The sequence below is a fragment of the Streptomyces iconiensis genome (genome assembly GCF_028657195.3).
In the GTDB taxonomy this organism is placed as follows: domain Bacteria; phylum Actinomycetota; class Actinomycetes; order Streptomycetales; family Streptomycetaceae; genus Streptomyces; species Streptomyces iconiensis.
Window position 1 is genome coordinate 1 of the sequence record NZ_JANCPR020000065.1, and the last position, 44,679, is coordinate 44,679.

39 protein-coding genes and 2 pseudogenes are annotated in these 44,679 nt (G+C 71.0%); 19 read left to right on the plus strand and 22 right to left on the minus strand.

Going from position 1 to position 44,679, the window contains the following annotated elements; all coding sequences use genetic code 11:
* Positions 1–201: 201 nt before the first annotated feature.
* The 3 genes and pseudogenes from NMN56_RS38545 to glgX all read right to left on the minus strand — a co-directional run.
* Positions 202–896, minus strand: a pseudogene (locus tag NMN56_RS38545) (FAD-dependent oxidoreductase); the annotation flags it as partial.
* 3 nt (positions 897–899) lie between these two features.
* Positions 900–3,470 carry a malto-oligosyltrehalose synthase gene (gene treY / locus NMN56_RS38550; RefSeq protein ID WP_274045418.1) on the minus strand — a complete coding sequence of 857 codons (2,571 nt, stop codon included), beginning with the start codon at positions 3,468–3,470 and terminating at the stop codon, positions 900–902.
* A gap of 233 nt (positions 3,471–3,703) precedes the next feature.
* Positions 3,704–5,914, minus strand: a complete 2,211-nt coding sequence (glgX, locus tag NMN56_RS38555; RefSeq protein WP_274045419.1) for a glycogen debranching protein GlgX — start codon at positions 5,912–5,914, stop codon at positions 3,704–3,706.
* Positions 5,915–6,179: 265 nt separating this feature from the next.
* Here glgX and NMN56_RS38560 point away from each other — a divergent pair, with 265 nt between their 5' ends.
* From NMN56_RS38560 to NMN56_RS38570, 3 genes are all read left to right on the plus strand, one after another.
* Positions 6,180–7,397: a DUF5919 domain-containing protein gene (locus NMN56_RS38560; protein WP_430542823.1), complete on the plus strand. Its 1,218-nt coding sequence runs from the start codon at positions 6,180–6,182 to the stop codon at positions 7,395–7,397.
* A gap of 321 nt (positions 7,398–7,718) precedes the next feature.
* Entirely contained in the window at positions 7,719–8,933 is a 1,215-nt protein-coding gene (locus NMN56_RS38565) for a macrolide family glycosyltransferase (protein ID WP_274045420.1), read from the plus strand.
* A gap of 130 nt (positions 8,934–9,063) precedes the next feature.
* The gene (locus NMN56_RS38570; RefSeq protein ID WP_274045422.1) at positions 9,064–9,591 is read left to right on the plus strand and encodes a DUF1697 domain-containing protein; all 528 of its coding nucleotides are present in this window, start codon (positions 9,064–9,066) and stop codon (positions 9,589–9,591) included.
* Between the two features lie 53 nt (positions 9,592–9,644).
* Here the strand turns inward: NMN56_RS38570 and NMN56_RS38575 are convergent, their stop codons facing one another.
* Together NMN56_RS38575 and NMN56_RS38580 are read right to left on the minus strand one after the other, a co-directional pair.
* Positions 9,645–10,382 carry a Clp protease N-terminal domain-containing protein gene (locus NMN56_RS38575; protein WP_274045472.1) on the minus strand — a complete coding sequence of 246 codons (738 nt, stop codon included), beginning with the start codon at positions 10,380–10,382 and terminating at the stop codon, positions 9,645–9,647.
* Between the two features lie 150 nt (positions 10,383–10,532).
* A complete protein-coding gene (locus NMN56_RS38580; RefSeq protein ID WP_274045423.1) occupies positions 10,533–11,114 on the minus strand; it encodes a GNAT family N-acetyltransferase in 582 nt (193 codons plus the stop codon).
* A 456-nt stretch (positions 11,115–11,570) separates the two neighbouring features.
* On the opposite strand from NMN56_RS38580, the gene NMN56_RS38585 reads away from it, so the two are divergent.
* The gene (locus tag NMN56_RS38585) at positions 11,571–12,791 is read left to right on the plus strand and encodes a S8 family peptidase (RefSeq protein WP_274045424.1); all 1,221 of its coding nucleotides are present in this window, start codon (positions 11,571–11,573) and stop codon (positions 12,789–12,791) included.
* A gap of 382 nt (positions 12,792–13,173) precedes the next feature.
* Here the strand turns inward: NMN56_RS38585 and NMN56_RS38590 are convergent, their stop codons facing one another.
* Entirely contained in the window at positions 13,174–13,377 is a 204-nt protein-coding gene (locus NMN56_RS38590) for a hypothetical protein (protein ID WP_280842856.1), read from the minus strand.
* Positions 13,378–13,568: 191 nt separating this feature from the next.
* Between NMN56_RS38590 and NMN56_RS38595 the strand changes: the two genes are divergently transcribed.
* The 10 genes and pseudogenes from NMN56_RS38595 to NMN56_RS38635 form a co-directional block, all read left to right on the plus strand.
* Positions 13,569–14,408 carry a helix-turn-helix domain-containing protein gene (locus tag NMN56_RS38595; protein ID WP_274045426.1) on the plus strand — a complete coding sequence of 280 codons (840 nt, stop codon included), beginning with the start codon at positions 13,569–13,571 and terminating at the stop codon, positions 14,406–14,408.
* Complete coding sequence (locus tag NMN56_RS38600; RefSeq protein WP_430542824.1) at positions 14,408–14,605, plus strand: DUF397 domain-containing protein; 198 nt, start codon at positions 14,408–14,410, stop codon at positions 14,603–14,605. Before NMN56_RS38595 ends, NMN56_RS38600 begins: the two co-directional genes overlap by 1 nt.
* A gap of 42 nt (positions 14,606–14,647) precedes the next feature.
* Complete coding sequence (locus NMN56_RS38605) at positions 14,648–14,848, plus strand: DUF397 domain-containing protein (protein WP_274045428.1); 201 nt, start codon at positions 14,648–14,650, stop codon at positions 14,846–14,848.
* Positions 14,849–15,206: 358 nt separating this feature from the next.
* Positions 15,207–15,293, plus strand: coding sequence for a putative leader peptide (locus NMN56_RS43480; protein ID WP_430542826.1), 87 nt, complete (start codon positions 15,207–15,209; stop codon positions 15,291–15,293).
* Positions 15,294–15,547: 254 nt separating this feature from the next.
* Positions 15,548–16,636 carry an ABC transporter substrate-binding protein gene (locus tag NMN56_RS38610; protein ID WP_274045429.1) on the plus strand — a complete coding sequence of 363 codons (1,089 nt, stop codon included), beginning with the start codon at positions 15,548–15,550 and terminating at the stop codon, positions 16,634–16,636.
* A 4-nt stretch (positions 16,637–16,640) separates the two neighbouring features.
* Complete coding sequence (locus tag NMN56_RS38615; protein WP_274045430.1) at positions 16,641–17,624, plus strand: ABC transporter ATP-binding protein; 984 nt, start codon at positions 16,641–16,643, stop codon at positions 17,622–17,624.
* The gene (locus NMN56_RS38620; protein WP_274045432.1) at positions 17,621–18,523 is read left to right on the plus strand and encodes an ABC transporter permease; all 903 of its coding nucleotides are present in this window, start codon (positions 17,621–17,623) and stop codon (positions 18,521–18,523) included. Before NMN56_RS38615 ends, NMN56_RS38620 begins: the two co-directional genes overlap by 4 nt.
* A 99-nt stretch (positions 18,524–18,622) precedes the next feature.
* Positions 18,623–19,540, plus strand: coding sequence for a TauD/TfdA dioxygenase family protein (locus tag NMN56_RS38625; protein WP_274045434.1), 918 nt, complete (start codon positions 18,623–18,625; stop codon positions 19,538–19,540).
* Between the two features lie 56 nt (positions 19,541–19,596).
* Positions 19,597–20,208, plus strand: a complete 612-nt coding sequence (locus tag NMN56_RS38630; protein ID WP_280842857.1) for a winged helix-turn-helix domain-containing protein — start codon at positions 19,597–19,599, stop codon at positions 20,206–20,208.
* 61 nt (positions 20,209–20,269) lie between these two features.
* A pseudogene (locus NMN56_RS38635) lies at positions 20,270–21,031 on the plus strand (LLM class flavin-dependent oxidoreductase); the annotation flags it as partial.
* Here the strand turns inward: NMN56_RS38635 and NMN56_RS38640 are convergent.
* From NMN56_RS38640 to NMN56_RS38705, 15 genes are all read right to left on the minus strand, one after another.
* Positions 20,950–21,741 carry a sirohydrochlorin chelatase gene (locus tag NMN56_RS38640; RefSeq protein ID WP_274045436.1) on the minus strand — a complete coding sequence of 264 codons (792 nt, stop codon included), beginning with the start codon at positions 21,739–21,741 and terminating at the stop codon, positions 20,950–20,952. The pseudogene NMN56_RS38635 and the gene NMN56_RS38640 overlap by 82 nt on opposite strands.
* Positions 21,741–22,778, minus strand: coding sequence for an ABC transporter permease subunit (locus NMN56_RS38645; protein WP_274045437.1), 1,038 nt, complete (start codon positions 22,776–22,778; stop codon positions 21,741–21,743). Before NMN56_RS38645 ends, NMN56_RS38640 begins: the two co-directional genes overlap by 1 nt.
* On the minus strand, positions 22,765–23,526 hold the full coding sequence (locus NMN56_RS38650) for an ABC transporter ATP-binding protein (RefSeq protein WP_274045438.1): 762 nt from the start codon (positions 23,524–23,526) through the stop codon (positions 22,765–22,767). The genes NMN56_RS38645 and NMN56_RS38650 overlap by 14 nt, the downstream gene beginning before the upstream one ends.
* 280 nt (positions 23,527–23,806) lie before the next feature.
* Positions 23,807–24,907 (minus strand): ABC transporter substrate-binding protein, encoded by a 1,101-nt coding sequence (locus tag NMN56_RS38655; protein ID WP_274045440.1) that lies wholly within the window; start codon positions 24,905–24,907, stop codon positions 23,807–23,809.
* A gap of 156 nt (positions 24,908–25,063) precedes the next feature.
* Positions 25,064–26,395 carry a sulfate adenylyltransferase subunit 1 gene (locus NMN56_RS38660; RefSeq protein WP_274045442.1) on the minus strand — a complete coding sequence of 444 codons (1,332 nt, stop codon included), beginning with the start codon at positions 26,393–26,395 and terminating at the stop codon, positions 25,064–25,066.
* Between the two features lie 2 nt (positions 26,396–26,397).
* Positions 26,398–27,354, minus strand: coding sequence for a sulfate adenylyltransferase subunit CysD (cysD, locus tag NMN56_RS38665; RefSeq protein WP_274045443.1), 957 nt, complete (start codon positions 27,352–27,354; stop codon positions 26,398–26,400).
* On the minus strand, positions 27,351–27,488 hold the full coding sequence (locus tag NMN56_RS38670) for a hypothetical protein (RefSeq protein ID WP_274045445.1): 138 nt from the start codon (positions 27,486–27,488) through the stop codon (positions 27,351–27,353). The genes cysD and NMN56_RS38670 overlap by 4 nt, the downstream gene beginning before the upstream one ends.
* On the minus strand, positions 27,485–28,018 hold the full coding sequence (gene cysC, locus NMN56_RS38675; protein WP_430542825.1) for an adenylyl-sulfate kinase: 534 nt from the start codon (positions 28,016–28,018) through the stop codon (positions 27,485–27,487). The genes NMN56_RS38670 and cysC overlap by 4 nt, the downstream gene beginning before the upstream one ends.
* 56 nt (positions 28,019–28,074) lie before the next feature.
* Positions 28,075–28,791: a phosphoadenylyl-sulfate reductase gene (locus tag NMN56_RS38680; RefSeq protein ID WP_274045448.1), complete on the minus strand. Its 717-nt coding sequence runs from the start codon at positions 28,789–28,791 to the stop codon at positions 28,075–28,077.
* Positions 28,788–28,988: a hypothetical protein gene (locus NMN56_RS38685; RefSeq protein WP_274045449.1), complete on the minus strand. Its 201-nt coding sequence runs from the start codon at positions 28,986–28,988 to the stop codon at positions 28,788–28,790. Before NMN56_RS38685 ends, NMN56_RS38680 begins: the two co-directional genes overlap by 4 nt.
* A 34-nt stretch (positions 28,989–29,022) precedes the next feature.
* Positions 29,023–30,747, minus strand: coding sequence for a nitrite/sulfite reductase (locus NMN56_RS38690; protein ID WP_274045450.1), 1,725 nt, complete (start codon positions 30,745–30,747; stop codon positions 29,023–29,025).
* 213 nt (positions 30,748–30,960) lie between these two features.
* On the minus strand, positions 30,961–31,044 hold the full coding sequence (locus NMN56_RS43145) for a putative leader peptide (protein ID WP_347178817.1): 84 nt from the start codon (positions 31,042–31,044) through the stop codon (positions 30,961–30,963).
* A gap of 116 nt (positions 31,045–31,160) precedes the next feature.
* Positions 31,161–32,132: a hypothetical protein gene (locus NMN56_RS38695; RefSeq protein ID WP_274045451.1), complete on the minus strand. Its 972-nt coding sequence runs from the start codon at positions 32,130–32,132 to the stop codon at positions 31,161–31,163.
* 2 nt (positions 32,133–32,134) lie between these two features.
* Complete coding sequence (locus NMN56_RS38700) at positions 32,135–32,713, minus strand: GNAT family N-acetyltransferase (RefSeq protein WP_274045452.1); 579 nt, start codon at positions 32,711–32,713, stop codon at positions 32,135–32,137.
* A gap of 169 nt (positions 32,714–32,882) precedes the next feature.
* Complete coding sequence (locus tag NMN56_RS38705) at positions 32,883–34,724, minus strand: ABC-ATPase domain-containing protein (protein ID WP_274045453.1); 1,842 nt, start codon at positions 34,722–34,724, stop codon at positions 32,883–32,885.
* 267 nt (positions 34,725–34,991) lie between these two features.
* On the opposite strand from NMN56_RS38705, the gene NMN56_RS38710 reads away from it, so the two are divergent.
* Both NMN56_RS38710 and NMN56_RS38715 read left to right on the plus strand, forming a co-directional pair.
* On the plus strand, positions 34,992–35,423 hold the full coding sequence (locus NMN56_RS38710) for a VOC family protein (RefSeq protein ID WP_274045473.1): 432 nt from the start codon (positions 34,992–34,994) through the stop codon (positions 35,421–35,423).
* A 233-nt stretch (positions 35,424–35,656) separates the two neighbouring features.
* Positions 35,657–38,065 carry an excinuclease ABC subunit UvrA gene (locus NMN56_RS38715; protein ID WP_274045454.1) on the plus strand — a complete coding sequence of 803 codons (2,409 nt, stop codon included), beginning with the start codon at positions 35,657–35,659 and terminating at the stop codon, positions 38,063–38,065.
* A 106-nt stretch (positions 38,066–38,171) separates the two neighbouring features.
* Here NMN56_RS38715 and NMN56_RS38720 read toward each other — a convergent pair whose 3' ends face one another.
* Positions 38,172–42,224: a wHTH domain-containing protein gene (locus NMN56_RS38720; RefSeq protein WP_280842858.1), complete on the minus strand. Its 4,053-nt coding sequence runs from the start codon at positions 42,222–42,224 to the stop codon at positions 38,172–38,174.
* 93 nt (positions 42,225–42,317) lie between these two features.
* On the opposite strand from NMN56_RS38720, the gene NMN56_RS38725 reads away from it, so the two are divergent.
* From NMN56_RS38725 to NMN56_RS38735, 3 genes are all read left to right on the plus strand, one after another.
* Positions 42,318–43,163, plus strand: coding sequence for a PIG-L deacetylase family protein (locus NMN56_RS38725; protein ID WP_274045456.1), 846 nt, complete (start codon positions 42,318–42,320; stop codon positions 43,161–43,163).
* 70 nt (positions 43,164–43,233) lie between these two features.
* Positions 43,234–43,824, plus strand: coding sequence for a hypothetical protein (locus NMN56_RS38730; RefSeq protein WP_274045457.1), 591 nt, complete (start codon positions 43,234–43,236; stop codon positions 43,822–43,824).
* Positions 43,825–44,099: 275 nt separating this feature from the next.
* Positions 44,100–44,573, plus strand: coding sequence for a carboxymuconolactone decarboxylase family protein (locus tag NMN56_RS38735; protein WP_274045458.1), 474 nt, complete (start codon positions 44,100–44,102; stop codon positions 44,571–44,573).
* Positions 44,574–44,679 lie beyond the last annotated feature (106 nt).

Genomic DNA, 44,679 nt, shown 5'->3' on the forward strand with positions numbered 1-44,679 from the left:
CCGGACGGAGTCTGGGGGAGGAGCCCCCCGACGCCCGGCCGGCGAGGCCAACGGGGAAAGGGGCGAAGCCCCATATAAAAAAACAGAAACCTGGGGTGAAACCACAGGAACCACAACGGGGTACGGGGGCGAAGCCCCCCATCAGAAACAGGGACTGGGGTAAAACCACAGGAACCACAACGGGGTATGGGGGATGCCCCCTCACGCATGCTGATGAAGCCCCCTCCCCGCAAGACGGAGAAACGCCTCCCCCACAGCCTCACTAAGCGTCGGACGCGCATGCGCACATGCTGCGCGACATCCGCAGGCGACGCATCCCAGGCGACAGCCAACTGAGACTCAGCGATCATCTCCGACACATGCGGCCCCACGAGATGAACGCCCAGCACACGCCCATCAGGCGTCGGCTCGGCGACAACCTTCACCATGCCGCCCCGCCCATGCACCATCCCCTTCGCCGTTGCGGTCAACGGCATGGTGTTCACGGCGACTTCACCAGCGGAGGCCCTCGCCTCGGCCTCACTGAGGCCGACGGAGGCGGTCTGCGGACTGGAGTACGTCACACGCGGCACGGCCGCGTAGTCGACGCGCCGCGGCGCAAGACCCGCGAGGGTCTCCGCGACAACGAGCCCCTCGGCGAAGGACGCGTGGGCCAGCCCGAGCGAGGGCGGAGGCAACAGATCGCCGACGACATGCACACCAGGTACCGAGGTCTCCAGCGTGCCCCAGTCGGCAGGCGGCACGTAACCACGCCCATCGGCCACGACACCCGCCGCACCCAGACCGAGCCCCTCGGTCACCGGCACACGCCCGACGGCCACAAGAAGCCGCTCGGCGCCGACAACGGTCTCACCACGCGAGGTGAGCACCGTCGCACGCACCCCGTCACCCACGAGCCCTCACGTCAGGTCACCCCGTACCAGCAGCGCCACGGGCGAGGTACCGAGGAGCCGGGCCAGGGGCACGCGGCCGGACAGCACGCGGGGGATGGCCGCGTCCGGGGGCAGCGCCTCATGCCAGTCGCCCTCGGGCAGGGGCAGTTCGGTACGTGCCCAGCCGCCGCGTTCGGCCAGCCGCAGGGAGAGGCGGGTGACGACGGTGAGGACCGTGCCGGAGCGGACGAACGCGACACAGTGGTCGGCCGCCTCGCCCTCGGCGCCCAGCGGCTCGTACCACGCGGCGTCGAGGAACAGCCCAGGATTGCGCGCGCGCAGGCGCAGCACCGTAGCGGTCAGCCGGACCTTCTCGGCATCCAGCGCGCTCCCGAGACGCGAGGACGCACCACCGGCGCCACGCCCCACGACGGAACCGTCGTCGCGCCCCGCGACGGAACCGTCGCCCCGCCCCGCGAAGGGACCCGCATCGCGCCCCGCGACGGAACCGTCGCCCCGCCCCGCGAAGGGACCCGCGAGCCCCCCGAGATCGAGCGGCGCCCTGTTGTCGGGGTCGACCAGCGCGCGGTAGGTACGCTCCGTGCCCTGGTACAGGTCGGGCACGCCCGGCATGGTCAGGTGCAGCAGCGCCGCACCGAGCACGTTGGCGCGCACGTGCGGTTCCAGGGAAGCGGCCAGCGCGGCCAGAGCGCGCGCGCCGGGGCCCGAGGCCGACTCGTTGACGAACCGTTCGACGGCCGTCTCATAGGCGAGGTCGCGCTCGGTCCAGGTGGTCCGCAGCCCGGCCTCCCGTACGGCCTTCAGCAGCGCGGGCAGCAGCCGTTCGGGCGGCGGAGGGTAGGTGCCGAGGGCGAGGGCCGTCTGCCAGTGGACCCAGGCCGTGTGCGCGTCGGGCGCCGCCGCTTCGCCGGAACCGGTCTCGCGCAGCAGCGCCTCCCACCGCCCGGGGCACTCGCTCAGTACGGCCAGTGCGGCGCGCGCGTCGCCGCTGCGCTTGGTGTCGTGGGTGGAGAGCGCTGTGGACGTGGTCGGCCAGTCGCGCTGCACGCGGGCGCAGTACGCGTGGAAGTCCCCCGGCGCCAGCGCGGGGCTGCCGGGTTCGCCGCCGACCTCGCAGGCCGACAGGAGCGGTACGTAGCGGTAGAACGCCGCGTCCTCCACCGACTTGGCCCGCAACGCCGACGCGAGCTGTGCGAAGCGCGCGGGGAACCCGGCGGCTGCGGGCCCGCCGTCGGGGACCGCACCGAGCGCCAGATCGCGCACCGCGTCCACGGCCGCGGCCTCCTCCGGCACGCGGAAGGCCGTACGCGCCCCCTCGGCAGCGTGCTCCAGCAGCGCCGCGTCGTGCTCCAGCAGCGCGGCGTCACTCTCACCGGGAGGGGCGCCGCAGGAGGTGTACGGGCGGTAGACGGGCAGGCGTACGAGCATCTCGCGCAGTGCCGCACGCAGCGCCCAGGGCGCGTGGTCGCGCAGGCGCGGGTCGGGCGCCGCGGCGCAGGCGCGTACGGCGGTGCGGGTGAGGCGTTCGGCCTCGGCTGCCAGCTCGTGCACCACCACGCGGTAGGCGGCACGCCGCCGTGTCGCCGTCCACGCGCCGCCCTGGTCGGCACGTACGCGCGTGAACTCCCGGTAGGCGGAGGCCAGTTCGGCGGCGCCCTCCGGATCGGTGAGGACGCCGTCGATGTGGCGCAGCGCGTCGTAACCTGTGGTGCCGGCGACCGGCCAGGAGGCGGGCAGCGCCTCGCCGTCCGCGAGGATCTTCTCCACGACGGTCCAGCGGCCCCGCGTCGCCTCGTGCAGCCGCAGCAGATAGCCACCGGGGTCGGCCAGCCCGTCGGGGTGGTCGACCCGCAGCCCGTCGGCGACGCCTTCGCGCAGCAGCCGCAGCACGGTGTGGTGGGTCGCCGCGAACACCCCGGGGTCCTCGACGCGTACCGCGATCAGGTCCGAAATGGTGAAGAAGCGCCGGTAGTTCAGCTCCGTCCTGCCCAGCCGCCACCAGCACAGGCGGTAATGCTGTGCCTCGCACAGCAGGGGCAGCGGCAGGTGTGCCGTGCCCGCGCGCAGGGGCAGCACGCGCTGCCCGTAGCGCAGGGCCCCGTCCTGGACGCGCATGCGCGGCAGCGCCTCGTGCAGCCGCTCGCCCAGGAACGGCAGCAGCACCCGGCCGCCCCCCGCCTCCCAGTCGATGTCGAACCAGTGTGCCCATGGCGACCCCGGCCCCTCGCGCAGCGTCTCCCACAGCGGCCCGTTCAGCCGCAGATCGGCGGGTACGGCCATGTGGTTCGGCACGATGTCCAGCACCAGGCCCAGCCCGTGCGCGCGGGCCGTGGCCGACAGGGCGCGCAGTCCCCGTTCGCCGCCCAGCTCTTCGCGCACGGTGCGGTGATCGGTGACGTCGTAGCCGTGCCGCGAGCCGGGCACGGCGGTCAGCACGGGGGAGAGGTGCAGATGTGAGACGCCGAGCCGGGCCAGATACGGCACGGCGCGCTCGGCGGCGGCGAACGGGAAGTCCGGCTGGAGCTGGAGGCGGTACGTGCTGGTCGGCGTTGCGGGAGGAGCGCCCTCACGTGTCATGCGAACGTACGTACCCTGGCGCTGGCTTTTCGTGCGCCCTGCCCGTGCCGGTCCATGACCCGAACGAGCTAACTTCGCGCGACGACCGGCGCACGACCTGCCCACAGGGCCTGTCCGCAGGCCCTGGACCCGCCGGCTGCGCGGCGGCCACACGTACTGCGCGACGGCCACACGTACTGCGCGGCGGTCACACGGCGTAGGCCGAGGTGGTCACACGGCGTACTGTGCGGCGGTCACACGGGACGCTGGAGGACGACCATGCTCCGGTCCGTGAGGGCCACCCGGTCTCCCGCGCTCACCTTGCGGCCCGTTCCGGCGGCGTACGGGTCCTCGCAGGCCGTGTCGACGATCAGCTCCCACTCGCGGCCGTGGTTGACCGGGATGACGAAGTCGCGGGGCCTGTCGTGCGCGTTGAACAGGAGGAGGAAGGAGTCGTCGGTGATGCGCTCGCCGCGCTCGCCCGGCTCGGAGATCGCGTTGCCGTTGAGGAAGACGGCGAGCGAACGGGCCTGTGACGCCTGCCAGTCGCGCTGCGTCATCTCCTCGCCCTCCGGTGTGAACCATGCGATGTCCGACAGTTCGTCGTGCGCGCCCTCCGGCGGCTCGCCGTGGAAGAAGCGGCGCCGCCGGAAGACGGGGTGGTCGCGGCGCAGCCACACCATCGAGCGTACGAACTCGCACAGCCGGCGCGCGAAAGCGTCCCCGTCAGCCCCTTCGCTCCCTTCACCCCTTTCGCCCCGTCCGCTCCCTTCCGGCCCCTCGCCTCTGCCGCCCCCGCCGCCTTCGGCGCTCCCGGAGCCGGGCCAGCGCACCCACGACAGTTCGCTGTCCTGGCAGTAGGCGTTGTTGTTGCCCTGCTGCGTACGTCCGAACTCGTCGCCGTGGCTGATCATCGGCACGCCCTGGGAGAGCATCAGCGTGGCGGCGAAGTTGCGCATCTGGCGGCGGCGCAGGCGCAGCACGTCCTCGTCGTCCGTCGGTCCCTCGACGCCGCAGTTCCAGGAGCGGTTGTGGCTCTCGCCGTCCCTGTTGCCCTCTCCGTTGGCCTCGTTGTGCTTCTCGTCGTACGACACGAGATCGTGCAGCGTGAAGCCGTCGTGGCAGGTGACGAAGTTGATGGAGGCCAGGGGGCGCCGTCCGTCGTCCTGGTAGAGGTCGGAGGAGCCGGTCAGCCGGGAGCCGAACTCCGCGAGGGTGCGCGGCTCGCCGCGCCACAGGTCGCGCACCGTGTCGCGGTAGCGGCCGTTCCACTCGGTCCACAGCGGGGGGAAGTTGCCGACCTGGTAGCCGCCCTCGCCCACGTCCCAGGGCTCCGCGATCAGCTTCACCTGGCTGACGACGGGGTCCTGCTGAACGAGGTCGAAGAACGAGGAGAGCCGGTCCACCTCGTGGAACTGCCGGGCCAGCGTGGCCGCCAGATCGAAGCGGAAGCCGTCCACCCGCATCTCTGTCACCCAGTAACGCAATGAGTCCATGATGAGCTGAAGGACGTGGGGACTGCGCATGAGCAGTGAATTCCCGGTGCCCGTCGTGTCCGTGTAGTAGCGCGGGTCGTCCGAAAGGCGGTAGTACGAGGCGTTGTCGAGCCCCCGGAAGGAGAGCGTGGGACCGAGGTGGTTGCCTTCCGCCGTGTGGTTGTAGACGACGTCGAGGATGACCTCGATCCCCGCCTGGTGCAGCGCGCGCACCGCGTGCTTGAACTCCAGCACCTGCTGCCCCCGCTCTCCCCAGGAGGCGTACGCGTTGTGCGGTGCGAAGAACCCGATCGTGTTGTAGCCCCAGTAGTTCACCAGCCCTGCGTCGGCGAGCCTGTGGTCGGTGACGAACTGGTGCACAGGCATCAGCTCCAGCGCCGTCACGCCCAGCTCGGCCAGGTGCGCGATCACGGCGGGGTGCGCGAGCGCCGCGTACGTGCCGCGCAGTTCGTCCGGCAGCTCGGGGTGGCGCATGGTGAGGCCCTTCACATGGGCCTCGTAGAGCACGGTGCGGTGGTAGTCGGTACGCGGCGGGCGGTCGTCGCCCCAGTCGAAGTACGGGTTGATCACCACCGAGGCCATGGTGTGCGGGGCCGAGTCGAGGTCGTTGCGCAGCTCGGGGGAGCCGAAGCGGTAGCCGTAGACGGCCTCGTTCCAGTCGACGCTGCCGCTGACGGCCTTGGCGTACGGATCGAGCAGCAGCTTGGCGCTGTTGCAGCGCTGCCCGCTCTCCGGCGTGTACGGGCCGTGCGCGCGGTAGCCGTAGCGCTGTCCCGGCAGTACGCCTGGGACATACGCGTGCCGTACGAACCCGTCGGACTCCCGCAGGTCGACGGCCGTCTCCGAGCCGTCCTCGTGCAGCAGACACAGCTCGACGCGGTCGGCGGCCTCGGAGAAGACGGCGAAGTTCGTCCCCGCTCCGTCGTAGTTGGCACCCAGCGGGTACGCCTGTCCCGGCCAGACCTGCATACAAAAGTCTCTTCCCGCTCGTCGATTCGGTGCGGTGCCGCTGCGCGTGCGGCGGACCCAGTCGTCATCTTCCCCCGCGCTGACGTACGGGCAAGCGAAGTTGACAGGGGTTCCGGGTGCACCGCCCGTATGGCCGCAGTAGTCTTCCTTGATCGAACAACGGGGCGTGGAAGGCGGTGCGCAGTTGGGCTCGGGAGGGCTTGAACTCCCCCCAGGTGACGGCGGTGAAGGGCCGGACGGGAGCGGCGGGGCAGGGGATCCTGACATGGCGAGCGGCCTGTCCGACGGTTCCGGCGACCTCGCGGATCTGCGGCCCGGGGCTGTTCCGCTGGCGCGTCCCATGGAGATCGGTGCCGACCTGGGCTGGGGCGACAACGCCTGGGCCGAGGTGCGCACCCGGGCGCAGCGCGCGGGGCGTGCCTATGTCTGGCTGAACCTCGTCGAGCAGCGGCTGCGCGCCGTCGTCGCCGCCGTGCTGCGGCCCATCTACGAACCCGTGCACGGCGAGGAGTGGGTCATCGCGGCGGCAGGTCCCGCCGGCCAGGAGTGGGTCCAGCGCGCCGTGGCCGTACGGGAGGTCAGTCGCCGCAAGGGGTATCTGCTCGACCCCGCCGACGACAACATCATCTCCTTTCTGACCCTGCCGCAGCTGCGCGAGCTGATGGTGCAGCACTGGCCGTGCTTCGAGCCGTACTTCGAGGACCGGCGGGACGTCGAACTCGCCCTGGACGAGCTGGAGGTGGCGCGCAGCGCCGTGGCGCGCAACCGCGCCCTGTCCGAGACGGTCCTCGCGCAGGCGGAACGCATGTGCGCGCGGCTCCTGGAGCTGCTGGGTGCCGCCGGCGAGTCCGCGCCCTCGGGCCACAGGCTGCCGGTGGACGCGGTCGAGGAGCTGGTGGGTGACAGGTTCGCCGACGTGGTCGGAGTGCACGCCGACAGGGTGCGGCTCCAGCGCAGGCTGCCCGCCGAGGAACTGTTCGGCGGGGCACGGCGGCTGGACGCCATCGGGATCGGCCTCAACCTGCTGGTGCAGAACTACAGCGGCAGACGGCTGATGCGGCTGGCCGAGGCCGGCTGCAGGGTGCGGCTGCTCTTCCTCAACCCCGCCAGCAGCGCGCTACGCCGACGCGAGCGCGAACTCGGCCTGAAAAAGGGGGAGTTGGCGCGTTCCGTGGAGATGAACATCCTCCATATGCGCCGCGTGCGCTCGCGGCTGCGGGACACCGGGGCCTTCGAGATCCACGTCTTCGACGAGACCCCCCGCTTCACCGCGTACATGGTCGACGGGGACGGCGCCGACGGTCTCGCCGTCGTCCAGTCCTATCTGCGGCGCACCCGGGGGATGGAGGCGCCCGTCTTCGTCCTGCGCGGCGGGGGCCGCGACCTGGTGCACAAGCCGCAGGAGGACACCGAGAGCGGTCTCTTTCCCGTCTACCGCGAGGAGTTCGAGTCCTTCTGGACCGATTCGCGGCCGGTGTCCTGAAGGGGCCGACACCCTGAAGGGGCCGACACCCTGGATGGGCCGGTGACCTGAACGGGCCGGTGTCCCGGATGGGCCGGTGTGCTGAACGGGTCGTGACCTGAACGGGCCGCGTCCTGAACGGCCCCGGGGCTCATGACTGCCCGGCCGGGGCCGCGCCTGTGAGTGCCTGGACGGGCCGGTGTGCTGCGCCCGCTGGGTGCTGCGCCCAGTGGGCACTCGGCCCGGTGGGCGCCCCGCCCCGCGACGTGTACTGCCACCTTGAGGGGCGGGCCTCGCTCTTTCGATTGTGCGAGACGATGCGTATCGTCTACTCTCACATGCATGCCTCCCCGCCATGAATCCGCTCATATCGCCATGTTCAGCATCGCCGCGCACGGGCATGTCAGGCCCAGCCTTGAGGTCATCCGTGAGCTGGTCGCCCGTGGCCACCGCGTCACGTACGCGATTCCGCCGAGCTTCGCCGACCTGGTCGCGGAGACCGGTGCAGAGCCCCGGCTCTTCGACTCGATCCTCTCCTCGGACGACGACCCCGAGGTGTGGGGCACCGAACTCGTCGACAACATGGAGCCGTTCCTGACCGACGCCGTCCAAGCGCTGCCGCAACTCGCGAAGGCGTACGAGGGCGATGTGCCCGACCTCGTCCTCGCCGACATCACCTCCTATCCCTCGCGCGTACTCGCGCACCGCTGGGGTGTCCCGCACGTCCAGCTCTCGCCGAACCTCGTCGCCTGGGAGGGGTACGAGGCGGACGTGGGTGACGCGACCTTCGCCGCACTGCGCTCCACCGAGCGCGGCGCCTCTTTTCTCGACCGCTTCGCCGACTGGATCGCCGCACAGGGCATGGAGATGGGCGTACGCGACTTCATGGGCCACCCCGACCGGTGCGTCGTGCTGATGACCAAGGCGCTCCAGCCGCACGCCGACCGTGTGAACGAGGATGTGTACACTTTCGTCGGCTCGTGCAAGCCCGGTGAGTCGGGCGAGCCGGCGGCGCCGGAGTGGCGGCGTCCCGGGGGTGACGCACGGGTGCTGCTCGTCTCGCTCGGTTCGGCCTTCACCAAGGAGCCCGCCTTCTACCGCGCGTGCCTGGCCGCCTTCGGCGGCCTCGACGGCTGGCACCTGGTGCTCCAGATCGGCAAGCATGTGGACCCGGCAGAGCTGGGGCCCCTGCCCGCGAACGCCGAAGTGCACGACTGGGTACCGCAGTTGGAGATTCTGCGGCAGGCGGACGCGTTCGTCACACACGCGGGCGCCGGCAGCAGCCAGGAGGGGCTCGCCACCGCGACGCCCATGATCGCGGTCCCGCAGGCGGCCGACCAGTTCATGAACGCGCAGGCACTCGCCGACCTGGGCGTCGCCCGCGTCGTCCCGCGCGAGGAGGCGACCCCGGAGGCCCTGCGCGAGGCCCTCGAAGCCCTGACGGGCGACCCCGGCGTCGCAGCCAAGGCCGAGGGGATCCGCGGCAGGATGGCGGCCGAGGGCGGTACGCGCCGTGCGGCCGACCTCATCGAGGCGGAGCTTCCCCGGCGCGCCTGAGGGGCCGCCCGTGCGGCACGCGCCCGTCCGGACGTCCTCGCCGTCCGGACGTCCTCGCCGTGCGGGCGTCCTCGCCGTGCGGGCGGCCTCCCGTAGTCGGTGTCGGAGCGACGACGTACGGTTACCCCTCATGAGGAGTTACGCGGCGCTGTTGCGCGGGATCAACGTGGGGGGCCACAAGAAGGTCCCGATGGCCGAGCTGCGGACGTTGCTGTCCGGACTCGGCTGGAGCGACGTGCGGACGTATCTCCAGAGCGGGAACGCGGTCTTCCGTACGGAGGACCCGGATCCGAGACCCACGCTGGAGCGCGCCATAGCTGAGCGCTTCGGCTTCGAGGTGCCCTGTCTCGTCCGCACCTCGGACGAACTGCGCGCCGTCGCCGCCGCATGCCCCCTGCTAGCGGCCGAACTGGACCCGGCCAAGCTGCTCGTCCTCTTCCTGGACGGTGCCCCGGCGCCCGACCACTTCGCGGGGCTGGACGCCGAGACGTACGCGCCCGACGAGTTCCACCACATCGGTCCGGCCGTCTACTGCTACTTCCCGCACGGCATGGGCCGCACCAAACTCACGGGCGCGCTCGCCGCCGTGCGCCCCGCGGTGACGATGACGGGGCGCAACTGGCGCACCGTCCAACGCCTGATCGAGCTGACCGGATAGTCGCAGGCCCGGAGTCGGCGCATGCATGCGTACGCAGATGCGCTCAGGCCCGTTCAGGCGTTCCCGGCCCCTTCCCCGGCTGTGGGGGCCGCGGCGGCGGCGAGGTCTTTGGCGATGTGGGCCTCGATGGTCGCTTTGTCGACTCCGAGCCCTCCGAGTACGCCCTTGCCGTCCTCGAACTCCAGCAGCGCCAGCAGGATGTGCTCGGTGCCGATGTAGTTGTGGCCCAGGCGCAGGGCCTGCCGGAAGGTGAGTTCGAGGGCCTTGCGTGCCCCGGCGTCGTAGGGAACGAGGTCCGGCACCTGTTCGGCTGCCGGAGGCAGCGTGGCGGTGGCGGCCTGGCGTACGGCGTCCGGTGTCACCTTCTGTGCGGTGAGCGCCCGCGCGCCGAGCGCTTGCGGTTCGGCCAGCAGCCCCAACGTCAGGTGTGCGGGGCCGATCTCGTCGTTGCCCGCCGCCTTGGCCTCGTTCTGCGCCGCCATGACGACGTTCTTCGCCCGTGGCGTGAACCGGCTGAACCCCTGGCTCGGGTCCAGATCAGCCGGTTCACCGGATGCCTTGGTCACGAACCGCTTTTGCGCCGCCTGCCGTGTGACCCCCATGCTCTTGCCGATGTCCGTCCAGGAGGCGCCCGAACGCCGCGCCTGATCCACGAAGTGACCGATCAGATGGTCGGCGACGTCGCCGAGATGGTCCCCGGCGATGACGGCGTCGGTGAGCTGTTCCAGGGTGTCGGAGTGTGTCTTCTTGATGGCGTCGATCAGGTCGTCGAGCCGGACCGTGCCGGCCATGCTGACCGGAGCGCTGGTCGGACCGCTGGTCGGACCGCTGGTCGGAGCGCCGGTCGGAGCGCCGGTCGGAGCGCCGGCTGCTGGATTGCTGAGAGGTTCTTCCATCTGCCAACCGTAGGTTGACACTCCTCAACTGTCAACCTGCTGTTGTCAGTTGAGGATGCGGGCGTGGACATGCATGTCGTGCCAGCCGTCCGCGTGCAGGTGTGCGTCGCGCCGCGTTCCCTCCAGCGCGAACCCGGACTTCACTGCCACCCGGCACGAGGGTGAGTTGTCGGTGGAGTGGGCGAGTTCGAGCCGGTGGAAGCCGGCCGTGCCGCCCGCCCAGTCGGCCACCGTCGCCAGCGCACGCGGGGCGACGGCCTTGCCTCGTGCGTGCGGCAGTACCCAGTAGGCGCACTCGGCGACTCCGTGCAGCAGATCCATCCACCGCAGGGCCGTACGACCCACGGCCTCGCCGCTGTCGGCGCGCGTGACGACCCACTGGGCGGCGCGCTCCTGCCGCCAGGACAGTTCGTGCTTCGCGATCCACGCGCGGGCCTCCTCGGCCGAGTCGACGTGGTGCAGGTGCCAGCGCCGGATGTCCGGATCGCGGTAGGCGCTCTGTACGACGGGGGCATCGCCCAACTGCCAGGGCCGCAGGAGTAGTTCGCCGTCGGGGGAGGTGAGTGAGGGCTGCGCGGAAGCGGCCAGGCTCCCTGCCGGGACCGCGGGCGGGATCGCGAAAGTCATGCCGCCCATCATGCGGATACGGCTTTCGCCGGGCCCTCGGTGGGGGTACGCCATGCAGTCACATTTCTGCTTGTGTCAGGTCGCCCAGGTCGCCCAGGTCGCCCAGGTCGCCCAGGTCGCCCAGGTCGCCACGATTGCGCGGTTTCGCGAGGGCCCAGGTCGGTCGGAGGTGGCCCGCGGTGATCCGGCGTGGCGCACTGCCCTGCGCGGCCGTCCGGTCAAGCGCACTTCAGGTCGTCGCGCGCTCAACTACCCGGAAAGTCAAGGGGAGGTGGAGGACGCCGGGGCGGATTCGGTCTGGTTCGCGGGCGTTTGCAGTCCCTGGCCGGGCGTTGCGTACATCACAGACGTCCCCAGAACTTGAGCTGTGCGTGCCAATCCGACAGGGTTTCGAACCAGTCCTTGAACGGATCTTCGTATCCCCCCACAACTTCTTCACTAGGAGGCTCCCTCCGCATGGCGAACCACGTGTCCCGCAACAAGAAGCGCCGGATATCCCTGGCCGTCGGCGCTGCCGTCGCCGTCGCTGGTGGCGCGACCCTGCTCACGCTCCCCGCGGGCGCCGCTCCGGCCGAGGGCACGGTCTACGGGACCGACGCCAAGGACCCGGTCAAGGGCAGCTACATCGTGATGCTCAAGGACGGCGAGAGCGCCGGCGTGCGGGCAGCGGGTGCCGGCAAGGAACTGGCCAAGGAGTACGGCGGCAAGGCCAAGCGCACCTACACCTCCGCCGTCCACGGCTTCTCCGCCTCCGGCCTCTCCGCCGAGGAGGCACGCCGTCTCGCCGCGGACGACAAGGTCGCCAAGGTCTACCAGAACCAGCGCTTCACGACCACGGGCACCCAGAAGAACCCGCCGTGGGGCCTGGACCGCATCGATCAGGCCAAGACCAAGGGCGACAAGAAGTACACATACCCGGCCACGGCGGGCAAGGGTGTGACCGCCTATGTCATCGACACCGGGGTCCGTATCAGCCACAAGGACTTCGGCGGCCGTGCCTCCTACGGCTTCGACGCCATCGACAACGACAAGACGGCGCAGGACGGCAACGGCCACGGCACCCATGTCGCGGGCACGATCGCGGGCACCAAGTACGGGGTCGCCAAGAAGGCGAAGGTCGTCGGGGTGCGCGTGCTCGACAACGAGGGTTCCGGTACGACCGAGCAGGTCGTCGCGGGCATCGACTGGGTCACCAAGAACCACAAGGGCCCCTCGGTCGCCAACATGAGCCTCGGCGGCGGCAAGGACGCGGCGCTCGACGCCGCCGTCAAGAAGTCCATCGCCTCCGGTGTCACCTACGCCGTCTCCGCAGGTAACGAGAGCGCCGACGCGACCACCGCTTCCCCGGCGCGCGTCCCCGAGGCGATCACCGTCGCGGCCAGCGACAAGAACGACAAGCAGGCCACGTTCTCCAACTACGGCAAGCGCGTCGACCTGTACGCGCCCGGCGTCGACATCGTCTCCGCCAGCAACAAGAACAACACCGGCACCGCCACGATGTCCGGCACCTCCATGTCCTCGCCGCACGTCGCGGGCGCAGCCGCCGTGTACCTGAGCGGGCACAAGACGGCCACGCCGAAGCAGGTCTCGGCCGCGCTGGTGAAGGGCGCCACCTCGGGCACCATCAGCAACCCGAGCGCGGGCACCCCGAACAAATTGCTGCGCGTCGTGAAGTAGTCCGTGTCGGTGCCCCCTGTTTGCGGGTAAGCGCACCAACGGGCCCGCCGCGCCCTCCCCCCACGGGGCGTGGCGGGCCCCTTCGCGTTCCTGGTCCCTGTTCCCCTGGTCCCTGCTGGCCCCTGTTGCTCACAGCCGCCACAGGGCCCACAGCCCAGCCGCCCCTGGCCCCACGGGCGCGCACCCGCGCAGAGTCCCCAACTCCCTTGCGGCGCCAGCGTGTTGGTACAACTCCGTACGACAGCGCGCGCACTCGCACGGCGGTAGCGCACCCGTCACCTCGTTCATGCGCGTCGGGTCAGGTACGACCACGATCGTGCGCTGAGCCCCGAACACCGCCACACCGTCCGGGCCGACCCGGCCCACGCGCAGCGTCATACGGCTAGCCATTGCTCCGCCCCGTCCGCGCGGGCGCCGACTCGTTGAGGACCAGCGCCAGCACGGCGGCGTCACCGAGTGAGAGGCCGATCACGTCGACGCCGGGTGACTCTCTATGTGCTCGCCCGGTCACACCACGGGCGCGGATGTCATGCGCCCGCAGCCCCTTGTGAAGCTCCGCCACCACGGCGGAGATCGTCATCCCCATGCCGTCGTTCTGTATGCCCAACGAACTGGCGTCTGTATGAGGGGCGTTGAGGATGTGATCCGTGGGACACATGTGCTTCCAGGACAAGGCCCGCTCCTCTCTGTAGCGATACCGCTACCAGGAGCGTTCAGCGTGGCTTAGAGTCGAGAACCCTTCAAGTAATCCCTGCAGAAGGAAGGGTTAGTGGCCGCATGGTCAATCGCAAGGAGTTGAACCCCGAGAGCAGTCCGCAAGCGGCCTACGGGGCTCGGGTGCGCAGATTTCGGGAACGTCGTGGTTGGAACCAGGAAGACCTGGCCGCTCGTCTGGGCTGCTCCAGCCAGCACATTTCGGCCGTGGAAACTGCCCGGAAACCGCCAACCTTGCCGTTCTCGCGTAAGGCCGATGTCGCCTTTGGGGCCGCCGGTTCCGTTGATTCGTTCGAGCGCGAGTGGCGCGACTTCCGGCATGGCTCGCTGTTGGAGGGATTTCCGGAGTACTTGGGGTACGAGGGGCGCGCGGCAGAGGTCCGGCTGTACGAGGTGGGAGTCGTTCCCGGTCTCCTCCAAACGCCCGAGTACGCGGAGGTGCTCGCCGCGAGCGCGGTCAAGCGTGGAGCGATCACGATGGACCAGGCGGACGAGCGGGTGAAGCTGGTCGCGGACAGGCAGGCGGCACTCGTGCGAACACCTCCGCCGATGGTCTTCGTCGTGCTGGACGAAAGCTGTATCCGTCGGCCGATCGGCGGACCCGCCGCCATGGACGCGCAGTTGGCGCACCTCGTCGAGTTCGCCGAGCAGCCGAACACCGTGCTTCAGCTTGCCCCGTTCGCCATGGGCGACCGTCGCCCGTTCAATCTGCCGCTTTACATCCTGACGATGCCGGATCGTTCGCTGATGTCGTACGCCGAGTCCGCGCAGCGGGGACATCTGGAGCGGGACAACGCATGTGTGCTCCCCATACTGACGGCCTACCATCAGCTTCAGGCCGAGGCGCTCTCCCAGGCGGCAACTGTGGCCATGATCAGCCAGGAACGAAAGGGCACACCGTGATGAGCGAATCTCCCCGTTGGTTCAAGTCCTCCTACAGTGACAACGGCGGCGCCTGCGTGGAGGTCGCCGTGAACCTCGTTGCCTCGCGTGGCGTGGTTCCTGTCCGTGACTCGAAGGACCCGAGTGGCCCGGTTCTGGGTTTTCCCGCTGCGTCGTTTGCCGCGTTTGTGGGCGGTGTGCGTCGCGGCTCGGTCTGACCTGGGGCGGGGGTCGACTCCAGCACAACGAAAGGGCACACCGTGACGACTGAATCCCCTCGCTGGTTCAAGTCCTCGTACAGCTCGAACGGCGGTGACTGCGTGGAGGTTGCCGCGAACCTCGTCGTTACGGACGGCGTGGTTCCTGTCCGTGATTCCAAGGCCCCGGACGGCCCCGTGGTGGCGTGTGGTGCGGATGCGTTCGCCGTGTTCGTCGGCGCTGTCCGCGACGGGGCCGTTTGATCTCTCACGTGGATGCCGTCCCCGGCGGCCCGTACGTGGGGAGAGGGCCCCAGTGCATCGTCATCAGCGGTCCGACAAGGTCGGCTTCGGTGTGTGCCTGTGTGCCCCTGCGGCGCGATCGCCGGCGGTGACAGGGGCCCGGCGGGCCGTCGGGCCGTTCGCTGCTGTTGGTGCGTCGGGCTGAGCGGGGTGGCTTCCTGTGTTGCCGGTTCACGGGCGGCCAGGGGAGATGCCTGGTTCCCGAAACATGGGAACGCGGTAATGGGCTCCAAGGCCGGACTTCAAAAGCCCTCGCCTGTCCATTATTTGGGCAGGCGACATTGACGCCTACGCGCGATTTCTGGCATGCTCATCGACTGTGAGCCAGTACCGGAATCTCGTAGCGCGCCTGCACGTCGATCTGCGACGTCACGCCAGCGCACTCTGTGCCTCTTCCTGCGCCTGAAACCGCGCCTCCGCTCTCACTTCTTCGCTGCTCAGGGCCCTCTTGGCCCCGGCCGACCCATGGGCCGTAGAGCGAGCGTCATTCACACGGAAAATGCCGTGCATTCACGTGAACGCCGTTCCCTGATTTCGGCTGCCTGAATTCACGCGCGTTTCCCCACGCTACGGAAGGCACCCGTGCGTCCACGTATTCATAGACGGAAATTCCTCACGCTCGCAGGAGCCGGACTCGCAGGAGCCGGAACGGCCGTAACGGTGGCAGGTTGTGGAACGGCGTCCGGTAGAGGGGGAGTTCCGGCCACAACCCTTCGTTACCAGGGCTGGGCCGGGACCGTCACCCCGGCCGAGCTGGCCGACGACCTTGGGTATCTGGACGGCCTCACCCTCCGGTGGGTCGGCAATACCACCAGCGGTCCGCAGGACATCCAGTCGGCCGCTGCGGGCGACACCGACTTCGGCGGCGCCTTCAACGGCGCTGTCGTCAAGATGGCCGCGGCCAAGGCGCCCGTGACGGCCGTCATCAGCTACTACGGCGTCGACGCCAAGCGCTACAGCGGCTTCTACGTGCGCGAGGACAGCCCTCTGCGTACGGCGCGCGACCTCATCGGCAAGAAGGTCGCGATGAACACGCTTGGCGCGCACTCCGAGGCCATGCTCGACACCTATCTCGCCCGTCAGGGCCTCGACCCCGGTGAGGCGGCACAGGTCGAACGCGTCGCTCTGCCGCCCGTCAACACCGAACAGGCCCTGCGGCAGGGACAGATCGAGGTCGCCGTACTCGGCGACATCCTCCGCGACAAGGCGCTCGAACACGGTGGGGTCCGCGCTCTGTTCGACGACCACAAGCTGCTCGGCACCTTCAGCGCCGGTACGTACGTCATGGCTGACCGCTACCTGGAACGCCACCCGAAGGCCGCCGCCGCTTTCGTCACCGGTGTCGGCCGCGCCCTCGACTGGTCGCGGCGTACCCCGCGTGAGGAGGTCGTCGAGCGCATGGTGCGTATCGTGCGCCGCCGCGACCGCAGCGAGGACACCGAGCCGCTGCGCTACTGGCGCTCGTACGGCGTCGCACACGGCGCCGGGCGGATCGCGGCGCCCGAACTGGCCATGTGGGCACGGTGGTTGGAGCGGCGGGGCGACATCAAGACCGGCCGGGTGGATGTCGCCGGTACCTATACCAACGACTTCAACCGGGGCCGGCCACGTCGACCGGACCGCCGTCACCAGGCCCCCGTGCCCTCCCGCACCCCCGTGCCCTCCCGCACCCCTGTGTCCTCCCGCCCTCCCGTGCCATCCCGCACCTCCGTCCCCTCCCATCCCCGCCCCCACAGCTCCGGGAGCTGAGCCGATGACCACGAAGCCGATTCCGAAGATCCGGTTCGAGAGGGTGGGCATGACCTTCCCCGTCCGTGCCCCGCGCGGAGCACGAGCCCGTATCAGCTCCGGTGCGCGGGACCCCGCGCGGAGCCCCGCCGGGGCCGGGTTCACCGCGCTGGAGGACATCGAACTGGACATCGCCGACGGCGAGTTCACCGTTCTCGTCGGCCCCAGCGGGTGCGGCAAGTCCACGCTGCTCGACCTCCTCGGCGGGCTGGCCCTGCCCACCTCGGGACGCGTACTGCTCGACGGCGAGCCCGTCACGGGGCCTGGACGCGACCGGGGCACCGTCTTCCAGCAGTACGCGCTGCTGCCGTGGCGTACCGCGCGCGGCAACGTGGAATTCGGGCTGGAGGCCGCCGGTGTGCCCCGGCGTGAACGTGCCGAGCGCGCGGGGGAGTTCCTCTCCCTCGTCGGCCTCGACGGGTTCGGTGACCGGCATCCGCACGAGCTGTCGGGCGGTATGCGTCAGCGGGTCGCCATCGCCAGGAGCCTCGCGTACGACCCCGATGTGCTGCTCATGGACGAGCCCTTCGGCGCGCTCGACGCGCAGACCCGCGAGTCCCTTCAGGACGAACTGCTGCGCGTGTGGCAGCGCACCCGTAAGACCGTCGTCTTCATCACCCACAGCATCGACGAGGCCGTGCTGCTCGGGCAGCGCGTCGCCGTGCTCACCTCGCGGCCCGGGCGCGTCAAGGAGGTCGTGCCGATCGCGCTCGGTGACGGCCGTGCCGACATCCGTGCGGGCGGCGGCCGTGCGGACAACGACCTTGCGGGCGGCGGCCGTAGCGGTGACGTTCCTAGCGGTGATGACCGTACGGGCGGCGGCCGTGGCGGCGTCGAAGACCCGCGCTCCACACCGGAGTTCGCCAGGCACAGGCACCGCATCTGGGAGCTGCTGCACGACGAGGTCAGCCGTGCGCAGGAACTGGAGCGGGAGGCGGTCGCCCTATGAGCGCCGGCGCCGCCCTCACCGACGCCCCGGCCCCTGAGACGGCGGCGGCCGAGCGGCACGGGGGCACCGCTCCACGTGTCACCGGGCCGCGCGGGCCCGGTCCGGCGCGGCGGTTGCTGGGGCTGGTCGGTGGGCTGGTCGGTGGGCTGGTCGGTGGCGTGCTGCGGCGTACGGCCGCGGTCCTGGCGCTGCTCGCGCTGTGGGAGGCCGCACCGCGCCTCGGGTTCGTCGACCGGATCTTCCTGCCGCCGTTCTCCGAGGTCGCCGTCGCCTGGTGGGAACTGCTCGCCGACGGGCAGCTCCTCGACGACGCGCGCGCCAGCCTCGTCCGCTCGGCCACCGGGTTCGGGCTCGCCGTGCTGGTGGCCGTGCCGCTCGGGCTGCTCATCGGCTGGTACAGGCCCGTCGCCGAGCTGCTCGGGCCTCTGCTGGAGGTCTTCCGCAACACGGCGGCGCTCGCCCTGCTGCCCGTGTTCGTATTGCTGCTGGGGATCGGCGAGACCTCCAAGGTCTCCATCGTCCTGTACGCCTGCACCTGGCCCGTACTGCTCAACACCATCAGCGCCGTACGCACCGTCGACCCGACGCTGCTGAAGCTGGCGCGCAGCGTGAACCTGCCGCCGTGGCGGCTGTTCCAGAGGGTGATCCTCCCGGCCTCCGTGCCCGCTGTCTTCACCGGTATACGGCTCGCCGGCGCCGTCGCCATCCTCGTGCTCGTCGCCGCCGAGATGGTCGGCGCCAAGGCGGGGCTCGGCTTCCTCATCAACAACTCGCAGTTCAACTTCGCCATCCCGCAGATGTACGCGGGCATCCTCACCGTCTCCCTGATCGGGGTGGCGTTCAACCAGCTGCTCGTCGCCCTGGAACGCCGCTTCACGTCCTGGCGGACCTCCGGCTGAGCGGTTCGGGACCGGTACGGGGTCCGCGTACGAAACCCCGTCGGAGCGAGCCGCCGCCCCGCCGCCGCAACCGTTCAACACCCCTGAAAGGAAACGCACATGACAAGCTCGGACACCCGCTTCGACATCCGCCGTGTCGGTGGCCGTATCGGCGCCGAGATCCTCGGCATCGACCTGTCGGCCGCGCTCGACCCCACCGTCGTCGCGGAGATCAGCTCCGCGCTCCTCACCCACAAGGCGCTCTTCTTCCGGGACCAGCATCTCGACGACGCCGACCAGATCCGCTTCGCCTCCCTCTTCGGCGCACTCACCACGGCGCATCCGACCGTCCCCTCCGTCGAGGGCCGTCCGAACGTGCTGCCTGTGGACGCTGGTGAGGGCGTGCGCGCCAACCGCTGGCACACGGACGTCACCTTCGTACGCACCCCGCCCAAAGCCAGTACCCTGCGCAGCCTCGTCGTTCCGCCCTACGGCGGCAACACGCTCATCGCCAACACGGCTGCGGCCTACGCCGACCTGCCCGAGGCGCTGCGCGCGCTCGCCGACCGGCTCCGGGCGGTCCACACCAACGCCCACGACTACGCCGAGCCGCAGCACGCCGGGAACGTGGAGGCGGCCGAGCGGCGCAGGGTGTTCACCTCGCGGCTGTGGCGCACCGAACACCCTGTCGTCCGGGTACATCCCGAGAGCGGCGAACGCGCCCTGTTCCTCGGCGGGTTCGCACAGGAACTCGTCGGGCTCAGCTCCTCCGAGTCCCGCGATCTGCTGCGCATCTTCCAGGCGTACGTCACCCGCCCCGAGAACACCGTGCGCTGGTCCTGGGCCCCAGGCGACCTCATCCTCTTCGACAACCGCAGCACCCAGCACTACGCGCCCGACGACTACGGCGACCTGCCGCGCCGCCTCCACCGCGTCACCGTCGCGGGTGATGTGCCGGTCGGGGTCGACGGCACGCACAGCCGCGCTCTCGAAGGGGACGCGGCCGAGCACTACACCCCTGCGGGGGCCGCACGATGACCGCGCCCGCTCCGACCGTCCTGCGCGCGCCCGCCGTCCTGCCCACACCTACTGTCTTGCCCGCTCCCACCGTCCTGCCCGCAGCCGGTCCGGGGCGTGGCAGGCTGCGCGGCGGGCAGGCCGTGGGCTACCTCGTCGTCGTTCCCGAGGGCACGGACCCGGCGGAGCTGCCCCATTACGTGGCACGCGCCGAGGCGGCGTACGTCGAGGCGGTGTACGCCGATGCGGCGCACACGGGGGCCGCGAACGCCGATGCCGTGTACGCCGATGCCGTGTACGAGGAGGCCGCGTACGCCGATGCCGCGTACGAGGAGGCCGCGTACGAGGAGACGGCCGCGCGTACCGGCGCGGGCGTGTCCGGCGCGGGGTCTGCCCCGGGCCGCGGTGAGGGTGTCGAGATCGACCGTGAGCGGCACACCGTCCATGTGGACGGGGCCGAACTCGCCCTCACCTACCTGGAGTTCGAGCTTCTCGCGCACCTCGCGGCGCACCCCCACAGGGTGCACTCGCGCGAGCACCTCATCGCCGGGGTGTGGGGCTACGGCCAGCACATCGGCGACGGCCGCACCGTGGACGTCCACATCGCCCGCCTCCGCCGCAAGCTGGGCCCCGCACACCGGGCCCGCATCGTCACCGTCCGCCGTGTCGGCTACAAGTACGCCCCGTAATGCCGGTTCCGGACGACACGGCACCACCCCCGTACTCGCCCCCGTGCGCGCACACCCCCGCCTCGACAAGGAGGCGCGTTACGCCCGTACGGGCGAATTCCCGCACGTTGTAAGGGAGTTGTGGGGCGGCCGTACGGTCGACCTGGACGGCGCGCACGTCCAGGTCGAGGGTGCCGCGCTCGCGCGCCTTCCGGAGCCCGTGCCCGATGTGTACTTCGGCGGCAGCTCGCCCGCCGCGCTGCGGGTCGCGGCGCGTTCGGCTGATGTGTACCTCACCTGGGGTGAGCCGCCCGCGCAGGTGGCGGAGAAGATCGAACGGGTGCGGGCTCTGGCGGCGGCCGAGGGCAGGAGCCTGCGCTTCGGCATCCGGCTGCACACGATCTACCGCGACACCTCCGAGCAGGCATGGGCCGAGGCCAGCCGCCTCCTGGACGGCTTCGACCCGGCCGCCGTCGCACGCGCCCAACAGGGCCTGGGCGCCGGCGAGTCGGAGGGCCAGAAGCGCATGCTGGCACTGCACGGCGGCAGCCGCGACGGCCTGGAGGTCCACCCCGGCCTATGGGCGGGCATCGGCCTCGTACGCGGGAGTGCGGGCACCGCGCTGGTGGGCAGCCATGCCGAGGTCGCCGACCTCATCGAGCAGTACCGGCGTATCGGGACCGAGGAGTTCGTCCTGTCCGGGTACCCGCACCTGGAGGAGGCGTACTGGTTCGGCGAGGGGGTGCTGCCCCTCGTACGCCCTCAGCCCGCCGTGGCCGCCAGCAATCCGGCTTCGGCCGGTGGTGAACCGGCCCGGAAGCGGGAGGCGGTCGCCTCGGTGTAGCGCTGCGCGACGACGCGGGCGAGTTCGGGGGCCGCGCCGAGTACGGGGGCCAGTACCTCGGCCCCCGACTCGTGCGCCCCCGCCGCGATGCGGTCGGGCAGGCGGCCGGGAGCCAGTACGTACGGGGCGACGGCGACGCGGCGTGCGCCGTCGGCGCGCAGTGCGTGTACGGCCTCGGCCGTGCGGGGGAGTGCAGCGGAGGCGAACGCAGGCCGCACGGCGCACCAGCCAGTGGTGCGCCGCCACTCCCGCGCGATTTCTGCGATCACTGCGATCGCCTCCGGGTCCGATGAGCCGGCGGAGGCCAGGACGACGCCGGTGGAGGAGGTGTCCTCCGGCCTCAACCCGGCCTGGCGCAGGCGGCGTTCGAGAGCTGTGACGAGCAGCGTGTGCGGGCCCAGTACGTCCGCCTGGCGTACCTCCATGCCGGGCAGGTGCCGCGTGGCCTCCGTCAGTACGGCCGGGATGTCGGTCTTGGCGTGGAAGGCGCGGGTCAGCAGCAGCGGGACGGCGACGGCCTCGCGTACGCCCTCCCCGTACAGGCGGGCCAGCGCGTCCGGTACGGAGGGCGCGTCGAAGTCCAGGTGGCCCACCCGCACCCGCACCCCGGGCAGCGCGGAGCGTACCCGCGCGGCGAGCGCGCCGACGGTCGCGGCGTGTCGGGGACCACGGCTGCCGTGGGCGACGAGGAGCAGAGCGGGACGTGACATCAGCGCAGCAGCCCCCGGTGGCGCAGGACGCGGCGTTCCACGGGCGCGAAGATGAGCAGTTCGATGCCGATGCCGACGACCAGGATGAGCAGGATGGCGCCCAGCACGAGGGGCATGTCCTGGTACGAGCGGCCCGTCTCCAGCAGCTGGCCCAGTCCCGCGCCCAACTCCGGTGAGGTGGCGATGAGTTCGGCCGCCATCAGCGAGCGCCACGAGAACGCCCAGCCCTGCTTGAGGCCCGCGATGTAGCCGGGCAGCGCGGCGGGCAGCAGTACGTGGCGTACGCCGGTGAGGCCGGTCGCGCCGAGGACCTTGCCTGCGCGCAGGTGCAGCGGGTCGATCCGGTCCACGCCTGAGACCAGGCCGTTGGCGATGGAGGGGACCGCGCCCAGCAGGACGACCGCGTAGATCGTCGCGTCCGTCAGGCCGAACCAGATGATCGCCGCGGGGACCCATGCCACGGACGGCAGTGACTGGAGGCCGGAGAGGATCGGGCCTATCGCGGCCCGTACCGGGCCTACCCGTGCGACCAGCAGGCCCAGCGGTGTTCCTACTGCCAGCGCGACCAGGAAGCCGAGTGCGCCTCGGGACACGCTCTGCCAGACGATGCCGAGGATCGTGCCCTTGTACCACTCCTCGGCGAGTGCGTTCCAGACCATGAGGGGGCTGGGGAGCTGGTAGTGCGGTTTCAGTTCCAGCGCGAAGGCTAGTTGCCACAGGGCGAGGACGAGGGCTACGGCTACCAGGGGAGGTAGCGCCTTGGTGCGCAGGGTGTGGGTGAGGGGGGTGCGGGGGGTTGTGCCGGTGTTGTCCAGCGCGTCCAGGCCGGCCTCCAGGCCGGCCAGGTCTGTGGGGTGGGCTTGTTCCCTGGGTGTGGGGTGCGGTTGTTCCTTGGCGGTGGGGTGTGATTGTTCCTTGATGGTGGGTTGCGAGTGCTCCTGGGCTGTGGGTTGTGTTTGTTCCTTGGGCTTCGGCCCGTTTTGAGCTTCGCCCGGTGGCGCCGGACTCTGTGGGACGTGCGTTTCAGTGCTGGCCATGGCGGCGGATCTCCCCCCGGAGCTGTTCGGTGATCTCTACGGACAGGCCCGCCACGTCCGCGTCCTCGATACGGCGGGGGTGTGGAATGTCCACTTCCCATTCGCGGGCTATGCGGCCCGGGCGGGAGGAGAGCAGGACGACGCGTTGGGCGAGGCGTACCGCCTCGCGGACGTTGTGGGTGACGAAGAGGACGGAGACGTTCGTCTCCGACCAGATGCGCGTCAGTTCCTCGTGCAGCACGTCGCGGGTGATCGCGTCCAGTGCGGCGAACGGTTCGTCCATCAGGAGCAGTTGGCTGTCCTGGGCCAGTGCCCTTGCGAGGGCTACGCGTTGGCGCATGCCGCCGGAGAGTTCGTGTACGCGTTTGCCGTATGCGCCCTTCAGGCGGACCAGTTCCAGGAGGCGTTCCGCCTCCTGGGTCCTGTCGGCCTTGGGCAGGCCGCGGAGTTTGAGGGCCAGCTCGATGTTCCTGCCCGCCGTCAGCCAGGGGAAGAGTGCGTGCTCCTGGAACATCAGGGCCGGCCTGCCGCCTGGTACCTCGATGGTGCCGTGCGTCGGGCTGTCCAGGCCCGCCGCTAGGTTCAGCAGGGTGCTTTTGCCGCAGCCGGATGCGCCTAGGAGGGTGACGAATTCGCCGGGGGTGAGGGTGAGGGTGATGTTGTCCAGCACTTGTTGGTGGCCGAACGTTTTGGAGACGTTTTTTATTATTGCGGTCGGTGTTTTTGTTTGTGTTGTGGTTGCGGTCACTGGGTCACCTCCTGTACTGGATCTTCATATGGGGCTTCGCCCCTGTACCCCTGTTGTGGTTCCTGTGGTTTGAAGCCCGTTCCCGTTCCTGATGGGGCTTCGCCCCTTTCCCCGTTGGCCTCGCCGGCCGGGCGTCGGGGGGCTCCTCCCCCAGACTCCGTCCGGGGGGACCCCCACCCCGGCAATCCCCCCGCCAAAAGGGGCTTCGCCCCCTCTGGACTCCCCCGCCCGTATCGGGGCCAGCTCTCTATTTGGGTGGTCCCGGGACGGGTTGCGGGGCCTACTTGGGAGGTTGGGGGGTTTCGGGGAGGGGGGGTTTGCCTTGGGATTTGAGGATCTTGTTCAGGGGGGTCAGGTCGTAGATGTTGGTGAGGGTTGGTTTTTTTAGGAGGCCGGCTGAGGTTGCGTTGGCGGCCTGTTTTTTGAGGGTGGGGGCCAGGGGGTCGTCGGTGACGTCTATGTGGGAGAAGGCGTCGTCCAGGACGGAGGTGGGCAGGGGTTTGCCCGCGTCGCGGCGTAGGGCCTCGTTGATGTGCTTCTTGGCGGCTTCGGGGTGCTTGGTGATCCAGGCGTTGGCGGCTACGGAGCCGCGCAGGACCGCTTCTACGGCGGCCGGGTGCTTTTTGAGGAAGTCCTGGCGTACTACGAGGTTCGTGGTGACGAACTTGCCGTCCTTCCAGAGCTTCTTCTCGTCCAGGAGGACCTTTCCGCCCTTGGCCACGAGGGTGGAGGCGGTGGGTTCTGGGACCCAGGCGCCGTCGATGCCGCCCTGCTGGAAGGTGGTGGGGATCTCCTTGTTGTCCTGGCGCAGTACGGAGGTGGCGCCCTCGCCGGTCTCGGGGTTGACCTTTGTGCCCTTGGTGCGCAGGTAGTGGAGGAGGGCCACGTCCTGGGTGTTGCCGAGCTGGGGGGTGGCGATCTTCTTGCCCTTGAGGTCGCCCAGGGACTTCACCTTGTCGGGGTTCACGACCAGGGAGGCGCCGCCCGAGGTGGCGCCCGAGACGATGCGGAGGTTCTTGCCGCCGGACTTGATGTAGCCGTTGTTGGCGGGGGAGGGGCCGACCCAGGTCATGTCGACGGCCTTGGCGTTGAGGGCCTCGATGGCGGAGGGGCCCGCGTTGAAGACCTGGGTGGAGACCTTGGTGCCTCCCAGCTCCTTGGCGATGGGGCCGCCGTCGCGCAGGCCCACCAGGGGGGTGGCGTGGGTGACGTTCGGGAAGTAGCCGAGCTTCACCTCGTCCAGACCGTCGACCTTCTTGCCGCCGGCTGCCTTGGGGTCGGCGTCCTCGACCGCTTTGGAGCCGTAGCCGCAGCCGGTGAGGAGCAGCGTGGGCAGGGCTATCAGGGCGGTAAGGGCGTGTTTCCTGTGGTTGGCGGGCACGGAGGGGTCCTCTCGGGGCTGGCGTGCGGGGCTGGGTGGGGGAGCGTCAGCGCGCGCATGGGCCGACACCGCCCTGGCCGCTGCCCCGGACACCGCTGCCGATCCGGCCGCCGGTCTGGTCGAACGTCGAGAAGACCTCTCCTGGGATGGGCATGGTCAGAAGTCCCAGCTCTCGTCGGCTGTCCCGGTGTGTGCGGTGAACGCGTCGCCCGCCATGCCTGCCGTGAGGGTGCTGCCGTCAGCGGGGTCGATCAGCAGGAAGGAGCCCGTGCGGCGGGAGTCGGCGTAGGCGTCGACCGGCAGCGGCTCGGCCGTACGGAGGACCACGCGGCCGATGTCGTTGGCTGCCAGCTCTCCTGGCGCTGGGTGCTGGGAGAGGTCGGTGAGTGTGAGCCGCGAGGGGATGTCCTTGACGAGCGCCTTGACGGTGCGGGTGGTGTGCTTGAGCAGCACACGGTCTCCCGCCTTCAACGGCCTGTCGTGCAGGTGGCAGACGGTCGCGGTCAGGTCCTGCGTGGGCCGTACGGAAGCGTCGGCGGGTGCGATCAGGTCGCCTCGTGAGATGTCCAGGTCGTCGGCCAGCCGTACGGTGATCGACTGGGGCGCCCATGCGGTGTCGACGGACTCACCGAGCGCGTCGATGGCCTCGACGGTGCTCGTACGGCCCGAGGGGTGGACCGTCACACGGTCGCCGACGCGCAGCACGCCGGACGCCAACTGGCCCGCGTAGCCGCGGTAGTCGGGGTGGTCGGGGCTCTGGGGCCTGATGACGTACTGGACAGGGAAGCGGGCCGGGTCGGCCGTCGGGTCGTGGGCGACGGTGACCGTCTCCAGGTGCTCCAGCACGGTCGGGCCGCTGTACCAGTCCATGTGCGCCGAGGGCGTCACGACGTTGTCGCCCTCCAGCGCGGAGATCGGGATCGTGGTGACCTCGGGGACGCCGAGCGAGGTGGCGTAGTCGGTGAACTCGCGGGCGATGGCGGCGAAGACGGACTCCTCGTAGCCGACGAGGTCCATCTTGTTGACGGCCAGTACGACGTGCGGGACGCGCAGCAGGGCTGCGACGGCGGCGTGGCGGCGGGTCTGCTCGACCACGCCGTTGCGCGCGTCGACGAGGACGACGGCGAGTTCCGCCGTGGAGGCGCCGGTGACCATGTTGCGGGTGTACTGCACATGGCCCGGGGTGTCGGCGAGGATGAAGCGGCGCCTGGGTGTGGCGAAGTAGCGGTAGGCCACGTCGATGGTGATGCCCTGCTCGCGTTCGGCGCGCAGGCCGTCGGTGAGCAGGGCCAGGTCGGGGGCTTCCTGGCCGCGTGCCTGTGAGGCGAGCGAGACGGCTTCCAACTGGTCGGTCAGCACGGACTTGGAGTCGTGCAGCAGCCGTCCTACGAGCGTGGACTTGCCGTCGTCGACGCTGCCGGCCGTGGCGAAGCGCAGCAGCGAGGTGGAGCCCGCTTCCAGGCTGTCCGCTGCGATGGTCGCTGTCATGATCAGAAGTACCCTTCGCGCTTGCGGTCTTCCATGGCGGCCTCGGAGAGCTTGTCGTCGGCCCGGGTCGCGCCGCGTTCGGTCAGCCGGGAGGCGGTGATCTCGGCGATGACCTTCTCGATGGTGTCGGCGTCCGAGTCGACGGCGCCTGTGCAGGACATGTCGCCGACGGTGCGGTAGCGCACCTGGCGGCGCTCGACGCTCTCGGCGCCCTTGGGACCGCCCCATTCGCCGGGTGCCAGCCACATGCCGGAGCGGGAGAAGACCTCGCGTTCGTGCGCGTAGTAGATGGCGGGCAGGTCGATCTTCTCGCGGGCGATGTACTGCCACACGTCCAGCTCGGTCCAGTTGGACAGCGGGAAGACGCGTACGTGTTCGCCGGGGGAGTGGCGGCCGTTGTAGAGCTGCCACAGCTCGGGGCGCTGGCGGCGCGGGTCCCAGCCGCCGAACTCGTCGCGGAGCGAGAAGACGCGTTCCTTGGCACGTGCCTTCTCCTCGTCGCGCCGCCCGCCGCCGAACACCGCGTCGAAGCGGTGCTCGTTGATCGCCTCCAGCAGGGGGACCGTCTGGAGCGGGTTGCGGGTGCCGTCGGGGCGCTCGCGCAGGGTGCCGTTGTCGATGTGGTCCTGCACGGAGGCGACATGCAGCCGCAGCCCGTGCTCGGCGACCGTACGGTCGCGGTGGTCCAGCACCTCGGGGAAGTTGTGCCCCGTGTCCACGTGGAGGAGCCCGAAGGGGAGCGGCGCGGGCGCGAACGCCTTCAGCGCCAGGTGCAGCATGACGATGGAGTCCTTGCCGCCCGAGAAGAGGATGACGGGCCGCTCGAACTCGCCCGCCACCTCACGGAAGATGTGTACGGCCTCCGACTCCAGCGCGTCCAGGTGGGACAGTGCGTACGGGCTGCCGGACCCCTCGTCGGGCCCGGTGGCCGCCGTTGTCGCCGTTGTCGCCGTGCTCATCGTTCCTCCCCGTTCGTCGCTTCGGCCGCGCGGTGCGGCGCTGCCTTCGTCTGCGGCTGCGGTCCGTCGGCCGCGCGGCAGCCCGCGGTGTACGAGGTGAAGTGCGGCCCGGCAGCCGCTCGCACGAGGCTCACAGCAGTCCCCTCTCCTTCAGCAGCCCGTGCAGCAGCAGGGCCGACTCCTCCACGGTCCTGTCATGGGTCTCGATCCGCAGGTCGGGCTCCTCGGGGACCTCGTAGGGGTCGTCCACGCCGGTCAGGCCCGAGAGTTCACCCGCGGCCTGCCTGGCGTAGAGGCCCTTCACATCGCGTGCCGAGCACACGTCGACGGGTGTGGCGATGTGCACCTCCAGATAGCCGGTGCCCTCGGCCTGGTGCCGTTTGCGTACGGCCTCGCGGCTGTCCGCGTACGGGGCGATCACGGGCACGAGCACGGTCACGCCGTGCGAGGCGAGCAACTCGGCGACGAAGCCGACGCGTTGGACGTTCGCGTCGCGGTCGGCACGCGAGAAGCCGAGCCCGGCGGAGAGGAACGTACGGATCTCGTCGCCGTCCAGCACCTCGACCCTGTGGCCCTCGGCGGCCATCCGCTGAGCGAGGGCCGTGGCGATCGTCGTCTTGCCCGCGCTCGGCAGGCCGGTCAGCCACACCGTGGCTCCAGTCATCCGTCTCTCCTGGCCTCTTCCCTGGTCCGTTCCGCGGCCCGTCGCCGCCGGGGCCTTCATCCGTGCAGCCCGCACTCTGTCTTGCCGCGGTCGGCCCAGCGGCCCGCGCGTGCGTCCTCGCCCGCCAGGACGCGGCGGGTGCAGGGCGCGCAGCCGACGGAGGCGTAACCGTCGGTCAGCAGCGGGTTGGTGAGCACGCCGTTGCGTGCGACGTAACGGTCCACGTCGTGCTGGGTCCAGCGGGCGATGGGTGAGACCTTGACCTTTCCGCGCTTCTCGTCCCAGCCGACGACCGGGGTGTGTGCCCGGGTCGGCGACTCGTCGCGGCGCAGGCCCGTCGCCCACGCGTCGTAGGAGCGCAGCCCCTGCTCCAGCGGCTGCACCTTGCGCAGCGCGCAGCACAGGTCGGGGTCGCGGTCGTGCAGCTTCGGGCCGTACTGCGCGTCCTGCTGCGCGACGGTCTGGCGCGGCGTGAGGGTGATCACCTCGACGTCCATGACCGCCTCCACCGCGTCCCGGGTGCCCATGGTCTCGGGGAAGTGATACCCGGTGTCGAGGAAGACGACCTTGACGCCCGGGAAGGCGCGCGAGGCGAGGTGCGCCACGACGGCGTCCTCCATGGACGAGGTGACGCAGAAGCGGTGCCCGAAGGTGTCGGCTGCCCAGCGCAGCACGTCCAGTGCCTCGGCGTTCTCGAAGTCGCGCCCCGCCTGTTCGGCGAGGTCCCTCAACTCGCCTGGTGAGCGCTGCTGTTGTATGGGCGCTGTGCTCATGGGGACGGGTCCTCTCCGTCGGTGTGCGCCGGGCGCAGCCCGGCCGCGAGCAGCCCGAGGAACTTCAGCCGGAAGGCGCGGTTGCACGCGGCGCACTCCCATGCGGCGCCCCCGCCGGGCACGGAGCCCTCCTCGCTGGGGCGCAGGTCCTCGTCACCGCAGTACGGGCAGTAAAACGGAGCCGCTCGTTCACTCATGTCAGGTTGCCTTCCCAGCCCGGGCTCCTTTGGTTCATACCAAGTCACCCTCTGCTGCGCGTGCTGCCCACTGCGCGAACCGCTCGCCCTCGGTGCGCTGGCTGTCGTAGGCGAGCAGCACCCGCTCGATGTAGTCGGGGAGTTCGTCGGCCGTGACCTTCAGGCCGCGCACCTTGCGGCCGAAGCCGGGCTCCAGGCCGAGGGAGCCGCCCAGGTGCACCTGGTAGCCCTCGACCTGCTCGCCGCCGGCGTTGGTGACCAGCTGCCCCTTGAGACCGATGTCCGCGGTCTGGATACGGGCGCAGGAGTTGGGGCAGCCGTTGAGGTTGATCGTGACGGGCTGGTCGAAGCCGGGGAGCCGGCGCTCCAGCTCGTCGATGAGCCAGGAGCCGCGGCCCTTGGTCTCCACGATGGCCAGCTTGCAGAACTCGATGCCCGTGCAGGCCATCGTGCCGCGCCGGAAGACCGAGGGGCGCGCCGTGAGGTCCAGCGCCTCCAGGTCCTCGGTGAGCGGCTGGACCTGGTCCTCGGCCACGTCCAGGATGAGCATCTTCTGCTCGGCCGTGGTGCGGACGCGTCCCGAGCCGTGCGCCTCCGCGAGGTCGGCGATCTTGCTGAGGGTCGCGCCGTCGACGCGGCCCACGCGCGGTGCGAAGCCGACGTAGTAGTTGCCGTCCTTCTGCTGGTGCACGCCGATGTGGTCGCGCCACTCCTGCACCGGCTTCTCCGGCGCGGGCCCGTTCGCCATGGTGCGCAGCAGGTACTCGTTCTCCAGCACCTGGCGGAACTTCTCCGGGCCCCAGTCGGCGACCAGGTACTTGAGGCGGGCGCGGTTGCGCAGGCGGCGGTAGCCGTAGTCGCGGAAGATCGCGACGACGCCCTCGTGCACGTCGGGGACGTCCTCGATCGGCACCCAGGCGCCCAGCCTTACGCCGATCTTGGGGTTGGTGGAGAGCCCGCCGCCGACCCACACGTCGAAGCCGGGGCCGTGCTCGGGATGGTCGACGCCGACGAACGCCACGTCGTTGATCTCGTGCGTGACGTCCATGTGCGGGGAGCCGGAGACGGCCGTCTTGAACTTGCGCGGCAGGTTCGAATAGGCGGGGTTGCCGACGACGCGGCGGTGGATCTCCTCGATCGCGGGCGTCCCGTCGATGATCTCGTCCTTGGCGATACCCGCGACCGGCGAGCCGAGGATGACGCGGGGCACGTCGCCGCACGCCTCCGTCGTGGACAGCCCGACGCCCTCAAGCCGCCGCCAGATCTCCGGTACGTCCTCGATCCTGATCCAGTGGTACTGCACGTTCTGGCGGTCCGTGATGTCGGCCGTGCCGCGTGCGAACTCCTGCGAGATGTCGCCGACCACCCGCAACTGCCGGGTGGTCAGGCGGCCTCCGTCGATACGGACCCGCATCATGAAGTACTCGTCGTCCAGCTCCTCGGGGGTCAGCACCGCCGTCTTGCCGCCGCTGATCCCGGGCTTGCGCTGGGTGTAGAGGCCCCACCAGCGCATCCGGCCGCGCAGGTCGGAGCCGTCGATGGAGTCGAATCCCCGGTGCGCGTAAATCGTCTCAATGCGTGTCCGCACATTGAGACCGTCGTCGTCCTTCTTGTTCTGCTCGTTGGGATTGAGCGGGGTGAAGTGACCAGCGGCCCACTGCCCTTCGCCACGGTGGCGGCCCGCCTTGCGGCGGGCGGGAGCTGGCGGCGCCCCCTGCTCGGAGGCTTTGGGTGCGGGGCGCTCGGAGGTGTCGGCCATGGCGGAAGATCCTTCGGGCAGGCGGCGCTGGCGCGCGCGTGGGTACGCGGATACGTACGACGGGCGTGTGGCGGGGCGTGCGGGAACGGCCAACTCGCCTGTGTGCAGGCACAGTTGACCCTCGGTGGCGGGAAAGCGGAGACGGCTCACCCGCGACGGTGGGGGTGGCCCGCACTCAGGAGGGTGGTGTCAGAAACGGCGGTGCTGGGACTCTCAGCTCGCCGGACAGATGGCGCTGGACATGCGAGCGAGGTCGACGTGGCGCCGACTCACCAAGGCGATTCCAGTGCGAGACATGAGGGAAGCGTTGCACGGGCTTCTGATGCGAGTCCACCGTTATCCGTATGGCGGACAGATCCGTATCACGATGCGGTACGCGGGGCAGGGAACGGCCGACTCCACTGCCGGAAAGGTCATGACCTGCGCAGTACGTACAGGTTCTGCGCGTCCGGGTCGCCGAGGTAGCGGTACAGCTTCGGGCGCCCCTCGGAACCGAGTACCGACCACTCCGCGGTGCCGCCGCAGGCCCCGATCGAGACCCGCACCTTCTGCTGCCACGGGTCGCCCCCGCCCCCGGCCTCGTAGGCCCAACTGCCCTCGCCCGAACAGTAGGCGGAGCCTGCGGCTGCCCCCGCGCCGCCCGTGTCGTCCGCGTCGTCGGTGCCGCCCGTGCCGTCCGCCGAGTGCATCGCGAGGCCCGCGTACCCGGTGCCGTCCTGGCGCTCGGCGGGGGTGAGGTCGCGGGCCACGGCGTGCCCGCCCGGCATGAGCCGCAGGCTGCCGCCGTCGCCGTCCCGCCATGTGCCCTCCACACTGGAGGCCGAGAGCAGCGGCGGCTCGTACTGGGTGACCAGGCCCGTGGCATACGTGCCGTATCCCACGCCCACGGCGAGCAGCACGGCCAGCGTCCCCGCGCCCGCCGTGCGGGCCAGCGCCCGCCAGGCGCGCTCCTCGCCCCAGCGCTTCGAGCCGGGGGTGCCCCTGGTCCGCCGCCGCGCGGCACGCGCCGCCAGCGCGGCGACGCCCAGCGCGACACCCGAGCCCAGCCACCAGGCGAGCGTCGGAAGCAGCGCCGAGCGCATGGAGTTGCCGACCGCCCACACCGGAACGGCCGCGATGCCCACGGCGATCACCATGACCGCGCGCCACGACTCGCGCCGCACGCCCCGTGCCACAGCGAGCACAGGCAGCACCAGGCACACGGCCACCACCAGGCACCCCACGGCGAGCACCGGCACCAGCATCACGCTCAGGCCCGTACCGCCCATCACGTCGGGATGCTCGTAGGCGTACGACACGTACGAGCTGACCACCCACGCGAACATCGCCTGCCCGAACAGCGCCGTCGCCGCGACCAGTACGGCGCGCGCATACCCCCGTCGCACGGCTAGGCGCCGGGCCAGGGGCCAGGAGTGGGAACCACCGGCTGCTCCTCCGACTCCGTCCGGTAGAGCCGGAAGCCGCGCCGCTCGTAGTTGGCCCGCGCGTACTGCCCGTCCTTCGTGCAGGTGTGCACCCACACGCGCTTCGTGGGAGCGCGGCCCTCCCAGCGCCCGGCCATGTCCCACGCGCGTGCCGTCCCGTAGGCCAGCAGGTGCCCGCCGATGCCGCGTCCCCGGAAGGCGGGCAGCAGCCCGAAATAGCTGATCTCCACGGTGTCCACCGCCTCGGGCCGGCCGCCGTCCAGCTCGATGAAGCCGGCCGGCGTCCCGCGCTCGTACGCCACCCACGTCTCCACGCCTGGCCGCTCCAGGAACTCGCGCCAGCGCGCGTGCGTCCACACCAGCCGGTCCGTCCACGTCACGTCCTGGCCCACGGCCGAGTACAGGAAGCGGCTGAACTCGGGGCTGGGCACCTCGGCGCGCGCCACGCGCACCTCGTCCCCCGGTTCGCGCGCCGCCACCAGTTCACCGGCCGAAGCCTGCTCCAGGTACCACGTGGTGACGGTGATCCTCTGCTCGCTCATGGGTCCCAGTCCATCACGGCCACGCGCCACGCGCGGCGGCGCGTTCGTCATACGGACGGCTTCGCCGTACGGGCGGCAGCGTTGTACGAACGGTCGCCGTGCGGGCGGCTTCGTCGCGCCGGCGGCACGGAACCCGGCTCCGTACCCGGCTCCGTACCTGGCTCCGCGCCTACCGGCGCAGCATGCGCAGCCCCCGTACGCGGTTGAGTGCCGAGGCCGTCTCGTAGCGGCGGGGCACGGCGAAGTCCTCGTCGCGGACGGTGAGGAGGGTGGAGGTGGCGTCAGCCGTCAGCTCCCCGTCGAGGAGGGTGAGGGCCTCGGCCAGGGTGCGCCGGCCGTCCAGCATGCCGCGCCTGACCATGAGTTCGAGGGCGAGCCCGATCCCGGTCACCTGGCGCGGGTCGGCGATCTGCTCGACGGCGCGCAGGTCGACCTCGTGGTCGCCGAAGGAGAGCACGTCCTCGCCGCGTGCCCGGATGCGGGCGCGGCCCCGTACCTCGGCGTCCAGCGAGTCGGGGTCGGGGACGCGGGACACGACGCCAGGGAAGGAGTCGGCCTCCGCGTTCCTGCCCGTGGGCACGGACGCGATCTCGCGGGCACGCGCGGTGACATCGGAGGGGCGGTAGGCGTCCATCATCACGACGCGGTCGGCGACCTCCAGATAGTCGCCCGAACCGCCCATCACCAGCACGGTGGAGACACCGTGGTCGCGGTGGAGCGAACGGATGCTGTCCACGAGCGGGGTCAGCGGCTCGCGGTCCTTGGCCACGAGCGCCTGCATCCGCGCGTCCCTGATCATGAGGTTGGTCGCCGCCGTGTCCTCGTCGATGAGCAGCACCCGCGCACCCGCCTCGACGGCCTCGCAGAGCGAGGCGGCCTGCGAGGTGGAGCCCGAGGCGTTCTCGGTGGAGAAGTCGGTGGTGTCCGAGCCGTCCGGCAGATGGTCGACGAAGGCGTGTACGTCCACACGTTCCACGCGCCGCCCGTCCTCGGCCCGCAGCTTCACCGTCTCGCTCCGTGAGACGACCAACTCGCGCCCGTCGCCCGGCACATGGTCCCAGATACCGGTCTCCAGGGCCCGCAGCAGCGTGGACTTGCCGTGGAAGCCGCCGCCCACCACGAGGTTGACCCCCTCGGGCACGCCCATGCCGCGCACCTCGCCCGCGTGCGGCAGCGTGACCTTCACCCGCAGCTCCTCGGGCGAGGCGAACGGCACCACGCCGCCGCCCGTCGCCGGCCGGTCGTCGACGCCGCTGCGGCGCGGCAGTACGGCGCCCTCGGCGACGAAGCCGACGAGCCCGAGGCCGTCCAGCGCCTCGCGCAGCGCCACCGAGTCCTCGACGGTCTCCACGAACTCCCGTACGGCCTCCGCTTCCAGCGCGGCGTACCGCAGCGTGCGTTCGGCGGCGCCCGGCAGTACCTGGCACAGCAGCCGCTCGGCCTCACGCCCGTCGATACGGCGGCCACGGCCCGGCAGCGCGGCGCCCAGCCGCAGCGTGACCGAGCCGTCCTCGCCGCTGACCGTGCACGAACTGCGCTCCAGCACCTCCTGGCCGCCCGCGTCCACCCGCAGCGCCTTCTCCCCGCGCACGGCGTGCGCCGCCTGCCGCGCCAGATACGAGGCGAGGGCCCTGCGCCGGGTCGGGGTCTCCCACAACTCGGCCGGGAACGCGGTGAGTTGGGCAGGCACATGGAGGGCGACGCGTGCGGGCGGCGCATACGGGTCCGCCTGGCCCCGCACCAGTTCCAGGGTCTCGCCGCCGGGCAGCTCCCAGCGCCCGACGAGGCTCTTGTAGCGCCCGTACTGCGCGCCCTCCATCGACCGCAGCTCCCCGGCGAGCCCACTGCGGGTGCCCCCGCCACCACGCGGCTGCCGCTGGTCCTCGTGCGTGCGCGCTTCGTCGCGCCGTCCCGGCCCGCCGCCGTGCGCGCGCTGGCCGCCGTAGCCGCCACCGTGCCCACGCGGCCTGCCGCCTCCGCCGCCCCGATGCCCTCCGGACCGTTCCCGCACGCCGCTGCCCGCCTTTCCTCGCCTGTATGGGCCGTACGGGACGCGACGATACAGAACGGTCACCCCCGCCCGGCCTCACCGCCCGCCGCTCCCGCCGCGCCCCTCGCGGTGGCCCCGCCGTGAACGCCCGCAGACGGGTCGGGGCACGCTCCGGGGAGCGGCCGGCGTGTGCACCACTTCGGACCGGTCACGAATGGAGAAGCAGACCGGTCACGAATGGAGAAGCAGTTCACACGCCGCCGCCCGTAGGTTCGGCGCATGGACCACATGGATCTCAAACTCTCGCAGTGCTTCATCGCCGTCGACGACCACGACAAGGCTCTCCCCTTCTACCGCGACGTTCTCGGCATGGAGGTGCGCAACGACGTCGGATCCGAGGGAATGCGCTGGGTGACCGTAGGGCCGCCGGCCCAGCCGGACGTGAACATCGTCCTGGAACCGCCCCTCGCCGACCCCCACGCCTCGTCCGCCGACCGGCAGGCCGTGACCGAGCTGCTGGCGAAGGGGATGCTGCGCGGCGTCATCTTCCGGACCGGCGACTGCGACGAGACCTTCGAGCGCATACGTGCCGCGGGCGGCGACGTACTCCAGGAGCCGATCGACCAGCCGTACGGCGTCCGCGACTGCGCCTTCCGCGACCCCGCGGGCAACATGCTGCGCTTCCAGCAGCCCCGGGTCGCGGCCGGTCCGGGAGCGTAGCCAGGGGGTCGGACGAGCAGGGCCGCGGGCGTAGCCAGGGCGGGCCGGGCCAACGGACGAACCGAGCCGGCCAGCCAGACGAACCGAGCCGGCCGGCCACACGAACCGAGCCGGTCGGACGAGCCGGGCGAGCCGGACGAGCGGGGCCGGCCCCGGCCGGGCAAGGCCGACGGGGACAGCGCAGGCGTGCACCACGCAACCTAGGAAGAGTCACGATCTATGGAGAGGACACGATGAGCGAGGCCAGGAGAACGGACACGCAGGCGCCCGCGCCGCACGTCGCCGACCAGCACGATCTGATCCGCGTGCACGGCGCGCGCGAGAACAACCTCAAGGACGTCGATGTCGAGATCCCGAAGCGCCGGCTGACGGTGTTCACCGGCGTCTCCGGCTCGGGCAAGAGCTCGCTCGTGTTCGACACGATCGCCGCTGAGTCGCAGCGGCTGATCAACGAGAGCTACAGCGCCTTCGTCCAGGGCCTCATGCCGACGCTGGAGCGGCCCGAGGTCGACGTGCTCGACGGGCTGACGAGCGCGATCATCGTCGACCAGCAGCGCATGGGCGCCGATCTCCGCTCCACGGTCGGCACGGCAACGGACACCAACGCGATGCTGCGCATCCTGTTCAGCCGGCTCGGGCAGCCGCACTTCGGGCCGCCCAGCGCGTTCGCCTTCAACGTCGCCTCGGCCCAGGCGAGCGGCGCGATCAAGGTCGACCGCGGGGCCGGCAAGAGCAAGTCCGTGAAACAGACCTTCTCCCGGACCGGCGGTATGTGCACGCGCTGCGAGGGCAGGGGCGCGGTCTCCGACATCGACCTCACCCAGCTCTACGACGACTCCAAGTCGCTCGCCGAGGGCGCGTTCACCATCCCCGGCTGGAAGTCGGACAGCTTCTGGACCGTGCGCGTCTACGCCGAGTCGGGCTTCGTCGACCCGCACAAGCCGATCCGTGAGTACACCAGGAAGGAGATGCGGGACTTCCTCCACGGGGAGCCGGTGAAGGTGAAGATCGAGGGCGTGAACCTCACCTACGAGGGGCTCATCCCCAAGATCCAGAAGTCGTTCCTGTCCAAGGACAAGGAGGCGATGCAGCCGCACATCAGGGAGTTCGTTGAGCGGGCCGTCACCTTCACCACCTGCCCCGAGTGCGACGGCACCCGCCTCAGCGAAGGTGCCAGGTCCTCGAAGATCGAGGGGATGAGCATCGCCGACGTCTGCGCGATGCAGATCAGCGATCTGGCCGCATGGGTGCGCGACCTCGACAACCGGTCGGTCACGCCCCTGCTCACCGCGTTGCGGCAGACGCTCGACTCGTTCGTGGAGATCGGCCTCGGCTACCTCTCCCTCGACCGTCCCGCCGGCACGCTGTCCGGCGGCGAGGCGCAGCGCGTCAAGATGATCCGTCACCTCGGCTCCGCGCTCACCGATGTCACCTACGTCTTCGACGAGCCCACCATCGGGCTGCACCCCCATGACGTCCAGCGCATGAACGACCTGCTGCTGCGGCTGCGGGACAAGGGCAACACGGTGCTCGTCGTGGAGCACGAGCCGGACACGATCGCGATCGCCGACCACGTCGTGGACCTCGGCCCCGGCGCGGGCACGGCGGGCGGCACCGTCTGCTTCGAGGGCACCGTCGAGGGGCTGCGGGCCGGCGGCACCGTCACGGGCCGCCATCTCGACGACCGGGCGGCCCTCAAGGAGAAGGTGCGCACGCCCACCGGCGCGCTGGAGATCCGCGGGGCCACCACGCACAACCTGCGGGGCATCGACGTCGACATCCCCCTCGGAGTGCTCTGCGTGGTCACGGGCGTCGCGGGCTCGGGCAAAAGCTCGCTCGTACACGGGTCGCCGGCCGGCGGTCCGGGTGCCGGGGAGGGCGTGGTGTCGATCGACCAGGCACCGATCCGCGGCTCGCGCCGGAGCAACCCGGCAACGTACACCGGGCTGCTCGACCCGATCCGCAAGGCGTTCGCGAAGGCCAACGGCGTGAAGCCGGCGCTGTTCAGCGCCAACTCCGAGGGCGCCTGCCCCACCTGCAACGGCGTCGGCGTCCTCTACACCGACCTGGGCTTCATGGCCGGCGTGGCCACCACCTGCGAGGACTGCGAGGGAAAGCGGTTCGAGGCTTCCGTACTCGAACACCGCCTCGGCGGGCGCGACATCAGCGAGGTGCTCGCCATGCCGGTGACGGAGGCCGAGCAGTTCTTCGCCGAAGGCGAGTCCCGCACCCCGGCGGCGCACGCCGTCCTCGCCCGCCTCGCCGACGTCGGCCTCGGCTACCTCAGCCTCGGCCAGCCCCTCACCACACTCTCCGGCGGCGAACGGCAACGGCTCAAGCTGGCCACACACATGTCGGAAAAGAGCGGCACCTACATCCTGGACGAGCCGACCACCGGCCTCCACCTCGCCGACGTCGAGCAACTCCTCGGCCTGCTCGACCGCCTCGTCGACTCCGGCAAGTCGGTCATCGTCGTCGAACACCACCAGGCGCTCATGGCACACGCGGACTGGATCATCGACCTCGGCCCCGGCGCAGGCCACGACGGCGGCAAGATCGTCTACGAGGGCACCCCCGCCGACCTCGTCGCCGCCCGTTCCACGCTCACGGGCGAACACTTGGCGGCGTACGTGGGGGCTTGAGCCCGCCTGCCCACGGAACCCCGCGCTGACCTGGCGCTGACCCGGCGTCCCACGACCCCGGCGCCCACGACACCGGCGTCCCAACCGGGAGCCGGGCTCGGGCCGTTCAGTGGTGTGGTGGAGGGCCGGGCTCCTGTGGCGGGCGTGGTACGCGCTCCAGCGCGGCGCGGATCGTATCGGCAGGGTCGGGTACGGGGATGCCGAGCTGCTGGAGCCAGCAGGCGACGCGGGCGAGGGTGGTGCCCCGCTGCCTGGCGGCCTCGTGCAGGGCTTGCAGCGGGAAGTTGGAGGCTTCCGGCAGGCCGTCCTCCATGTCGAGGTCGTACGTGCCGAGCAGTTTGAGCGCCTCGCCGGACGAGAGGCCCTCGGGCAGACGCTGATGCGAGGTCTTCAGGCCGTAGGCACCCAGGCGCCGTGCCACGGTGGAGGGTGTCGTGCCCAACTCCCGTGCGGTGATCAGCGCGTAGCTGAACGGCACGGTGTCCCGGGTGGTCAGCCTCCCCCACGGGAACGGGCCCGAGCGGTCGAGGAGTTCCCTGTCGAGCCCCGTGGGCCGGGCCGGCACCGTCAGCGGGATGTCGAATCCGTACGCACGCAGGCGGCCGACGTTCCGGCGCAGTGCACTCGGTTCCGTCGCGGAGCCGAACACGTCGCTGTAGGAGACCGGGTCCTCCGGGGCCAGGTAGACGCCGACCTCTTCCTCCTCCCCCGTCAGCAGGTCCGGATCGTCCTCGTGCACGTCGGCGGGGAGGACGGGAGGGGTGAAGCCCAGGTCGCGGAGCCGGGCGCTCACCTCGGGCGGTGTGCAGCCCAGTTGGCCGGCCACGTCCAGCACCTGGCCGGGTGGTGCGCAGCGCGCCCGGTCCAGCCATGGCCATTCCCTGTCGGCATCCACGCTGAGCAACAGTGCGATGTCCTCGCCCGGCCGCTCCGGCAGGGCGCCCGGGTCGCTGCGCAGCCCGTAGGCGGCCAGCCGGTGCCGCACTTCCGGGACGGTCAGGCCCCAGTCCAGACTCGCGCGCGCGAGATGCCCGAGCGGGACGACGCCCTCGGGGTCCAGGAAGCCGAAGCCCGGCTCGCCCGTTACCCGCCACAGCAGTTTGTCCTCTTCCGCGGCCACACAGAGAGCGAGCACCGCTGCCGGTACCTGGAAGCCGAGGCCACGCAGGAACCCCGCAGTCGTGGTGACGTCCGTCCCGGCGCGGGTGGCGGCGCGCGTCAGCCCGTTGGCGGTCAGCGGGGTCCCGGTGTCCATAGGGGCGTTGGGGTGCCGGGAGAAGACCCGACTGTTCGCCGCCGTGAGCTGTACGTCCTCCGACCAGCGTCCAGGGTCGGTGCCGTGGAAGCCGAGGCCGAAGTACTGGGCGGCGATCTCACGGGGGTCGCGCCGGAGCCGCGCCGCGATTTTCGCGATCGCGCCGAGGTGCGGCGGGGTGATGCGCCACCTGTCTCCCACCCCGTCACCGTCCTGAAGCAGAATCTGGTCGGAGGGCGTCGCTCGGCGCACGGGATCGGTCATGGCGAGGTCAGGGCACAGCTCGGCCAGTTCGCGCAGGGCCGTCCCCGGGCCGTGGGCCAGCACGCGCCACAGATAGATGTGGTCGGGTGCGTACCCCCGTACGTGGGCCGAGGAGGAGTACCGGACGCGCACCTTCGGCGGTGTGTCCCAGGGAACGAGAGAAACGTCGGCCGGGAACAGTCCGGTCCGGGGCGTGCCGAACCTTATCCGTCCTTGTGGCAGCTCTCTGCCGTCGGCGGCGAGCGCGGACGCGACCAGGTCGGCGAGGGGCATGGAGCCGTCGGCGACCGTGCACAGCCACTGGATGCCGAGCAGCTTGTCGCCGTTCCTCGTCAGCGCCACCGCCGCCCGTTCCAGCAACTCGCCCACCACGCCCGTGGTGTCGTCCAGGATGCTGCGCCGGTCCGACGAGAGCTGCGCCGGGGACCAGTCGCCGCGCAGGTTCACCACGGCGCCGGTCAGCCCTGACCCGTCGGCGCCGAGGACACCGCCACGCACCGTCGGTTCCACGTACAGCCCGTCCACGAGAAGAGCGCCGCCGTGCTCCACCCACACGACCTGTACCCCGCCGGGCGCCTCGGGCCAGGGCAGGGTCTCCCCGTGGGCGTTGTAGCCGAAGGTTTCCCTGTACGGAGCGCTGCGCACCTTCAGCTCGCCGGGCGCCCACTCAGCCACCCTTGGGCCCTCGCTCGCGCTCGTCGCGAACTCCGCGATTGCCAGCACCCGTTCGAGCACGTCGACGCACGACCACTCCGCCGGAACCACGTCGGGCCGCAGGTACAGCCGCACGCACGTGCCCGGCTCGCGCCCGCGCGGGGCGGCGCGCACGATGCGGAACAGGTGCCCCGGGCCGCAGATGGCGATCTCGTAGCGCGGGCCGGGAGCGCCGTCGGGGCCCATGCGGCAGGTGGTGACGGTGATCTCGTCGGCGAGCATGAAGTAGCTGAGGACACCGATGCCGAAGCGGCTGTTGGGGTACAGGGTGACGGGCGGGTCCAGCGCCTCCCACTGGGCGCGCTCCAGCCGGAACTCCAGCTGTTCGGCGAACCGCGCGCCCGCGTGCGCGAAGACGCCGCGCAGCTCCTCCTCGCCCATGCCGATGCCGTTGTCACGGCACTCCAGGTAGGCGCGGCCGTCCTCGTCCACGCCCTGCGAGAGGGCGATCCGGCCCTCGTACGGCGCCGCACCCGGACCCGGCGCCGGGTCCGTACGGTCCAGGTACTCGCTGCGGGCCCTGCGGTAGCGGCAGGCGTCCAGCGCGTTCTGGTACAGCTCGCGTACCGCCAGGTCGCGGTCCTTGTACAGCTCGATGCCCATCGCGAGGTCGCGCACCCTGCGGCCGTCGGTGCGGAAGCGCGCGTACCCGTCGAAGGCGCCCTCGGCAGCCGTCACCCCGTCGGCCGAGAGGCGGGCCGGCAGCGCGGGCATCGGCTCGGTGATCCGCTCCCGCACCGTGCGCCGCACCGCGTGCAGCAACTCGTCGGTGCGCGCGGTGTGTTCGCGCAGCGCCTCGATCACGGCCTCGTGGTGGCACTCGGCACGCAGCACGGGCAGCTCGTGCGAGCCGCCCCAGTGCGCCCGTTCGACCGTGGCGCGCAGTTGGGCGAGGTCCACGGGGTGCGGGATGCCGAGGTGTTCGGCGACGATGCCGGGCAGCACGGCCAGTTCGGCCGACGCGGCGTACGCCAGCGCCGTGAGCAGGACCAGCCGCTGGTCCCGTATCCGCTGCGGCCCCGGGCCACAGCGCACGCGGTCGTCGGCGGTCAACAGGCCGAGGAACTCGGGGTGGCAGACGTCAGGGCCCCGCCGCAGCCCGTGCAGCAGCGAGGCCACGCGGCGTGCGTCGAGAGCGCCGCCGAGCGCCGTGGCCGGTTCGCCCAGCTCGTCCAGCAGCGCCTGCACCGAACGGGGATCGGCGAACTCCCGGTCCTGGACCAGCCACCGGTGGAACAGCCACCAGCCGACGGCCCCCTCCGCTTCCGGCGCGCGCAGCGCCCGCTGGACGAGCGCGCTGTCACCCTCGGCGAAGACCTCGAACGCCTGCCGGTCGCCGCGGAGTTCTTCGGCGCCGGGTTCGTCGGCGCTGGGTGCCCCGGTGCTGGGTGCCCCGGTGCGGCGTTCCTCCGCGTGGCGGAGCGACGCCGGTCCGACGGCTGACAGCTCGACGGCCCGCCGCAAGTAGTGCACGCGGTAGAGGAACGGCGTCAGTACGAGCAGCGCTGCCTCGGCCGGATACAGGTCCAGCGGGGCGCCGTCGGAGGGCGCGGACAAGGGCGCGGACAGCAGCCACTCGACCCGTTCGAGGAACCGTGCGCCGAGTCCCGGATCGCTCCACGGGTCGGCGCTCAGCGTCGGCTCAAGACCGTCGCGCAGGCCCGCCAGCCGTCCCGTGACCGCAGCCGCCAGCCGCCGGTGTTCGGCACCCGCGTCCGCACCGCCTCGCACGTGCCCCCACACGCGGGAGCCCGCAGCGGCCCGCACCCACATGTCCTGCCCGGCGTACGGGTCCCCGACCGTGTGCGCCGCCGCCGTCCGCGGGTCCGCCCCGTTGACCGTCAGGTGCTCGATGTCCCTGGCCTGGATGACCGTATCGGCCGGGGCCTGGCCCGCGTAGACATTGTGGGAACCGTTCTGCTCCAACTCGCCCTCCGCTGCCGGTACTTCAACACACGATAGACCGCTCGCCGCAGCCACGGTTTCCTCCGGAGCCGACCGCGCTGGAAGGATGCGCGCATGGCGACCGTCGTGGCCTTCCACGCCCACCCCGATGACGAGGTCCTGCTGACCGGAGGCACGCTCGCGTGCGCGGCTGCGGACGGGCACCGGGTGGTCGTCGTGACGGCGACGGACGGGGCCACGGGGGCCAGGGGTGAGGCGGGGGCGGCCGGCGCGGTCAGGCTGGCCGAACTGCGGGACAGTGCCGAGGCGTTGGGCGCGCACCGGGTGGTTCACCTCGGTTACGCGGACAGCGGGCGCGAGGAGCCGATGCCCGCCGACCCGCACGACAGGCCTCGGTTCGCGCGGGTGCGTACGGAGGAGGCTGCCGGGGAGCTGGCTGAGGTGCTCAGGGAAGAGGCGGCCGATCTGCTGCTCGGCTACGACGCCAACGGCGGTTACGGCCACCGCGACCACGTCAAGGTGCACCAAGTCGGCCGCCTGGCCGCCGAGTTGACTGGTACGCGCCTGCTGGAGGCCACCCTTCCGCGAGAGGTCATCGCCCCCGCTTTCCGGCTGGCGGGCCGACTGCGCGCACCGTTTCGCACACCGTGGCGCACCTATGCGCCCGAACCCGCGCTCTTCACCGAGCGTGCCGCCATCACCCACCGGCTCGACGTCCGGCGTGCCGCACGACAGAAACGGACCGCACTCGCAGCGCACCACTCCCAGCTGTACGGCGCGGGCCGGCTGGCCCCGTGGTTGCGGCTGGCCACGCGCCTGCCCGTTCCGCTGTTCGGCCTCGTGCTCGGGTGCGAGTGGTACGTCGAGGTCCCCCGCACGCCCCGCGTGCCGGACCGCACCGGTCCTGCCGCTCCCGCCGGTCCTGCCGAACCAGCCGCCCCCGCCGAACGCGCCGAATAGCGCCCCCGCGTACGGGGGATCAGCCGGACGGCGCGCCCGCGGCCCTGCGGAGCGCGGGGAGGGAGACGGCGTGAGAGGGCAATGGATGCCGGGCGCGAGTTCCCGGCGGGCGGAGCGGTGCCGGACGCGGGGGCGGAAGCGGTCACGGGAGCAGCGGGCGCGGGAGAGCCGGCGCCAGGACCAACGGGAGCTGCTGGCCCTCCTGTTGAAGGAGTACGAGTGCTTACGGCGCGAGATAGACCAGCGCATCACAGCGCGGAGCCAGCTCATCGGGTTCATCGGCGCCGTCGCCGTCGTACTCTCGGGCGCCGTGACGCTCGTCGCCCGTAACCCGCAGGGTGGCAGCCTGCCACTGCTGCTCGCCGTCACCACCGCCGGCGTCGTCGTGCTGGCGATGGGGCTCGCCTACTGGTGGGCGTTCAACAAGTCGATCGTCCGCCTGGGCGGTTACCTCTCCGGCGTCGAGGCCAAGATCAACGAACTGAGCCTCGCGCTGTACGGCGAGGTCGCCGTCGAGTGGGAGACGCGCCGGGCCGAGCTGCGGGCACGCCCACGCTCGCCGTTCGCCCGCCTCGTCCTCCGCGTCCTCGGCCTCGCACCCCAGCACCGCCGTATCGGCCCCACACCCCTCGGCACCCTCACACGCGGCACGGACGCGTGAGAGCGCCCGCACGTCGGCACGTTCCGTCCTCCGCGGTCGCATTCGCGCCTCGACACGAGGGCTGACACGCCCTGCGGTGTCCGGACGGGGGAGAGGCGCCGGGTGAGGGGGCCGGGAGAGCCCCCCGGGGAGAGCCCCGGAGAAGGGGCGCCGGGAGAGACCCCGGGGGAGAGGCGTCGGGTGAGAGACACACATCACAGGGGGCCGTGTCACAAGTTCCCGGGCTGTTCCGTCCAAGAGGTGGAACCCATTACCGAACAACGGAGGAGTGCACCATGGAAGCGCGCTTGAACCTCTTCGACGTCCCGGCCGCCACCAAGCTCCTGAAGCACTTCACCTCGGCGAGCAAGGCGATCTCGGATTCGACGCTGCCCGGCGTGACGCACCATCTGGTGATGATCCGCGCCAGCCAGATCAACGGGTGCGGCTTCTGCACCGACATGCACACCAAGGACGCCACGCACGCGGGCGAGACTTCGACGCGCCTCAACCTGGTCGCGACGTGGCGTGAGGCCACGGTGTTCACCGACGCGGAGCGCGCGGCGCTGGAGTTGGCGGAGCAGGGCACCCGTATCGCGGACGCCGCCGGTGGTGTGCCGGACGAGGTCTGGGCGAATGCCGCCAAGCATTACGACGAGGATCAGCTTGCCGCGCTGGTGTTCCTCATCGGCCTCATCAACGCCTACAACCGCGTGAACGTCATCGTCCAGCAGCCCGCGGGCGACTACCAGCCCGGCCAGTTCGGCTAACCCGCGGAACCGGTCCGGACAACTGGGAGAGCCGTTCCCGAACGGGGACGCGGGGGCTCAGAGGTCCGGGACACGGGGGCACGGGGGCACGGGGGCACGGGGATAC

Coding starts and splice junctions, on each gene's coding strand:
- NMN56_RS38590 (WP_280842856.1), bottom strand. CDS start 13,377: ATGGGGATGACGATCTCCGCCGTGGTGGCGGAGCTTCACAAGGGGCTG.
- cysD (WP_274045443.1), bottom strand. CDS start 27,354: ATGAGCACGGCGACAACGGCGACAACGGCGGCCACCGGGCCCGACGAG.
- NMN56_RS38685 (WP_274045449.1), bottom strand. CDS start 28,988: ATGAGTGAACGAGCGGCTCCGTTTTACTGCCCGTACTGCGGTGACGAG.
- NMN56_RS38620 (WP_274045432.1), top strand. CDS start 17,621: ATGAGCGCCGGCGCCGCCCTCACCGACGCCCCGGCCCCTGAGACGGCG.
- NMN56_RS43145 (WP_347178817.1), bottom strand. CDS start 31,044: ATGTCTCGCACTGGAATCGCCTTGGTGAGTCGGCGCCACGTCGACCTC.
- NMN56_RS38580 (WP_274045423.1), bottom strand. CDS start 11,114: ATGACTTTCGCGATCCCGCCCGCGGTCCCGGCAGGGAGCCTGGCCGCT.
- NMN56_RS38680 (WP_274045448.1), bottom strand. CDS start 28,791: ATGAGCACAGCGCCCATACAACAGCAGCGCTCACCAGGCGAGTTGAGG.
- treY (WP_274045418.1), bottom strand. CDS start 3,470: ATGACACGTGAGGGCGCTCCTCCCGCAACGCCGACCAGCACGTACCGC.
- NMN56_RS38715 (WP_274045454.1), top strand. CDS start 35,657: ATGAGCGAGGCCAGGAGAACGGACACGCAGGCGCCCGCGCCGCACGTC.
- NMN56_RS38660 (WP_274045442.1), bottom strand. CDS start 26,395: ATGACAGCGACCATCGCAGCGGACAGCCTGGAAGCGGGCTCCACCTCG.
- NMN56_RS38640 (WP_274045436.1), bottom strand. CDS start 21,741: ATGTCACGTCCCGCTCTGCTCCTCGTCGCCCACGGCAGCCGTGGTCCC.
- NMN56_RS38735 (WP_274045458.1), top strand. CDS start 44,100: ATGGAAGCGCGCTTGAACCTCTTCGACGTCCCGGCCGCCACCAAGCTC.
- NMN56_RS38710 (WP_274045473.1), top strand. CDS start 34,992: ATGGATCTCAAACTCTCGCAGTGCTTCATCGCCGTCGACGACCACGAC.
- NMN56_RS38615 (WP_274045430.1), top strand. CDS start 16,641: ATGACCACGAAGCCGATTCCGAAGATCCGGTTCGAGAGGGTGGGCATG.
- NMN56_RS38560 (WP_430542823.1), top strand. CDS start 6,180: ATGGCGAGCGGCCTGTCCGACGGTTCCGGCGACCTCGCGGATCTGCGG.
- NMN56_RS38565 (WP_274045420.1), top strand. CDS start 7,719: ATGCCTCCCCGCCATGAATCCGCTCATATCGCCATGTTCAGCATCGCC.
- NMN56_RS38600 (WP_430542824.1), top strand. CDS start 14,408: ATGAGCGAATCTCCCCGTTGGTTCAAGTCCTCCTACAGTGACAACGGC.
- NMN56_RS38645 (WP_274045437.1), bottom strand. CDS start 22,778: ATGGCCAGCACTGAAACGCACGTCCCACAGAGTCCGGCGCCACCGGGC.
- glgX (WP_274045419.1), bottom strand. CDS start 5,914: ATGCAGGTCTGGCCGGGACAGGCGTACCCGCTGGGTGCCAACTACGAC.
- NMN56_RS38625 (WP_274045434.1), top strand. CDS start 18,623: ATGACAAGCTCGGACACCCGCTTCGACATCCGCCGTGTCGGTGGCCGT.
- NMN56_RS38570 (WP_274045422.1), top strand. CDS start 9,064: ATGAGGAGTTACGCGGCGCTGTTGCGCGGGATCAACGTGGGGGGCCAC.
- NMN56_RS38575 (WP_274045472.1), bottom strand. CDS start 10,382: ATGGCCGGCACGGTCCGGCTCGACGACCTGATCGACGCCATCAAGAAG.
- NMN56_RS38585 (WP_274045424.1), top strand. CDS start 11,571: ATGGCGAACCACGTGTCCCGCAACAAGAAGCGCCGGATATCCCTGGCC.
- cysC (WP_430542825.1), bottom strand. CDS start 28,018: ATGACTGGAGCCACGGTGTGGCTGACCGGCCTGCCGAGCGCGGGCAAG.
- NMN56_RS38700 (WP_274045452.1), bottom strand. CDS start 32,713: ATGAGCGAGCAGAGGATCACCGTCACCACGTGGTACCTGGAGCAGGCT.
- NMN56_RS38725 (WP_274045456.1), top strand. CDS start 42,318: ATGGCGACCGTCGTGGCCTTCCACGCCCACCCCGATGACGAGGTCCTG.
- NMN56_RS38595 (WP_274045426.1), top strand. CDS start 13,569: ATGGTCAATCGCAAGGAGTTGAACCCCGAGAGCAGTCCGCAAGCGGCC.
- NMN56_RS38690 (WP_274045450.1), bottom strand. CDS start 30,747: ATGGCCGACACCTCCGAGCGCCCCGCACCCAAAGCCTCCGAGCAGGGG.